Origin of the sequence: Nocardia sp. NPDC056100, assembly GCF_042266325.1 — a bacterium.
Lineage (GTDB): Bacteria > Actinomycetota > Actinomycetes > Mycobacteriales > Mycobacteriaceae > Nocardia.
The window spans coordinates 1,253,120-1,310,790 of sequence record NZ_JBHJVY010000004.1; the positions used below are offsets into that span (position 1 = coordinate 1,253,120).

General features: G+C 65.9%; 52 protein-coding genes, 1 tRNA gene, 1 other RNA gene and 2 pseudogenes (2 of these 56 running past the window's edge). 34 read left to right on the forward strand and 22 right to left on the reverse strand.

Annotated features, from left to right (window positions below; all coding sequences use genetic code 11):
* From ACFC0O_RS36105 to ACFC0O_RS36115, 3 genes are all read left to right on the forward strand, one after another.
* Positions 1-369: the final stretch of an SGNH/GDSL hydrolase family protein gene (locus ACFC0O_RS36105; RefSeq protein ID WP_375966112.1), read on the forward strand. Its footprint begins 519 nt before the window's first position; the window shows 369 of its 888 coding nt (coding positions 520-888); the start codon falls outside the window, past its left edge; it ends in the stop codon at positions 367-369.
* A 164-nt stretch (positions 370-533) separates the two neighbouring features.
* Entirely contained in the window at positions 534-941 is a 408-nt protein-coding gene (locus tag ACFC0O_RS36110) for a hypothetical protein (protein WP_364639271.1), read from the forward strand.
* 241 nt (positions 942-1,182) lie between these two features.
* Entirely contained in the window at positions 1,183-1,941 is a 759-nt protein-coding gene (locus tag ACFC0O_RS36115; protein ID WP_375966115.1) for a DUF6319 family protein, read from the forward strand.
* Here ACFC0O_RS36115 and ACFC0O_RS36120 read toward each other — a convergent pair.
* The gene (locus ACFC0O_RS36120; protein ID WP_375966118.1) at positions 1,938-2,336 is read right to left on the reverse strand and encodes a hypothetical protein; all 399 of its coding nucleotides are present in this window, start codon (positions 2,334-2,336) and stop codon (positions 1,938-1,940) included. The two genes, ACFC0O_RS36115 and ACFC0O_RS36120, sit on opposite strands and share 4 nt — an antisense overlap.
* A 41-nt stretch (positions 2,337-2,377) precedes the next feature.
* Complete coding sequence (locus tag ACFC0O_RS36125) at positions 2,378-3,814, reverse strand: diguanylate cyclase domain-containing protein (protein WP_375966120.1); 1,437 nt, start codon at positions 3,812-3,814, stop codon at positions 2,378-2,380.
* Positions 3,815-4,181: 367 nt separating this feature from the next.
* Here ACFC0O_RS36125 and galK point away from each other — a divergent pair, with 367 nt between their 5' ends.
* The 4 genes from galK to ACFC0O_RS36145 all read left to right on the forward strand — a co-directional run bounded on the left by galK (position 4,182) and on the right by ACFC0O_RS36145 (position 7,963).
* Positions 4,182-5,306 carry a galactokinase gene (gene galK, locus ACFC0O_RS36130; protein ID WP_375966123.1) on the forward strand — a complete coding sequence of 375 codons (1,125 nt, stop codon included), beginning with the start codon at positions 4,182-4,184 and terminating at the stop codon, positions 5,304-5,306.
* Between the two features lie 127 nt (positions 5,307-5,433).
* Positions 5,434-5,865, forward strand: coding sequence for a group II truncated hemoglobin (locus ACFC0O_RS36135; protein ID WP_375966126.1), 432 nt, complete (start codon positions 5,434-5,436; stop codon positions 5,863-5,865).
* 165 nt (positions 5,866-6,030) lie between these two features.
* A complete protein-coding gene (locus ACFC0O_RS36140; protein WP_375966493.1) occupies positions 6,031-7,719 on the forward strand; it encodes a sodium:solute symporter family protein in 1,689 nt (562 codons plus the stop codon).
* A gap of 13 nt (positions 7,720-7,732) precedes the next feature.
* The gene (locus tag ACFC0O_RS36145; protein ID WP_364639250.1) at positions 7,733-7,963 is read left to right on the forward strand and encodes a hypothetical protein; all 231 of its coding nucleotides are present in this window, start codon (positions 7,733-7,735) and stop codon (positions 7,961-7,963) included.
* 19 nt (positions 7,964-7,982) lie between these two features.
* Here the strand turns inward: ACFC0O_RS36145 and ACFC0O_RS36150 are convergent, their stop codons facing one another.
* Complete coding sequence (locus ACFC0O_RS36150; protein ID WP_375966130.1) at positions 7,983-9,035, reverse strand: LLM class flavin-dependent oxidoreductase; 1,053 nt, start codon at positions 9,033-9,035, stop codon at positions 7,983-7,985.
* A 53-nt stretch (positions 9,036-9,088) separates the two neighbouring features.
* Here ACFC0O_RS36150 and ACFC0O_RS36155 point away from each other — a divergent pair, with 53 nt between their 5' ends.
* Together ACFC0O_RS36155 and ACFC0O_RS36160 are read left to right on the forward strand one after the other, a co-directional pair.
* On the forward strand, positions 9,089-9,592 hold the full coding sequence (locus ACFC0O_RS36155; protein WP_375966132.1) for an SRPBCC family protein: 504 nt from the start codon (positions 9,089-9,091) through the stop codon (positions 9,590-9,592).
* A gap of 4 nt (positions 9,593-9,596) precedes the next feature.
* Entirely contained in the window at positions 9,597-10,175 is a 579-nt protein-coding gene (locus ACFC0O_RS36160) for a TetR/AcrR family transcriptional regulator (protein WP_375966135.1), read from the forward strand.
* Positions 10,176-10,226: 51 nt separating this feature from the next.
* Here the strand turns inward: ACFC0O_RS36160 and ACFC0O_RS36165 are convergent, their stop codons facing one another.
* From ACFC0O_RS36165 to ACFC0O_RS36190, 6 genes are all read right to left on the reverse strand, one after another.
* Positions 10,227-10,922 (reverse strand): hypothetical protein, encoded by a 696-nt coding sequence (locus ACFC0O_RS36165; RefSeq protein ID WP_375966138.1) that lies wholly within the window; start codon positions 10,920-10,922, stop codon positions 10,227-10,229.
* A 135-nt stretch (positions 10,923-11,057) separates the two neighbouring features.
* Positions 11,058-12,422 (reverse strand): PepSY-associated TM helix domain-containing protein, encoded by a 1,365-nt coding sequence (locus ACFC0O_RS36170; RefSeq protein ID WP_375966140.1) that lies wholly within the window; start codon positions 12,420-12,422, stop codon positions 11,058-11,060.
* Between the two features lie 201 nt (positions 12,423-12,623).
* Complete coding sequence (locus tag ACFC0O_RS36175; RefSeq protein ID WP_375966142.1) at positions 12,624-13,199, reverse strand: hypothetical protein; 576 nt, start codon at positions 13,197-13,199, stop codon at positions 12,624-12,626.
* A 65-nt stretch (positions 13,200-13,264) separates the two neighbouring features.
* A complete protein-coding gene (locus ACFC0O_RS36180) occupies positions 13,265-14,926 on the reverse strand; it encodes an acyl-CoA synthetase (RefSeq protein ID WP_375966145.1) in 1,662 nt (553 codons plus the stop codon).
* A gap of 187 nt (positions 14,927-15,113) precedes the next feature.
* A complete protein-coding gene (locus ACFC0O_RS36185) occupies positions 15,114-16,775 on the reverse strand; it encodes an acyl-CoA synthetase (RefSeq protein WP_375966147.1) in 1,662 nt (553 codons plus the stop codon).
* Between the two features lie 287 nt (positions 16,776-17,062).
* Complete coding sequence (locus tag ACFC0O_RS36190; RefSeq protein WP_375966149.1) at positions 17,063-17,899, reverse strand: SDR family NAD(P)-dependent oxidoreductase; 837 nt, start codon at positions 17,897-17,899, stop codon at positions 17,063-17,065.
* 61 nt (positions 17,900-17,960) lie between these two features.
* Here ACFC0O_RS36190 and ACFC0O_RS36195 point away from each other — a divergent pair, with 61 nt between their 5' ends.
* Both ACFC0O_RS36195 and ACFC0O_RS36200 read left to right on the forward strand, forming a co-directional pair.
* Positions 17,961-18,746, forward strand: a complete 786-nt coding sequence (locus tag ACFC0O_RS36195; RefSeq protein ID WP_375966151.1) for a LuxR C-terminal-related transcriptional regulator — start codon at positions 17,961-17,963, stop codon at positions 18,744-18,746.
* Positions 18,747-18,762: 16 nt separating this feature from the next.
* Entirely contained in the window at positions 18,763-19,218 is a 456-nt protein-coding gene (locus tag ACFC0O_RS36200) for a T6SS immunity protein Tdi1 domain-containing protein (protein WP_375966153.1), read from the forward strand.
* Here the strand turns inward: ACFC0O_RS36200 and ACFC0O_RS36205 are convergent.
* The 6 genes from ACFC0O_RS36205 to ACFC0O_RS36230 all read right to left on the reverse strand — a co-directional run bounded on the left by ACFC0O_RS36205 (position 19,215) and on the right by ACFC0O_RS36230 (position 26,957).
* Positions 19,215-21,188, reverse strand: a complete 1,974-nt coding sequence (locus ACFC0O_RS36205) for a molybdopterin-dependent oxidoreductase (RefSeq protein WP_375966156.1) — start codon at positions 21,186-21,188, stop codon at positions 19,215-19,217. The two genes, ACFC0O_RS36200 and ACFC0O_RS36205, sit on opposite strands and share 4 nt — an antisense overlap.
* Positions 21,189-21,220: 32 nt before the next feature.
* On the reverse strand, positions 21,221-22,651 hold the full coding sequence (locus ACFC0O_RS36210; protein WP_375966158.1) for an AIM24 family protein: 1,431 nt from the start codon (positions 22,649-22,651) through the stop codon (positions 21,221-21,223).
* A gap of 66 nt (positions 22,652-22,717) precedes the next feature.
* Positions 22,718-24,313: a regulator gene (locus ACFC0O_RS36215; protein ID WP_375966160.1), complete on the reverse strand. Its 1,596-nt coding sequence runs from the start codon at positions 24,311-24,313 to the stop codon at positions 22,718-22,720.
* Between the two features lie 12 nt (positions 24,314-24,325).
* Positions 24,326-25,030, reverse strand: a complete 705-nt coding sequence (locus ACFC0O_RS36220; protein WP_375966161.1) for a cysteine hydrolase family protein — start codon at positions 25,028-25,030, stop codon at positions 24,326-24,328.
* Positions 25,027-26,415, reverse strand: coding sequence for an allophanate hydrolase (locus ACFC0O_RS36225; RefSeq protein ID WP_375966163.1), 1,389 nt, complete (start codon positions 26,413-26,415; stop codon positions 25,027-25,029). The genes ACFC0O_RS36220 and ACFC0O_RS36225 overlap by 4 nt, the downstream gene beginning before the upstream one ends.
* A 65-nt stretch (positions 26,416-26,480) precedes the next feature.
* Entirely contained in the window at positions 26,481-26,957 is a 477-nt protein-coding gene (locus ACFC0O_RS36230) for a MarR family winged helix-turn-helix transcriptional regulator (RefSeq protein WP_375966166.1), read from the reverse strand.
* 82 nt (positions 26,958-27,039) lie between these two features.
* On the opposite strand from ACFC0O_RS36230, the gene ACFC0O_RS36235 reads away from it, so the two are divergent.
* Together ACFC0O_RS36235 and ACFC0O_RS36240 are read left to right on the forward strand one after the other, a co-directional pair.
* Entirely contained in the window at positions 27,040-28,266 is a 1,227-nt protein-coding gene (locus ACFC0O_RS36235; protein WP_375966168.1) for an FAD-dependent oxidoreductase, read from the forward strand.
* An 86-nt stretch (positions 28,267-28,352) separates the two neighbouring features.
* Positions 28,353-29,360: a hypothetical protein gene (locus ACFC0O_RS36240; RefSeq protein WP_375966171.1), complete on the forward strand. Its 1,008-nt coding sequence runs from the start codon at positions 28,353-28,355 to the stop codon at positions 29,358-29,360.
* On the opposite strand, the gene ACFC0O_RS36245 is transcribed toward ACFC0O_RS36240, so the two are convergent.
* Positions 29,301-29,906, reverse strand: coding sequence for a DNA-binding response regulator (locus tag ACFC0O_RS36245; protein WP_375966174.1), 606 nt, complete (start codon positions 29,904-29,906; stop codon positions 29,301-29,303). The two genes, ACFC0O_RS36240 and ACFC0O_RS36245, sit on opposite strands and share 60 nt — an antisense overlap.
* A 77-nt stretch (positions 29,907-29,983) precedes the next feature.
* On the opposite strand from ACFC0O_RS36245, the gene ACFC0O_RS36250 reads away from it, so the two are divergent.
* From ACFC0O_RS36250 to ACFC0O_RS36265, 4 genes are read left to right on the forward strand one after another with little or no spacing between them, the layout of a single operon-like run.
* The gene (locus ACFC0O_RS36250; RefSeq protein WP_375966176.1) at positions 29,984-31,846 is read left to right on the forward strand and encodes a sensor histidine kinase; all 1,863 of its coding nucleotides are present in this window, start codon (positions 29,984-29,986) and stop codon (positions 31,844-31,846) included.
* Positions 31,847-31,862: 16 nt separating this feature from the next.
* A complete protein-coding gene (locus ACFC0O_RS36255) occupies positions 31,863-32,153 on the forward strand; it encodes a hypothetical protein (RefSeq protein ID WP_375966179.1) in 291 nt (96 codons plus the stop codon).
* Positions 32,150-32,689 (forward strand): DoxX family protein, encoded by a 540-nt coding sequence (locus ACFC0O_RS36260; RefSeq protein WP_375966181.1) that lies wholly within the window; start codon positions 32,150-32,152, stop codon positions 32,687-32,689. The genes ACFC0O_RS36255 and ACFC0O_RS36260 overlap by 4 nt, the downstream gene beginning before the upstream one ends.
* 39 nt (positions 32,690-32,728) lie before the next feature.
* Entirely contained in the window at positions 32,729-33,967 is a 1,239-nt protein-coding gene (locus ACFC0O_RS36265) for a TMEM143 family protein (protein WP_375966183.1), read from the forward strand.
* Positions 33,968-33,981: 14 nt separating this feature from the next.
* On the opposite strand, the gene ACFC0O_RS36270 is transcribed toward ACFC0O_RS36265, so the two are convergent.
* Complete coding sequence (locus ACFC0O_RS36270) at positions 33,982-34,299, reverse strand: hypothetical protein (protein WP_375966186.1); 318 nt, start codon at positions 34,297-34,299, stop codon at positions 33,982-33,984.
* A 121-nt stretch (positions 34,300-34,420) separates the two neighbouring features.
* Here ACFC0O_RS36270 and ACFC0O_RS36275 point away from each other — a divergent pair, with 121 nt between their 5' ends.
* Complete coding sequence (locus ACFC0O_RS36275) at positions 34,421-36,205, forward strand: AIPR family protein (protein ID WP_375966188.1); 1,785 nt, start codon at positions 34,421-34,423, stop codon at positions 36,203-36,205.
* A gap of 169 nt (positions 36,206-36,374) precedes the next feature.
* On the opposite strand, the gene ACFC0O_RS36280 is transcribed toward ACFC0O_RS36275, so the two are convergent.
* Together ACFC0O_RS36280 and ACFC0O_RS36285 are read right to left on the reverse strand one after the other, a co-directional pair.
* Positions 36,375-37,616, reverse strand: a complete 1,242-nt coding sequence (locus tag ACFC0O_RS36280; protein WP_375966191.1) for an acyl-CoA dehydrogenase family protein — start codon at positions 37,614-37,616, stop codon at positions 36,375-36,377.
* Positions 37,617-37,643: 27 nt separating this feature from the next.
* Positions 37,644-39,038, reverse strand: a complete 1,395-nt coding sequence (locus ACFC0O_RS36285) for an acyl-CoA dehydrogenase family protein (protein ID WP_375966194.1) — start codon at positions 39,036-39,038, stop codon at positions 37,644-37,646.
* Between the two features lie 233 nt (positions 39,039-39,271).
* Here ACFC0O_RS36285 and ACFC0O_RS36290 point away from each other — a divergent pair, with 233 nt between their 5' ends.
* The 3 genes from ACFC0O_RS36290 to ACFC0O_RS36300 all read left to right on the forward strand — a co-directional run bounded on the left by ACFC0O_RS36290 (position 39,272) and on the right by ACFC0O_RS36300 (position 41,445).
* Positions 39,272-39,562: a hypothetical protein gene (locus tag ACFC0O_RS36290; protein ID WP_375966196.1), complete on the forward strand. Its 291-nt coding sequence runs from the start codon at positions 39,272-39,274 to the stop codon at positions 39,560-39,562.
* A 106-nt stretch (positions 39,563-39,668) separates the two neighbouring features.
* Positions 39,669-41,099, forward strand: a complete 1,431-nt coding sequence (locus ACFC0O_RS36295; RefSeq protein WP_375966199.1) for a glycosyltransferase family 39 protein — start codon at positions 39,669-39,671, stop codon at positions 41,097-41,099.
* Between the two features lie 97 nt (positions 41,100-41,196).
* Positions 41,197-41,445 (forward strand): hypothetical protein, encoded by a 249-nt coding sequence (locus tag ACFC0O_RS36300; RefSeq protein ID WP_375966201.1) that lies wholly within the window; start codon positions 41,197-41,199, stop codon positions 41,443-41,445.
* Between the two features lie 413 nt (positions 41,446-41,858).
* On the opposite strand, the gene hisN is transcribed toward ACFC0O_RS36300, so the two are convergent.
* Both hisN and ACFC0O_RS36310 read right to left on the reverse strand, forming a co-directional pair.
* Positions 41,859-42,644 (reverse strand): histidinol-phosphatase, encoded by a 786-nt coding sequence (gene hisN, locus ACFC0O_RS36305; protein ID WP_375966204.1) that lies wholly within the window; start codon positions 42,642-42,644, stop codon positions 41,859-41,861.
* 113 nt (positions 42,645-42,757) lie between these two features.
* A complete protein-coding gene (locus ACFC0O_RS36310) occupies positions 42,758-43,354 on the reverse strand; it encodes an NADPH-dependent FMN reductase (protein WP_375966206.1) in 597 nt (198 codons plus the stop codon).
* Positions 43,355-43,498: 144 nt separating this feature from the next.
* On the opposite strand from ACFC0O_RS36310, the gene ACFC0O_RS36315 reads away from it, so the two are divergent.
* From ACFC0O_RS36315 to ACFC0O_RS36365, 11 genes and pseudogenes are all read left to right on the forward strand, one after another.
* On the forward strand, positions 43,499-44,356 hold the full coding sequence (locus ACFC0O_RS36315; RefSeq protein WP_375966208.1) for a helix-turn-helix transcriptional regulator: 858 nt from the start codon (positions 43,499-43,501) through the stop codon (positions 44,354-44,356).
* Positions 44,357-44,556: 200 nt separating this feature from the next.
* Positions 44,557-45,681 (forward strand): peptide chain release factor 2, encoded by a 1,125-nt coding sequence (gene prfB / locus ACFC0O_RS36320; protein ID WP_375966496.1) that lies wholly within the window; start codon positions 44,557-44,559, stop codon positions 45,679-45,681.
* 5 nt (positions 45,682-45,686) lie between these two features.
* The gene (locus ACFC0O_RS36325) at positions 45,687-46,544 is read left to right on the forward strand and encodes a mechanosensitive ion channel family protein (RefSeq protein ID WP_375966210.1); all 858 of its coding nucleotides are present in this window, start codon (positions 45,687-45,689) and stop codon (positions 46,542-46,544) included.
* A gap of 211 nt (positions 46,545-46,755) precedes the next feature.
* Positions 46,756-47,445: a cell division ATP-binding protein FtsE gene (ftsE, locus tag ACFC0O_RS36330; RefSeq protein ID WP_364639110.1), complete on the forward strand. Its 690-nt coding sequence runs from the start codon at positions 46,756-46,758 to the stop codon at positions 47,443-47,445.
* Positions 47,445-48,350 carry a permease-like cell division protein FtsX gene (gene ftsX, locus ACFC0O_RS36335; protein WP_375966212.1) on the forward strand — a complete coding sequence of 302 codons (906 nt, stop codon included), beginning with the start codon at positions 47,445-47,447 and terminating at the stop codon, positions 48,348-48,350. Before ftsE ends, ftsX begins: the two co-directional genes overlap by 1 nt.
* A gap of 165 nt (positions 48,351-48,515) precedes the next feature.
* Positions 48,516-50,336, forward strand: a pseudogene (recQ, locus tag ACFC0O_RS36340) (DNA helicase RecQ); the annotation flags it as partial.
* A gap of 476 nt (positions 50,337-50,812) precedes the next feature.
* Positions 50,813-50,885 (forward strand) — tRNA-Glu (locus tag ACFC0O_RS36345).
* Positions 50,886-51,234: 349 nt separating this feature from the next.
* Positions 51,235-51,924, forward strand: coding sequence for a slipin family protein (locus ACFC0O_RS36350; RefSeq protein ID WP_375966215.1), 690 nt, complete (start codon positions 51,235-51,237; stop codon positions 51,922-51,924).
* 183 nt (positions 51,925-52,107) lie between these two features.
* Positions 52,108-52,581: an SsrA-binding protein SmpB gene (smpB, locus tag ACFC0O_RS36355; RefSeq protein ID WP_364639102.1), complete on the forward strand. Its 474-nt coding sequence runs from the start codon at positions 52,108-52,110 to the stop codon at positions 52,579-52,581.
* Positions 52,582-52,709: 128 nt separating this feature from the next.
* Positions 52,710-53,081, forward strand: a transfer-messenger RNA (tmRNA) gene (gene ssrA, locus ACFC0O_RS36360).
* 556 nt (positions 53,082-53,637) lie between these two features.
* Positions 53,638-55,152, forward strand: a complete 1,515-nt coding sequence (locus tag ACFC0O_RS36365) for an ArnT family glycosyltransferase (RefSeq protein WP_375966218.1) — start codon at positions 53,638-53,640, stop codon at positions 55,150-55,152.
* A 58-nt stretch (positions 55,153-55,210) separates the two neighbouring features.
* Here ACFC0O_RS36365 and ACFC0O_RS36370 read toward each other — a convergent pair whose 3' ends face one another.
* Positions 55,211-56,146, reverse strand: coding sequence for an undecaprenyl-diphosphate phosphatase (locus ACFC0O_RS36370; protein WP_364640410.1), 936 nt, complete (start codon positions 56,144-56,146; stop codon positions 55,211-55,213).
* Between the two features lie 405 nt (positions 56,147-56,551).
* Between ACFC0O_RS36370 and ACFC0O_RS36375 the strand changes: the two are divergent.
* Together ACFC0O_RS36375 and ACFC0O_RS36380 are read left to right on the forward strand one after the other, a co-directional pair.
* Positions 56,552-57,156, forward strand: a pseudogene (locus ACFC0O_RS36375) (alpha/beta fold hydrolase); the annotation flags it as partial.
* An 18-nt stretch (positions 57,157-57,174) separates the two neighbouring features.
* Positions 57,175-57,671: the 5' portion of an NAD(P)-dependent oxidoreductase gene (locus ACFC0O_RS36380; RefSeq protein WP_375966499.1), read on the forward strand. 196 nt of this gene lie beyond the right edge of the window; 497 of the gene's 693 nt are visible here — the first part of the coding sequence; it begins with the start codon at positions 57,175-57,177; its stop codon lies off the right edge, out of view.

Below are 57,671 nucleotides of genomic sequence, written 5' to 3' on the forward strand. Positions count from 1 at the left end.
GCGGGGATCCGCGAGCGTGCCCCGCACGCGCGCATTCTGCTGCTGGACTACTTCGAGGGCATCGGCGTCACCGGCGGCTGTTTCCCGATGATCCCGATTTCCGATCCGGACGCGATCTGGCTGGGCGGCAAGCTCATCGAACTGCACGACATGCTCGCCCGGGTGGCCGCGACCAGCGGTGTCGAGTTCGTGGACACCTACACCGGCAGTTCCGGTCACGATGCCTGCGAGCCGGTCGGCACCCGGTGGGTGGAAGGTCTGATCCCGTTCTCCGGCACGCCGGTCGGCCTGGCCGTACCCTTCCATCCGAACCAGTTGGGGGCGGACTACCAGGCCCGTCGCGTGCTGGAGGTATTGGGTGCGAACTGAACTTCCGCCCCCGGTGCGACACGCCTGCCGCGTCATGTGACGACACGCGCGTCAACTGGGGTAATCTCTGCGCGCGGCTAATTAGCGGCAACAGTGTTACGGGGGCGCTGGTTTACCGCACGGCTGATTTGTTGCACAGAAGTGCGCGGTGGAAAGGGAGATTCATGATCGCCCCCTACCTGAGGCTCGTCGGTGTTCTAGGTGGATGCGCGGCTGTGCTGGCGGGGTGTGCGCGAGCGGGTACGCCGACGCCGGGAGTCGAGGGCGCCGATAAGGCCGAAGCGCAACACAGCACCGCGGAAATGCAGCGCAGCGCGTTCGTCACCGGCTGCGGCGGCACCTCGGCGGGCTGGGAGGCCACCGCGGTGGTGAGCAACCGGGATCAGGTGGAGCACCGGTACCTCGTGGTGATCAGTTTCCTGACCGCGGAATCCACAGTGCTGGAACGCACCAGCACCGAGGTGACCGTGGCGGCCGGGGCCACCCAGGACTTCACCACCGAGACCAAACTCGATCCGGTCACCCGCCCGCAGAGCGTGCGCTGTGTGCTGCGCGGGGTGGAACAGCTCTGAATTCGAGGGGCCGACAGCTCCGAGTTCGAGGGGCCGACAGCTCGGAAACTTGCGCGCACGGGGTGCTCTGCGCCTACGATCGGACCGCCGGCCATGCTCGGTGGGCCGCACGAGTCGGATTAGCTAAACGTTCACTGACCAGTGCGTCGGTGGCGGTGCGAATTCTCCGGATGTGGATTTGTCGGTGCCATGGGGCATGCTCTGTGCACGCTGATGTCCAACCGTCCGCCCGGAGAGTCCCATGTCGTCCCGTAGCACCAAGCCACAGCCCTTGTCGGAGATAGAGATTCGGCAGATCGCCGAGCAGATCGATGCAGGCCGTCCGCCGATGGTGTGGTTCACGGCGGCAGCGGTCGGAGTACCGGAAGGCCGTTCCGGCAAGGTGATCTCACTCGGTGATCCGTCCGAGGGTGATTTTCTGCAGGTGAAGCCGACCGGTTCCAAAGATGTGCTTTCGTTCGGCCCCACCGAGGTGACCCTGACCAAACCGGCCCGGCAGCAGCCCGCCGCCGGTGCGAAACAGAAAACGGCAACCAGGAAGGACCCCACCGTGACGATGCCGTCGCCCGCAGCACCCACCGCGACCATTGCCGCTACTCCGCCGAGCGCGCCCGCCGCGCCCAAGCCCGAGACAGCTGTTCCCGCAACCGAAACCAGCACCGAGGCGGCCAAGCCCAAACCGGCCGCCGCCGCATCGCGCCCCGCGCGCAACGCGGCCGCAGCGAAGAAGCCCAAGGAACCCGAAGTCGTGGTGACGCTCAGCGGCACCGCCGACGGCGAGTGGACCTTGGACGTGGTCAATGGCAAGAAGCGCACCATCAAGGGCCTGTCCGTACCGGGTTCGGCGGTCTCGCAGGCCGCCAAGCTATTGCACCCGGAGGTCGCCGAGGTGGTCGACGGCGTGCTCGAGGCGGTACGACTGACACAGCGTGCCAAGGTCGAGCAGCTGCAGGCCGAATTGGAGAACGCCCGGCGGCTGCTCGACGAGCTCGCCGGCTAGCCTTCCGCCGCAGGAGGTTCCGCGTCCGGAGCAGCGGGAACGTTGCCCGGCCGGAACCCCAGCCCGCGCAGGAAGTTATCGATACCGGCGGCGATATTCGGTCCCATTCGACCGATCCTGTCGCCCCAGCCGGAGGATCCGGTGCCCTTGCCCGAGCCGGTGTACGGCGCGTAAGGGTTACTGGAACCACCTGTGGCCGAACCACTTCCGATCGATCCGGTATTGAGCGATCCGGTGCCGATGGCGATTTCTGTGCCCACTGGCGCGGACACCGCGGGCGTGTTCTCCAGCTCCAGCGGAGCCGCGTTGGCGGCTCCCGCCGCGCCGAGCGCGAGTGCGACCGAGGCGGCCCCGGTCGCGGTGAGTAGTCGATAGCGACTGGTCGTAATCTTCATTGAAGTACCCGAATATCCGTGCGTTGACAACAATTACGATGTCAGACCGCGGACTCCCGGTGCCACGTACGCGGTCCGGACTCCGGGTGACCATGCCTGAGATCAGCATGGAAAACGTACCCCAGCGAATATTCCTTCGCATGGTACATAGCCGAATCCGCCTCGCGGAGAAGCTCATACACCGTGGTATCGGCCCCGCGCGGGCCGCTGCAGGCAATTCCGATACTGGCCGCGATGCGCACCTCGGCGGCACTGAGTTCGAACGGTTCACCGAGTGTGGCCAATAGCCGCTCGGCCAGCAATAGCGCCTGCTGACGACCCAGCGGGGCCAGCACCACGAATTCGTCACCGCCATAACGCGCGGCGGCGTCATCGCGCCGGATGATGCGGCGAATACGGGCCGCCGCATTGGCGATCAACTCATCGCCGACCGCATGCCCCCAATTGTCATTGACCCGTTTGAACCCGTCCAGATCGATGAACAGCAGCGCGAGCGGCTGATCACCCCAGCGGTCCCGATTACGATGCAGCGCCCGCAGCAGAGCGGCGCGGTTCAGGAGGCCGGTGAGCATATCGTGGTCCGCCTGGTACTGCGCGCGCCGTTCGCTGCGGGCGCTGCGTTCGATGGCGCGTTCGCTGCGTAGCAGCACGCCGGCGAGTAGTAGGGCGAATAGTGAGGAGACCACGACGCGGTCCAGCAGATTCAGGCTGGAGCCCACCACCGGTACCAGCGAGGCCACGATCATCACGATGGCGATGATGCTGGCGCGCTGGCGGGAGCGATGGGAATGGATATCGCGCGGCCCGCCCAGCATGACCATGGTCGGATGCAGCGCCGCCGCGCCGATCAGCGTGTACGCCAGTTGCAATGGCAGCAGCAGGATCTGGCGGCCCAGTTCGGCCGAACCGGCCGTCTCCAGGTTGTAGCCGAGATCGCCCGCCAGAATCACCAGCATGGCCAGATACACCAGGCGCAGTGAGGTTTCCGAGCGCGCGGAGGTCACCACCGAATGCGCCACCACGGTGAGCAGGAAGGCGTCGACCACCGGATAGGTGATCGCGGTGGCGGTGGTGAAATTGAAGCCGTGTGCGCGATGCAGAATCGGCGAGATGAGAAAGGTCCAGGACAGCAGTGCCGCACCGAGTCCGATCAGGCCGGAATCCAGCAGCAGATCGTGATCGGTACTGTTCTGTCGCGGCCGCAGCCATAGCACGGCGGCCGCGCCGATACAGCAGTAGCCGCTGAGGGTGAACAGATCGTCGAATGGATGGCGGTGCCAGTCGGTGACTTCGCGCAGGGTGGTGCCTATGGTGAATTGCACGGCCGAGGCCGACAGCAGATACCAGGGCAGCGGGAATCGCGGCCGATAGCGGTGCACACCGGCGCCGATCATGACCAGTGCGATGGTGACCGAGGCGAACAGCGTGCACAGGGCGAGGAGGCGATTGTTCACCACCAGGGGCAGTGCCAGAATCAATACCCCACAACCGAACAGCAGTGAACGCCAACAGACTCGTAACCGTCGACCGGAACCGGCCGGTTGTTCGTCTGCTTGCACCAGCCCCCCTTTTTGTCCGCTCCGTCCCCAGTTGTAATCGGCTGTGCCACCACGAATCACGAACCGAGCATTGCCGTACGAGCATAGGTGCCGAGCGACGGCCGCAGTATCCACGGGGGAAGAGGCGCTGCCATCGAAATTTGGGCAACCGAGTCGATCATGGCACGAAATGTCGCTCCGCGTAGTGGAGTCCGCCGAACCCGCAGCATCGCGATCCGCGTGACTCGCTATGCTCGCTGCGCAATGGAACCCGACGGCCTGCGTGACTCTGGGAACAGGAGCTGAGGTGGCTGCATCGTCCGCGACATCGACGGCGGGGCGCTGGCTCGCCCCCGGCCGGGTCAACCTCATCGGTGAGCACACCGATTACAACGAGGGATACGTATTGCCGCTGGCCCTGCCGATGGGCATGACCTGCACCGCCGCGATCCGGACGGACCGGCTGGTGCGGCTGCGGTCGGCACAGGCGCCCTGCGACGAGGTCGAGATCGCCATGGGCGCGCTCGCCGCCGCGGGCTGGTCCGAACTGCCGAACTGGTCGCACTATCCGCTCGGGGTGATCCGCGAATTCGAGCGGCGCGGGCACGAGGTGCGCGGGGTCGATCTCGAATTGGACGGCGATGTGCCCATCGGCGCGGGCCTGTCCTCCTCGGCGGCGCTGTCCTGCGCGGTGGCCATCGCACTGCGAGATCTGTTCGCGCCCAGCATCTCCACCGCCGAGATCATCGATATCGCGCGCACCGCCGAGAACGTCTACGTGGGGGTGCCCACCGGCATCCTGGATCAGTCGGCGTCCATGCTGTGCACCGCGGGGCATGTGCTGTTCCTGGATGTGCGCACGCGCGAGTACGAGCAGATCCCCTTCGATCTGCGCCGCTTCGGCCTGAGCCTGCTGGTGTTCGACACCGGCAGTCCGCACCATCTGGTGGACGGCGAGTACGCGCAGCGGCGCGCCGAATGTGCCACCGCCGCCGTGGAACTCGGCGTGCCGTACCTGCGTGACGCGACCCTGGCCGAGGCGAATCGGCTCACCGATCCGGTGCTGCGCGGGCGCGCCCGGCATGTGGTGTCCGAGAACGCCCGGGTGCGCCAGGTTGCCGACAAATTGCGTGGTGGCGCCGATCCGCGCGCGATCGGACCGATCCTGACCGCCGGGCACGCCTCGCTCCGGGACGATTTCGAGGTCTCCGCCCCGCAATTGGACACCGCCGTCGCCGCCGCGCTGGTGGCGGGCGCGTACGGCGCGCGGATGGTCGGCGGCGGATTCGGCGGCAGCGTCATCGCGCTGGCGGACGCCGGGCGGGCCGCCGGAATCGTCACCACGGTGCGGGATGCCTTCGCGCGCAGGGGTTTCGACGCCCCGCGCGATTTCGAGGTGACCCCGGCCGCGGGCGCGCGCCGACTGTCCTAGCGCCGTCCCCGAAGCCGGACGGGGTTGTTCGATTGCACCGCGCGATCGCTATATCGCACGTTTTCGGCTGTCCGGGATTAGCCTGAATACCGGAACGATCAACTCGCACACCAGGAACGAGCGAGCCATGGAGAGCCTGTACGAGTTCGCCGGCGGCGAAGAGGCCCTGCACCGCCTGGAAGAGATCTTCTACGATCGCGCACTGGCGGATCCCGTGCTGCGCGAGGTGTTTCCGGTGCGCCAGCCGGATCACGTCGACCATCTGACCTGGTTCACCGCCGAATCCTTCGGTGGCCCAGGCCGTTTCACCCGGGAACTGGGCTTCGCGTACATCATCGACGCGCACCGCGGCCTGAAGATCTCCGATGCGCAGCGGCAGCGCTTCGTCGAGGTGTATCTGGAATCCCTCGACGCGGCGGGTATGCCCGCCGATGAGAAATTCCGTGAGGCGGTGCGCCAGCATGTGGAGTTCGGCGCCCAGGTCGCACAGCAGAACTCGCTCGCGGAAACCGACGAGCAACTTCATCCATTGCGCGAAGTACCGCACTGGACCTGGTGATCGGTCAATACTCCTAGACGCCAGGCCGCGCCTCCCATAGGCCAGCGAACACCCCGCTAGTATTTCGCGCTACAGTCGTGCCCGCGCCATCTGTTTCGACAGGAGAGCCGTATGCCGTTCGACGCCAGCCTGCCCGCGGTGGCATTCGGGCAGCCCGCTGCGGTAATGGCCTCGAGCCAACTCAGACTCGATGCCGACCCCATCGACTATGCCCTGGTCGCACTGTATTTCGTCTTCGTACTCGGGATCGGCTGGCTGGCCCGCCAGCGGGTCTCGTCGAGTATCGACTTCTTCCTGTCCGGCCGTTCGCTACCGGCCTGGGTGACCGGCCTGGCCTTCATCTCCGCCAATCTGGGCGCGGTCGAGATCATGGGCATGTCGGCGAATGGCGCCGAATACGGCATGCCGACCATGCACTACTTCTGGATCGGCGCGGTCCCGGCCATGCTGTTCCTGGGCATCGTGATGATGCCGTTCTACTACGGCTCCAAGGTGCGCAGCGTGCCCGAGTTCATGCTGCGCCGCTTCGGTCCCGGCGCGCACCTGGTGAACGCGCTGAGTTTCGCGGTGGCACAGGTGCTCATCGCGGGCGTGAACCTGTATCTGCTCGGCAGCATCGTCAATGTGCTGCTCGGGTGGCCGCTGTGGGTGTCGGTGCTGGCGGCGGCGGCCATCGTGCTCTCGTACATCACCCTGGGCGGACTGTCGGCGGCCATCTACAACGAGGTGCTGCAGTTCTTCATCATCGTGGCGGCGCTGCTGCCGCTCACCATTGTCGGCCTGCACAAGGTCGGCGGCTGGGACGGCCTGCGCGAGAAGGTGATCGAGGGTCCGGGCGGGGCGGAACAGCTGGACTCCTGGCCGGGCAATGAGCTCACCGGCTTCACCAGCAATATCGCCTCGGTGATCGGCATCGTGTTCGGCCTCGGCTTCGTGCTGTCCTTCGGCTACTGGACCACCAACTTCGTCGAGGTGCAGCGCGCCCTGGCCACGCATTCCATCTCGGCGGCGCAGCGCACCCCGATCATCGGCGCGTACCCGAAGATGTTCATCCCCTTCATCGTGGTCATCCCCGGCATGATCAGCGCGGTGCTGGTGCCCCAGATCGCCGATTTCAAAACACAATTGGCGGCGAATCCGGACTACAAGGGCGATGTCACCTACAACCAGGCGCTGCTCTATCTCATGAAGGATGTGCTGCCCAACGGACTGCTCGGCGTCGGCCTGGCCGGACTGCTGGCGGCGTTCATGGCGGGTATGGCGGCCAATGTGTCGGCGTTCAACACCGTCTTCAGCTACGACCTGTGGCAGCGGTACATCAAGCGCGACCGCTCGGATGAGTACTACCTGAAGGTCGGTCGCCTCGCCACGGTCGGGGCGACGCTCGGCGCGGTCGGCACCGCCTTCATCGCGGGCAATTTCTCCAACATGATGGATTACCTGCAGACCCTGTTCAGCTTCTTCAACGCCCCGCTGTTCGCGACCTTCATCCTGGGCATGTTCTGGAAGCGTATGACCCCCGCCGCGGGTTGGATCGGACTGGTCTGCGGTACCGGCGCGGCCATCATCGTCTTCGTGATGAGCAAGGCGCACGTCTTCGAATTGTCGGGTCAGGGCACGAGTTTCGTGGCCGCGGGCATTGCCTTCGTGGTCGACATCGTGGTCAGCGTGCTGGTCACCCAGGTGTCGCGGCCCAAACCGGTCGCCGAACTCGCTGGCCTGGTCTACTCCGAAACCCCCAAGGCCATGCGCACCGATGCGGACGCGGCCACCCTGCCCTGGTATCAGCGCCCCGGCCTGCTGGCCGGGATAGCGCTGGTCATCGTGATTCTGCTCAATGTGTTCGTCGGATAAGGAAAGGCGTCAAATGCTGTTCGATATCCGCACCATCGTCGGCGGGTTACTCGCCTGCTACGGAGTGATCCTGATCGTCGTCGCGCTGGCGTACAACACCGATTTCCAGCGCGCCAAGACCGGTGGCATCGACATCAACCTATGGGCCGGAATAGGTATGACGGTCGTCGGCCTGATCTTCTTCGCCTGGGTCCGGCTACGCCCGGTGCCGCAGCTGACGAGCGCGGACGACGACGCCGAATAGGTCTCGCCGCCCCGCCCGTTCAGGCGCGCACCAGCTCCAGCAGTCGGCGCAGGGTGACCAGCTGTTCCTCGAACGGCGTCTCCATCTTGGCGAGCAGTATCGAAATGCCCGCTGCCCGATAGCGTTTCACGCGCTCGGCGATATCGTCGGCGGTGCCGACCAGATTGGTGTGGCTGCCCAGTTCGAGCGGGACCGTGCGGCGCGCCGCATCGCGATCGCCGGACTGCCACAGCTGGGCCACCCGCTCGACGGCCGGACCGAATCCGAGCCTGGTGAACGCCTCGTTGTAGAAGTTGCGCCCGTTCGCACCCATCGCGCCGATGGTGAAGGCGTAACCCTCGGCGTGCTTCCGAATACGCTGTGCCGCATCGGTTTCGTCATCGGCGAACTCGACGGCCACCGGTGCCACCAGATCCAGATCGCCGAGTGTGCGGCCCGCTGATTCCGCGCCCTCCCGCAGCGGATCGAAGAACACCTCGGCCGCTTCGGGAATGAACGCGTTGCCGAGCCACCCGTCCGCCGCCGCACCGGTGAGCCGGAGATTCGCCGGACCCATGGACGCGATGTACACCGGTACCTCGCGCGGCGCGACCAGCGGCCGCAGCGCCCGACCGGCGCTGTCCGGCAGCGGCAGCGTGTACACCTCGCCGTCGTAGCTCAAAGATTCACCGCGACTGATGATTCGCAGGATCTCGATGGTTTCGCGAGTGGTGGCAACGGGTTTGCGGAATCGCACGCCATGCCACCCCTCCATCACCCGCGGCCCGGATACCCCGATGCCCAGGTTGAAGCGCCCGCCCGAGAGCTCCTGCAGACTCAGCGCCGAGGTGGCCAGCAGCGCCGGTGAGCGCGAGCCGAGCTGAACCACGAAGGTGCCCAATCGGATCGTCGAGGTCTTGGCGGCGAGGTATGCCAGCCCGGTCAGCGCGTCGTACCCCCACACCTCCGGCACCCATAGCGAGGCGACGCCGAGCCGCTCCGCCTCCACCGCGAACTCCGCCGCCCCCGGCAGGCGCGGTTCGATCACGACTCCGACCTCGAGCGGTTTCCCCTTGGGCTCCATCGACATCATGTTCTATGTTATAGACCATAGAAACTCTGGCCGGAACCCCGAAGGGCTGCACAGTGCGCTACCGCGATCAACCAACCGTCGAAGTTTCCCAGCGGGTGTCCTGTACCCCGGAGCAGGCGTGGGCCGTGGTCACCGATATCGGGCTGCCCGCGCTCGCCTCCGATGAACTGGACTCGGTCGAATGGCTGGACGGCGCGGACCACGTCGAGCTCGGCGCGCGATTCCGGGGCACGAATCAGCACAGCGCCATGGGTGCGTGGAGCACCGAATGCGAGGTGATCGAGGTGGAGCCCGAACGCCGCTGGGTATGGCAGGTGCGCGGGCCGCTCGGCGTCAGCGCCACCTGGGGTTTCGAGATCGATCCGGCGAGCTCCGGGGTGATCGTGCGGCAGTGGGGCCGGATGGGGCCGGATCCGTCCGGGTTGAACGCGGCCATCACCGCCATGCCGGAGAAGGAAGGCCGGATCATCGCCAATCGCCTGGTCGAATGGGAGCGCAATATGCGCGCGAACCTGTCCGCCGTGCAGGCGAAATTCGAAGCACCGCACGAGGATTAGCGTCATGGCAGCACGTGGTTCAACCAGGCGCAAGATGTTGATCGGCGGGGTGGAGCTGTTGCGTGAACGCGGCTCCGCGGGTGTCACCATCGATGCCGTGCTCGCCCGCACCGGCACGCCGCGCGGCTCGGTCTACCACCATTTCCCGGGTGGCCGCCGCCAATTACTCGGTGAGAGTTTGGGTCTGGCGTCCGATGCCATCGCCGCCATCATCGAGGAGACCTCGACCGTCGGCCCGGTGGAAGCGCTGCACCGTCTCGTCGACTTCTGGCGGCGGATCCTGTTGAACACCGAGGACTTCCAAGCCGTCTGCCCCGCCGTCGCGGTCGCGGTCAGTGGCACCGACGACGATCGCGCCCTGCATCCGGAGGTATCGGCCACCTTCACTCGGTGGCGCACCGCGCTCGTCGCATCCCTTATCGCCGCGGGCATCCCCGCACCCCGCGCGGGAAGCCTTGCCACACTGACGCTTTCGTCCGTCGAGGGCGCGATAATCCTCTGCCGGGTGCACCGCAGTCTCGAACCCCTCGAGGAAGTCGCCGCCGAGCTGGAGTCGCTACTCACCGGGAAGCTCGGGGGATAGCGTGCGGTATCGCCCGGTTACCCGGGGGATACCGCAGCGCGAATTCCGGGCCTACTTGGCCGGTGCCGTGAAGGGCTGGTTGATCGTCGTGAAGTACTGCGCCGCAGCGAGAATCGCCACCGGAGCCGTCACGAGGATCTGGCCCGCGACGGTTCCGAGGAAACCGATCACGCTCATGCCGACGATGCACCCGAGCACCGCACCGCCCAGCGCGCCGAACATGGCGGTCAGCGCACCGGTGACGGTGGCGAGGGTGGCGCCGCCGATGAGGCAGCCGACCGCCGCGCCGCCGAGGCCGCCGACCAGGGTGCCGATCGTCGCGCCCATGCCGATGGTGCTGGTCATGCGGCTCCAGGCGGCCTGTTCGCGGTCGTATTCGGTCTTCCAGGGCGCCCCGTTCTCGAACGGGAGGGCCACGGGCCGGTATGCGGCGTGGGCCAGGTCGAACTGCGGGGTGAGGGTGGCCACCCGGTCGTGGATCTCGGTGGCGATGGGGAAGACGAAATCGTCTACGCGGAAGGTCAATTCGGTTCCGGCGATGGTCTTGCCGTCGGCCGCCTTGATCTTGAAGACGCCGTCCTCGACCGCCATGGAACCGGCATCGGTGCGGATGACCGTATTGGTCTCGCTGTTCGTGGCGGTGTAGTTGATCGCCGAATCGGCCGTCGTATCGGCGTGCGCGGTGCCGGCGCAGACGGCGAGCGCGCTCGACATGACGATGGACGCGGCGAAGGTGTTGAGCTTCATCAGGTGAAAATCCTTGTGTCAGTGCAGGTCAGGTACTGCACGGGCAGAGTCGATCCCGACCGCCGGGATCGGCGTGAAGGTATGGTTTACCGGCGGCACGGCCCAATCGCCGTGCCGCTCAGCGGGATTCGGTTGTCAGGCGGTGGCGCGACGGCGGGATGCCAAGCCCACCAGGACGTCCACCAGCAGGAAACCGAGGAGTGGAATGCCGATCATCGGCGCGAACCAGGCCGCCACCGCGGCGACCGCGAGGAACGGCACCAGGACGGTGATCGGCGTCTGCCGCAGCGCACCGCGCCGCGGGGCCCTGCCCAGCGCGACCTTGGCTTCGGACTTGGTCGGCCGGCGTCGCCACCACATCAGGTATCCGCGCACCACCACGGTGAGCAGCCCGATCATGACCGCGAGCAACAGCAGCTGATTGAGCAGCCCGAACATCAGCCCCATATGGAACTGGATGCCCCAGTTGGTCAATTTCGCGGCCAACGGCCAATCCGAGTACTTCAGCGAATCGGTGACGACGCCGGTGCTGCCGTTCACGGCGATGGCGTCGACGGTCAGCACGCCGGGACGGCGCAGCTCCTTGGCCACGAACGCGGTGCCGTCCTTGGCCGGAATGCTGATCTCGATGGGACCGTCCACACCGTTGGCGCGAGCCACCGCGTACACGGTGTCCACCAGCGCCGCCTTGTTCGGATTCGGTGCGGCGGCGGGCGTCGCGCCCCCGCCGTGACCGGCGTGGTCACCACCCGCGGGCATGGCCGGACCCTCGGTGCCGGGCAGCTTGGTGGTCACCGACGGCGTGGTCCAGCTCATTTCCTGGCGCAGTTTGGTGACGTTCTCACCGGCGTACTTGGACCAGGTCATACCGGTCGCCGACAGCAACAGCAGCACCGGCAGAATCCAGATGCCCACGGCCGCATGCCAATTCAGCGTGCGGGCGCGCGGCCGGGACCGATCCGGGCGGAACAGCCAACCGGCCGAGCGCTTTTCGCGCCGCGCCCGCACCCGGCGGAACCACAGCACCAGTCCGGCCAGTGCGATGACCCACAGCCAGGACGCCGCGATCTCGCTGTAGTAGCGGCCGAAGTCGCCCAGGTGCAGATCCCGGTGCAGTTGATCGATCCAGGTGCGCGTGGGCAGCGCCCCGGAACTGCCGTAGACGACGCTGTCGCCGACGGACGTCGCGGTCACCGGATCGATGAACACCGCGCGCCGCTCGGATTCGCCGAGGCTCGGATCGCTGAAGATGACCCGGGTGGTGTCACCGCTGTTCTGCGCCGGTGCGACCGCCACCAGCGCCAGCTTCGGCTCCACCGCGGTGGCCGCGGCGATCTGCGCGGACAGCGGTTTGGCCGGACCGGTCGAATCGGTGTGCAGCAGACCGCGATCGACGAAGGTCTCCAGCGTGGGCGCCACCGCGTACAGCGCACCGGTCACGGCGGCAATGAGAATGAACGGTGCGACGAATACACCGGCATAGAAATGCAGTCGCAGCATCAACGCCTGAAAGGCATTGCCCGCACTGCGTTTAGGTGGGGATTCCGAATTCTGGGCAGGTTGAATAGGCGGTGCCGTCTCTACGGCACCGCTCTCGGTAATAGTCACCGGCGGTCTTTCTGATGTTCGAGGAGAACCCGGGTACGCCGAATACGGCGAAGACACACGAACACTCAGGTCCGTGCCGGGTGAGAGGAGAAATCAGACTCGACCGAGAATGGGCGGACCGCGGGTCCGGAAGGCGTCGGCCGCGAGCACGCGCAGCACGACTCGATCGCGATGCGCGATCGGAAGTTGAGGTGGTCCGGTCAGTACCGGCAGCGAAACGGCAACGGGCAGCGCCCAAGCCAGCACCGTGCTGGCTACGCGATACGCGCCCTCCGCGCCCAGGATCACCACGGCGGCCACGCAGGCCGCCACGATATGTGCGGCCAGCATGGCCGGACTCCACATCGACGCGTGATGATGGTGGTGCGCGCTGCTGCCCGGCGAACCCCACATCATGCTGAAGTGCCCGAGCAGCTGCCCGCCGATGAGCGCGATCACGAGCCCGAGCCAGGTGGTGCGCAGCGCGCCGATTCCGGCCACCAGCGCCCCGACCGCCGCCGAGGCGGCCACCAGCAGCGTCAGCGCCCCGGACTCCAGCGGTGCGGCCCCGGATATCCAGCCGTGCGCGGCGACCGCGAACGCTCCGGAGAGCAGTCCGGCCGATCCACCGCGCAATACAGCGGCATCACCGCTGTTATGCGCCGTCGACCGGCCGGACTCGAAACTCACGCGCTGATAATAGCTGAGAATTCCGGACCCTTTTCGCGGCCCGGGATTCTCGCTTCCATCCGGAATTACTCGGCGGGAACTGCCATTTCGATCAGCGGCTTGCGCAGCAGCTTGCCGGTGGCATTGCGCGGCAGCTCATCGAGGAAGATGACCTCGCGTGGCACCTTGTAGCGCGCCAGATTCTCCTTGACGTAGTCCTTGATCTCCTGGACATCGCGCTTGGAGTCCGGACCCGGCACCACGATGGCGCGCAGCCGCTTACCGAAGTCGCGGTCCTCGACGCCGACCACGGCCGCCTCGAGCACATCGGGACGGTTGGAGAGCAGGTTCTCCACCTCCTGCGGGAAGACGTTCTCGCCACCGGAGACGATCATGTCGTCATCGCGCCCGTCGATGAAAAGCAGTCCGTCGGTATCGAAGTGGCCGACATCGCCGCTGGACATGAGCCCGTCGACGTACTCCTTGGTGCGCCCGTCGGTGTACTGCTTGAACGAGTGCCCGTTCTCGATGAAGATCGTGCCGGTCACGTTCGGCGCGGTGATGCGCTTGCGGTTCTCGTCGTACAGCGCGATGCGAATGCCCACCGGCGCCTTGCCCGCGGTGGTCGGCGCCTTGCGCAGTTCCGCCGGATTGGCCACGGTCATGACGGCGCATTCGGTGGAGCCGTACACGTTGTAGAGCGAATCGCCGAAGTAGTCCAGGGTGCGGGTGACCACGTCCGGCGGGATGGCCGAACCGGCGGCGAACAGCACGCGCAGGGTCTCGCTCGGCTGGTACTTGGCCAGGGTCTCCGCGGGCAGATCGAGGATGCGCTGCAGCATGGTCGGCACCACGGTCAGGCCCTGTGCCCGGTACTTCTGGATATTGGCCAGGGTGGTCTCGGGGTCGAAGCGCCGCTGCTGGAATACGACTCGATTGCCCAGTGCGATGGAGATGGTGAACTGGGACAGTCCGGTGGCGTGGAAGATCGGCGCGGCCATCACCACGGTGCTGTTGCGCGGCAACGGAATTCGATCCAGGAACTGCGCGGTGATGAAGGGGCTGACCTTATCGCGGGGCGCGCCCTTCGGGGTGCCGGTGGTGCCGCTGGTCAGAATGACCATGCCGCCCGGCTTATCCGGCGGGGACAGCGGTGCGGTGGACTGCCCGGCCGCCACCGATTCGATGGTCGGAATCGACGGATCGGCATTGTCCTTCTCGTCGACCCAGGTCAGGATGCGCGGGATCTCGGCCGGAATCGCGCCCATCAGATCGAAGAACTCGCTGTCGTGCAGCACCGCCTTGACCTTCTCGCGCGTCGCCACATCCGCGAACTGCGGTTTGGCGAAACCGGTGTTCATCAGCACCGCGCGCACGCCGAGCTTGCCCGCGGCGACCAAGGCGAGCACCATGCCGCGATGATCGCGCGCCAGCACGCCGATCACATCGCCCGGGCCCAGACCCTGGGCGGCGAGGCCGCGCGCGAACGCCGAGGACTGCTTGTCCAGCTGCTCGAAGGTCATCTCGCCGCGCTCGTCGACAATGGCCGCCGACTTCGGATTGGTGTTGGCGGCGTGTACGACCGCGCCCGCGAACGGCCCGAACTTGAGCACATTGAGCGCCGATCGCACCGCCTGATCCGGGCGCAGCGGATTGAACAGACCCCCGCGCACCATGGCGTTGACACTCAGCGCCGTATCACCGGCCTTGCGAAAAACCGTGCCTGCCGACGGAAGGGCAAGAGACATAGGTACAACCTTCCGCGATCCCCCGCCGGACGAGTCGGCGCTCGGACCGCAACCTCGAGATCCAGTGCACCGCTAACCCTAGCAAGCGCTGGTGGGAAGGGTGTGGCCGAGGTCTCTGGTACCCGAAGTAGCGTATAAACCGCCCTGGTGGTGGCGGGGACGACACCCGCGCGGATCCGAAAGCGGGTCAGGATTTCGCGGGCTCCTCGTACTCCACGAGCACCCGGCGCAGCAGTTTGCCGGTGGCATTGCGCGGCAGATCATCCAGGAAGAACACGTCCCGGGGTACCTTGTAGCGCGCCAGATTGTTCTTGATGTACGCCTTGATCTCCGCCGGATCGGGTGCGGCCGCACCGGGTTCGAGCACGATGAAGGCGCGCAGGCGTTTGCCGAATTCCACATCGTCCACGCCGACCACCGCCGCGTCGAAGACATCGGGGCGTTCCAGCAGCAGATTCTCCACCTCCTGCGGGAAGACGTTCTCACCGCCGGAGACGATCATGTCGTCATCGCGGCCGTCCACGAAAAGCAGTCCGCGATCATCGAAATGGCCGACATCGCCGCTGGACATATAGCCGTCGATGATCTGCTTGTGCCGTCCGTCGGTGTAGCCCTTGAACGGCGCGCCCGAGCGAATGAAGATGCGGCCGGTGACGTTCTTGGCGCGAATGCGCTTCCCGTCCGCATCGAACAGCACCACCTCGCAGGTGGTGGGGGAGCGGCCCGCGGTGCCCGGCGCGATGGCCAGATCCTCCGGTCGCGCCACCGTCGCCACCGCGCATTCGGTGGAGCCGTACAGGTTGTAGAGCACCGGGCCGAACACCTCGGCGGTGCGCACCGAGAGTTCCGGGGACAGCGCCGAACCCGCGATCACGATCGCCTTCAGCGACGAGGTGTCGTACCGATCGCGAATATCCTTGTCCAGCTCCACCATTCGATGCAGCATGGTCGGCACCGCCACCAGCATCTCCGCCTTGTGCTCGGCGATCAGGCGCAAGGTGCGCTCGGCGTCGAAGCGCCGCGCCACCACCACCTTGTTGCCCAATCCGGTGCCGACCAGCCAGGTGGCCAGTCCGGTGCTGTGGAAGATCGGCGAGACGATGACCATGGTGCCCTGGGACGGGAAGTCGATGCGATCGATCACCTGCACGGTGGCCAGCGGCGATGTCTTGTCCCGGGGCGCGCCCTTGGGCAGTCCGGTGGTGCCGCTGGTGAGGATGACGACCCCGCCCGGCTTCTTCGGATTCGGCAGCGGGGCTTTGGCATTGGCGTCGATCAGGGTGTCGAGGGTGATCGCGCCCGCGGGCAGTTCGACGCCCTCGTCGACCCAGCTGAATACCCGCGGCAGGTCGGCGGGCAAGGCGTCGAGCAGTCCCAGGAATTCGCTGTCGTGAATGACGACCTTGACGTTCTCCCGCTCGCAGACCTGTGCGAACTGCGGTTTGGCGAATCCGGTGTTCATCAGCGCGACCCGTGCGCCGAGCTTGCCCGCCGCGACCATGGCCAACAGCAGGCCGCGGTGATCACGGGCGAGCAGGCCGATCACGGTGCCCGGGGTGACGCCGAGGCGTTGCAGGCCGCGCGCCACCGCGTTCGAGCGCTCATCCATCTCGCGGTAGGTGAGTTCACCGCGTTCGTCGGCGAGCCCGATGAGCTCGGGCCAGACCCGCGCGGCATGGCGGACGGCGGTGGCGGGCGGGCCGAACACCTGTGATTCCCGGGCGGTGCGCAGCGTCTCCACCGGATTGCGCGGATCGGTAATGCCCTTGTCCCGCAGCGTTTTCAGGCCCTTTATGATCTCGGCGGTATGTGCCAGTCGCTGTTGCGCCGAATACAGAACCGAGGTCATGTCGACCCACCTCCGAAAGAATGTGCGGCCCACCGCCTCGCATGCGACGGGTTCCGCCACGGTAACAGCGAGCTGTGATGAGCGTTACACAAATTCGGTCACAACGGACATTTGCCGCAGGTGTGCAGAATGACCACGGGTATTCATGCCCCCGACACCCGGCGTACATCGGGGTCGATGAGGCTGCGGTGTCCCACTTTCCAGTTGATGAGGTACCCGATGGAACTGCTCGAAGTCATCGCCAACATTTTCACCACGATCATGTCGCAGGCGAGCGGTAGCGCGGCCTAGTTCGCGAGACCGGTGGTCAGGCCGAGGTGGGCGGTCGCATCCAGGTCCGCGGCGACAGCCGCGAGTTTGCCACGAATCGCGCCCACCGCGTCCGGCCCCAGTGCCAGGCGCAGCGGCGGATTCGGCTGACCGACAACGGCTATCACCGCGGCCGCCGCCTTGGCCGGATCACCCTCCTGCTGCTGATCCGAGGACGGCAGTCCATCCCGGGCCACCCCGGCCGTTTCCGCGTAGTCCGCGATCGCACCGGTGACGCGCAGGGCGTCCGGTTTGGCGAAACCGGTCCGGAACGCACCGGGCTCCACGATCAGCACCTGGATGCCGAGCGGTGCCACCTCGGCCGCCAGCGCCTCGCTGGCCAATTCCAGCGCACCCTTGGCCGCGCTGTAGCCGCCGACACCGGCGAATGACATGAAACCGCCCATGCTGCTCACCTGCACGATCGCGCCGCCGCGACGTTCGCGCAGCTGCGGAAGCACCAACCGGGTCAGGCGCAGCGGACCGTGGAACATCACCTCCATGGCATCGCGCAATTCGTCCTCGGTGGTCTCCTCGATGGCCCCGACAATCCCGTAACCGGCATTGTTCACCAGCACATCGATACGCCCGGCTTGCTCGATCGCTCGTTCGGCGGCGGCCGGGTCGCGCACGTCCAGCGCCACCACCTGCACCCGATCCGGGTGCGCGGCAGCGACTTCCGCCATCGATTCGGGCCGCCGCACGGCGGCGATCACCTCATCGCCCGCGGCCAGTACGGCCGCGGTGAACGCCGCGCCGAAACCGCTGTTGGCTCCGGTGATCAGCCAGCGGCGGGTGTTGTTCTCTGTACTCATGGCGATAACAATGCCGGGCTCTCGCATGGCCCGGTATGGCCCGAAGGTGGAATATGGATGCGTGACAGGCGCACTCCGTAATTCCAGCCGCACGCCCCGGCCGCTACCGCAGGGCGAATCCCTCTCGGCGGAGGATCACCGGCGGCTCATCGGCGTGCTGGAATCCGTCGATCGTGCCGTCGACCTGCCCGAATTCCGGGAACGACTGGTGCTCGCGCTACAGAGCTGGTTCGGTTTCACCGGAGTGGCCGTGCTGCACGGGGATACCCTCGCGGACGCCGTCGAGGAGGGCTGCGGGGTGCAGGGCGGGTACACCCCGGAATTCCTGGCCGAATACGCCGAGCGCTGGTCCGGCAGGGATCCGCTGCGCGATGCGCGGGTGGCCGAGGCGATCGGTGCGCGCGGGGTGTCCGGGCTGGCCGAGATCGTGCCGGACGCGCCGTTCCTGCTCGAGTTCCTGCGGCCCAACGGCATCAATGACAAGGCCGCCATGGTGGTCGACGGCGGTCCGGCCGGGGTGCTGTACATCGGTATGGCCGTGGTGGACGCGCCCCGGGTGCCCGATCGCGATCTGGCGGTGCTGCACGCGCTGCGCAGACATCTCGCGCCGTTGGTGGTGGAACAGTTGAACCGGGACCGGGATCGCCGTGCGGCCCTGTCGAATTGGCAGCTGACGCCGCGCGAATGGGAGGTCGCGGACCTCGCCGCGCACGGGCTGACCAATCGGCAGATCGCCGAACGACTCTTCATCGGCGTCGACACCGTGAAGAAACATCTCACCCGGGTGCTGGCCGCCACCTCCTGCGCCTCGCGCACACAGCTCGCCGTCCGCTTCGCCGCCGCCTGAGATGTAGTGTGCCGGTGTGGAACTGATCAAATGGTTCACGCCCGAACAATTCGGCGATGCGCTGAGCTCATGGGCGTGGATCGGCCTCGACGGCAAGACGCCCCTGTTCACCTCGATCTTCGGTGACGTGTTCTTCGGCGCGGACGACGGCGTGTGGTGGCTGGACACCGTCGAGGGTGAGCTCACCCGCGAATGGGACAGCCTGGACGAACTCGAGGCGGAGCTGAATACCGGTGCGGGACAGGAGAAATACCTGATCGCCGAGCTGGCCCTGGAACTCGAGGGCCGCGGGCTGGTGCCGGGGGAGCACGAGGTCTACGACTTCTCGCACCCGCTGGTGCTGGGCGGTGAGCTGGAGGCCGAGAACGTCGATGTCACCGATATGGTGGTGAGCCTGCACATCCTCGGGCAGATCCACGATCAGGTGCGCAGGATTCCGCCCGGGGCCTCGGTCAATATCCAGTTCTCCTAGGCGATTCCGGCCGCGACCGTGATCCGCACCCGGTTGTCGTGGAAGACCGCGCCGCCGCCGAAATCCGAATCACGTTCGGCGACGGTGGCATTCACGGTCGAACCGCCGGAATGCTTGGCCCAGCGGCCCTTCGGGGTGGCGGCCACACCGGGGCGCACGCGATCGGAGACCTCGGCGATCGCCTCGAACGAACCGCGATCATTGGACACGGTGATGCGATCGCCGTCCGCGATACCGCGGGCGGCGGCATCGTCCGGATGCAGGGTCACCGTCGGATCGCCAGCGCGGCGGCGTAATTCGGGATTGTTCCCGAAGGTGGTGTTCAGGAAGTAGTGCGAGGCCGCCGAGATCAGCACCAGTCCGTCGCCGGGATCGGCGGGCGGGATGTACGCCGGGAGCGGGTCGTGGCCCGCCAGCGCGGCGCGGTCCGAGACGAACCGCACCTTGTCGACGGGGACCGGGCGCGGTGACACCTTCAGGAAGCCTTCCCGGCGCAGGCGGTCCAGGTCATGGCCCTTCAGCAGTTGCGCGGCCAGCTCCTCGTCCGAGTCGTACAGCGCGGGCTCGGTGAGACCCATGCGCTGCGCCAACTGCCGGAAAGTCTCGGTGGTGGAGCGGCATTCACCGGGCGGCGGCACCGCCGGTTCATTCCACACCAGATACAGATTGCCGTACGCGGCCAGCACATCGAGATGTTCGGGCTGCATGGTGGCGGGCAGCACGATATCGGCGTAGTCCACGGTATCGGTCGGAAAGTGTTCCAGCACAACGGTGAACAGATCCTCGCGGGCCAGTCCCCGTCGCACGCCCCGCTGATCGGGATTGGACCCGACCGGGTTCGCGGCGATCACAAAGAGCGCCTTGACCGGCGGCCCCTCGGGTTCCAGCAGTCCTTCGCCGAGCCGGGTCATGGACAGCGTGCGTACCGGATGCGGCAGCAGATCGAAGCGCACCAGACCGGCGGTGTTCAGATCGAAGTGCCCGCTCGTCGAATAGTGCAGTCCGCCACCGGGAATCGCCCAGTCGCCGGTGACGCCAGGCAGGCAGGCCAGCGCCCGCAGCGCCATACCGCCGCCCGCGTGCCGCTGCATGCCCTGTGAGGCGCGAATGGCGGTGGGGCGGGTGCGGGCGATGCGCTCACCCAGCGCCACGATCCGCTCGACCGGCAGGCCGGTGATCTCCGCGACTCGCTCCGGCGTGAATTCGGCTATGCGCGTGCGGAATTCATCCCAGCCCACGGTGTGCTCGGCGATGAACGCGTCATCCTGTGCGCCCATCGACACGATCACGTGCATGAGTCCCAGCGCCAGCGCCGCATCGGTGCCGGGCAGCGGTGCGAGATGCTCATCGCAGCGTTCGGCCGTGCGCGAGCGCACCGGATCGATGGCGACGGTGTACGCCCCGCTGTCCTGGATGAACTTCCACCCGTGATGCCCCGAGCTCAGCGGATTGGTGCCCCACAGCAGAATCAACTTCGAATGGACGAAATCCTCCGGATCCATTCCGCCCGAAATTCCCAGCGTGTACTTCACCCCCAGCGTCCCCGCCACCGAGCAGATCGTCGGATCATGCAGCGACGCACCCAGCACATTGAAGAACCGCCGCCCCGAAAACCCTTCCAGCCCTTGGATATACCCGAGGCTCCCGGTCCCGTGGAACGGCCAGATCGCCTCCCCGCCGTGCTCGGCGACAACGCCCTGCAGCCGCGTGGCGATCTCATCGAGCGCCTCGTCCCAGGTGATCCGCTCGAACCGCCCCTCACCCTTGCGCCCGATCCGCCGCATGGGAAAGGTGATCCGCTCATCGGACTTCAACTGCTCCAGATACCGGTTCACCTTCACACACAGCGCACCCCTGGTGACCGGATGCGCCTTGTTCCCCCGCAACCCGACCGCGACGCCATCCTCGACATCCACCACCCAGGAGCAGCCGTCCGGGCAATCCAGCGGGCAAGCACCGAGCACCTTCATCCCATGATTCTAGGCGGGATGCTCCCGGGTGATCAGCCGAGGATGCCGCCCAGCAGGCCGCCGCTCTGGCCGGCCTCCTGGCCGCCGCCGGTACCGCCGATGAGGCCGCCCGGGGGGAGTTCGGAGGGTTGCACGATGACGAAGCCGCGGCCGGAGAAGGACAGGGTCATGCCCTCGCCGGTGCTGCGGCCGATGAGGCGGCTGAAGCCCATGGAGTCATTGCGTTTGATGCCGGTTTGCAGGCTGGAGGACCAGGCTACGGCGGCTTGGGGGTCGGCGTAGGTGGGCTGGTCGACATTGAGGACCACGGGGGAGCCGTGCGTGGTGATGGCGATGCGGCCGCGGCCGGTGAAGACGCAGTTGAACAGACCCGCGTTGCTGGCGAAACCCGCTGCGCCCTGGACCATTTTGATGTTGTAGGTCAGCGTCGGATCGAAGGCGAGCACATTCGCGCCATTGATGGTGAGGCCGTCGGTGCCGTCCAGATCGACGGTGTGCACATCGGCCGCGCCATTGGCCAGGAACAGATCACCGCGACCGGTGACCTTCATGAGCGGGACGCCCTCACCGGTCAGCCGCTGCTGGATCGCGCGGCCGATACCGCCGGAGCCGAGCGCCTTGAATTGCAGATCGCCCTGGTAGGCCACCATCGAACCGGCCCGCGCCATCACCTCCCCATTGACGGCGACCTTGATCATCTTCCCGCCCTGCTTCTGAATGCCGATGCCATTGACCTCGGCATGACGGGGATCGAACAGTTCGCTCTGCATGGGCTGGGCTCCTTGCGAAAAGGCGGGTGCGGCCGGCGCGGAGTAAGCCGGCGACGGTGAATGAGGTTGCGGGGCAGCGGGTGCGGGCGGCGGATACGAGCCCGGCGGGGGAGGGGGCGCGCTCGGGGCAGGCGCGCTGGGGTATTGGCCGGGCGGGGTGGCGACAGCCTGTGCGCTCGGTGCCGCGGGCGCGGGCTCATCGTCGATATTCACGCCGAACGCTTCGGCTATACCGGCCAACCCGTTGTCGTAGCCCTGTCCGACGGCGCGCACCTTCCATGCCCCGCCGCGCCGGTAGATCTCCACGCACACCACGGCGGTCTCGGTGCTGAGTCCGGACATGGGGAAGGTCAAGGACCCTGAATCGGAGCCGATGGTCGCGGTGAGGGTGCCCACCCCGGCGAAGGTGGCGGGCCCGCTGCCGTCCAGGCTGGCGGTGACCACCACCTTGTCCACATTCGCGGGCACCGCGCCGGTCTGCACATCGACCATGTCACCGCGCCCGGCCCCGTGCCGATAGGTGACCCCGGGGCCCGCGGGCTGGTTGAAGAAGACGAAATCGGCGTCGGACCGCACTTTTCCGTCCGTGCCCAGCAGCAGCGCCGAGACATCGAGTGCGGCCGAACCGGCGACGGTGACCGTCAATCGTTCTCCGGGTGCGGGGCGGTTCTCTCCTCGGGCAAGCGTGCTCACGACAGCCCACCCCCAACTGGCATCAGCTTCACAGCACCGAGTGTGCCCCGCACCCGCCCCTTCGCGCTACGTGGATTCCGCCTCGGCCGTGTCGAGCGTGTCGGGTGCGGGCTCCGGGCTCGGCTTGGGCAGGAACGCGCAGGCCAGGCAGACCACCCCGAAGAACAGGTATCCCAATGCCACCTTCGGCGCGGCCGCCCAGCCGACCTCACTGGCGTGGATGAGCCCGATGAAGGCCAGCCCCGCGCCCACCACCGACGCGACAGCCGCTGCGCGGAAACGCTTTTCGAGGATGAACGTCACCATGGTGCCGAGCACCAGACCGGCGAGCACCGCACCGGAGCCGAGCGTCTTCAATCCGTCGTAGACCACGCCCGCCTGTCCCAGCGCGGACGCGCCGACCTTGTCCGCGGTGGTTCCGGCCGCGCTGAGCGCATTGTCGATCTGCCCCACACCCCATTCCGCGAGATTGGGCAGCAGCGCCGCGACCACGGCCACCGCGTGCAGGCGCGGCACCGCCTGGAAGGCCTGCGCACCGATCAGTAGGCCGATGTACAGCAGGATCGGCACGATCGCGGGAATCGGCAGAATCGTGGCCAGCACCCCGAAAAGGCCGAGGAAGCACATCAATCCGATGATCGCACCGCTGGCGAGCGAGTATCCGGTGCGGCCGCCCGCGTCCTTCCAGCCGGGATGCCCGATGTACACGGCGGGCGGGAACGGCGATCCGAACCCGGAGCCGATGATCGCGCCGAAACCGTCGGCCAGCAGCACACTGCGCAGGTTGTAGTTGTCGCCCGCCGCCGCGGCGCTCTCCACATTGCTCATGGCTTCGGTGAAGTTGTAGACGCCCAACGGAATTGCCGTCGCGAGCAGCGGTGCGAGATTGCCCAGTCCGTCGAAGAGCAGATGCAATCGCAGATCCGGCAGTCCCAGCGCGATATCGTGCGCGGCGGCCGACACATCGGGCACCGACATATAGCCGCCGATCCAGCCGATGGCCGTGCCGACGAGCAGCGCCACCAGGCCGATCGGCACATTGCCCGGCAGCTTCACATCGGTGAAGAAGCCGATCAGGATGATCGCCAGCACCGGCAGTCCGATCCAGGCCGCCTCCCACATCTGCGCGGCGGGCCGCATGGCGATGAAGGTGATCGAAATGCCCGCGAGGGTGCCCAGCATGGCCGCGCGCGGGGTGATCTTGCGAATGAACGGTCCGACGAACGCCCCGATCATGACGATGACGCCGATCATGAACGCCCAGGCCAGACCGGCCGACCAGGCTTTCATCGGGTCATTGGTCTTCAGATAGATGGGCAGCATGACCACGAAGACCACGATGAACATATGCGGCACGCTCGGCCCGTACGGCAGCGCCGTCACGGTATCGCGGTCCTCGCGGCGGGCGAGCCTTCGCGCCAGCAGCATGTAGTACAGATTGCCCAGTACCAGCGCCACACCCAGCGCGGGCAGCACCGTGCCGAGCACATCGCCGCTCGGAATCTTCACCACCGCAATGGAAAGCGTGGTCAGGGTCAGGACGTTGACGAGAATATTGAAGGACAACCCGAAGAAGGCATTGGTATCGCCGCGCGTCCACCAGGGCAGTGAAAGTGGTGCGGCGGAACCGGTTTCGTCAGGAAGCTTGGTATCGACGGACATGGTGGTTCCTGTTCACTGAGCTGTGGCGTGCGATGAAGCGGTGGTGGCGTCGAGAGCGCCGATGACGGCGGCCGAATCGGCCACCCAGCCGAAGATGCCGCCCTGCGCGGCGATCATCTCCAGCCCGACTCGCTGGAATTCCGGGAAATACGAACCGACGCAATCGGATACGACGAGGCATTCGAAACCGCGATCATTGGCCTCGCGCACGGTGGTGTGCACGCACACCTCGGTGGTGACGCCGGTGACCAGCAACGAGGTGATGCCCTTGGCCGCCAATACATCCGAGAGTTCGGTGGCGTAGAACGCGCCCTTACCGGGCTTGTCGATCACCACCTCGCCCGCGAGCGGTGCGAGTTCGTCGACGATGTCGTGGCCGTATTCGCCGCGCACCAGAATGCGGCCGAACGCGCCCGGATCACCGATGCGCTGCGAGGGATTGCCCCGCGACAACTTCGCGGGCGGACAGTCGGACAGGTCGGGAAGATGTCCCTCCCGGGTGTGGATAACGGGGATTCCGGCCGCACGCGCGGCGGCGATCAACGCGGCGAGCGGTTCGATGACGGTGCGCAGCAGGGCCACGTCATTGCCCAGGCTCTCACCGAACCCGCCGGGTAGCAGGAAGTCGCGCTGCATATCGATGACGAGCAGCGCCACCGCGCTCGGCTCGAAGGAGTATTCGGTCGGCTGCGCCGAAATGTGTTGAACTGCCGTCATCTTCGTTCTCTCTCTGCGAGCCGGACTTCCGAATGCGCCACCAGCGGGCGCGGCTCGTCGAGGATGCGGGCGGCCGCCGCGAGCACCGTGTCATCGGCCAGCGCCGGTCCGAAGACCATGGCCGAGAGCGGGCGGCCGTCCGCGGTCATGCCCACGGGCACGGCGATCGCGGTGAGGTCCAGCAGGTTTCCGAAATGGGTGTAGTGACCCAGGACGGTATTGGTGGCGATCGGATCGGCCAGTACCTGCGGCACCGTGAAAGTGGTGCCGATGGTGGGCACCACCATGACATCGAAATCGGCCCACATGCGGGACACCGCGGCTTTGAGTTCCTGCAGGCGCTGCTGGGCGCGGAAGACGTCCACGGCATTGAATCGGAAACCGCCGGTGAGGATTTCGCGGATCACCGGCAGGATGGAATCGGGGTGTTCGGCGAGGAAGGTCTCGAATTCCACCAGCCGTTCGGCCACCCATGGCCCCTGGTACAGCAGTTCGCCCGCGTCCAGGAACGGACGCAGTGTGGTTGCCGTGCAATCGAATCCGAGGCGGGCGAGGCGATCACGCATCCCCAGATGCGCATGCCGGAACACCTCGTCGCCGAAGAATTCGAGTTCGTCCTCGGCGGGCAGTCCGACCCGAATTCGCCTGCCGTCGAAGCGTTCCCCGCGCTCGCGGCTCCACGGATCGGCCGGATCGACACCCGCGATCACTTCGAAGACGCGGTCCAGATCCTCGATCTGGGTGGCCATCAGGGTCAGACAGTCCAGCGATTTGCAGGCCGGAACCAGGCCGACCGTGCTGATCAGCCCGCGTGAGGGCTTCCAACCCACAATGCCGTTGAGCGCGGCCGGAACTCGGCCCGATCCGGCGGTATCGGTGGCGACGCAGAACGGCACCTCGCCCAGCGCCACCGCCCGCGCCGAACCCGAGCTGGAGCCGCCCGAGATGAGATCCCCGCCGAAGACGCTGCGGGGAATCGGATACGGCGTCCGGGTGCCGTTCAGGCCGGTCGCGAACTGATCCAGATTCGTCTTGCCGACGAAGAGGGCCCCGGCGTCCAGTAGCCGTTGCACGGCGGGCGCGGTTTCCGTTGCGGTGTAGGCGAAATCGGGGCAGGCGAGTGTGGTGGGCCAGCCCGCCACATCGATACTGTCCTTGACCCCGAACGGCACCCCGTACAGCGGCAGCGTCCGCGCGCCCGGCCGCTGTTCGATCTCCGCGGCGGCGGCGAGCAGCTGTTCCCGCGGTACCGGGGTGATCCAGGTGCCGTCATCCCCGCGCGCTGCGATGGCGTCGGCCACCCGCGCGGCGGTGTGTATCGGTGACCCGCTACCACTTTCGTGCGATGCCAGAATCTCCGCGACGGTGGGTCCAGGGTGCGACATGCGTCGATTGTCGGCACCGTGTGTGAAGCGGAGGGCCTCGCAATGTATCGGCTGTGTTAGCGCCCTCAGCGAATGGTTCTGGGCAGCTCCGCGATTCGGGTGCGATGGCGAATTTGCAGGTCCCGGCTGCGCCGCAGGAATTCCAGCACGGTGGTGAGCTGTTCGGCCGAGTACTCGGACAGCTCGGCCGCGCCCTCGGTGGCGATGGGGCCGTAGATCTCCCACGCCTTCGCCTGGGCCGCCGGGGTGCTGCGAATGAGCACCTTGCGGCGGTCGCCGTCCTCGCGGTGGCGTTCCACGTATCCGGCCTTGGTGAGCCGGTCGACCACGGTGGTGACGCTGCCGCTGGTGAGCCCGAGTTCGGTGGCGAGCTGTCCGGGCGTGGCCTCGCCGCGCATGAGGACTTCGAGGCAGCGCAGATCGGTTCGATTGACGCCGAGGACGGCCGCGGCGGCCTCATCGACGCCGTCGACCGCGGCCTGTAGCGCCTGAGACTCCTGTCCGACCTGCTCACGCAGGGTTTCCATATTTTCTCTTGACATTCAAGAACCTCGATCGTCAAACTAATGATGTCTTGATTATCAAGATACAGCACAGTCAAGAAAGCTTATGAGGAGACATACCGTGAAGAAAGCACTGATCATCGGAGGTGGTATCGCGGGACCGGTCACGGCCATGGCATTGCAGCGGGCCGGAATCGAAGCCGTCGTCTGCGAGGCCTACGAGGACGCGGCGGCTGAACAGCTGGGGGCGTACCTGACGGTCGCGGTGAACGGGCTGGCGGCGCTGTCCCTGATCGACGCGCACGAGGTGGTGAAGGCGACCGGACATCCCACCGGGACACTGTCGTTCTCCACCGCGCGCGGTAAGCACATCGCCGATATGCCGATCGGGGGCACGCTGCCCGACGGCACCGTCACGCACAGCGTGAAGCGGCGTGATCTGTACCGGGCGCTCAATGCCGAGGCCGAGCGGCGGGGGATTCGCTACGAGTTCGGCAGGCGCCTGGTCGATGCCGTCGAAATCCCCGGGGGCGGGGTGCGTGCGGCCTTCGCCGACGGCAGCACACTGGACGCCGATCTGCTCATCGGGGCGGACGGAATCCGTTCCCGCACTCGGGAAATCATCGATCCGACCGCGCCGCAGGCCAACTATCTCGGCATCTACGGACTCGGCGGCTTCGTGAACGATCCGGAGTTGCACGCCGAACTTGCGCTGGAGCCGGGCATCTACAACATGATCTTCGGTAAAGAGGTCTTCTTCGGCTATCTGGTCGCGCCCACCGGGGAGATCTGGTGGTTCGCCAATGTGCCGCGCACACGGGAGCTTTCGAAATCCGAGCTGTCCGGAGCCGATATCGCGCACTGGCGTGACGAGCTGACGCGGCTGCTCGTCGCGGACCGCACCCCCGCCGCCCGCATCGTCGCCGCCACCCCGGACGAGACCTTCGTCCCCGCCTTCAACCAGTACGACATGCCCTCGGTAGCCAAGTGGCACAACGATTCCATGGTCATCATCGGCGACGCCGCGCACGCCGTCGCCTCCTCCTCCGGCCAGGGCGTCTCCATGGCCGTCGAAGACGCCATCGTCCTGGCCACCTGCCTGCGCGATATCCCCGAAACCGCCGCCGCCCTCACCGAATTCGAGCACCGCCGTCGCGAACGCGTCGAACGCGTCGTCGCGCACGGCGCGGAAACCAGCGGCGACAAGGCCACCAACGGCATCTCCCGCCTGCTCGTCCGCATGCTCACCCCGTTCTTCCTGCGCCGCGCCGCCAAGGGCGGAATCGGCCACCTGAATTGGATGTTCGACTACCGCGTCGACTGGGCTGCTCCGGCCCACTCGAAGTAGGGGCTACGCGAACGTGTGGGAGGTTCGTATGGTGAAGCGATCGCGCACGAACGCGACGCCTCCACCACACGGAGAGTCGATCGATCATGTCTCTCGAATCCTCTTCGGCCGCAGCCCGATACCGGTTTCACGGCCGCACCGCAATCGGAGTCCGGTTGCTGCCGATCATCCGACTGCTCATCACCGCGCCCTGGGGGGTGGCGACCGTGGCGATGCTCTGGGGTCTGGCGGAATGGGCCGGGCTCTGGGTCGTGATCGCCGTCGTGGTGATTCGATTCCTCGCATGGTTCTATGTGCTGCTCAATATCTGGGCCGTGCCGGATGAACTGACACAGCGCCGGCGCGCCTATGAATTTCCCACCATCAGCTCGTATGACGAGGCGCGCCTCATGCCCTTGGCGATGCTGGGCGTAGCCGCCGAAGATGTGATGCGGGCCGCCGGGTACCCCAAATCCTGGCTGCGTCTCGCGTTGCGCACGCGCAGCGGCGATCCGGCGGGACGGGCGTATCCTCGTCGACTTGTCTCGGTGACGATTTCAGCTGTCGACGAGTTGCCGCCACAGGGACTGCGGGCGGTGGTCGCCCACGAATTCGGTCATCAACTGATCGGCGGCTGGGTCACGAGGTGTCTCGAAAACCTCTGTGCCACACCGCTATCCACGGTATTCGGTTCCCCGACCAGGCTATTCATCGACGTACTGCCGGACCGGAGAGAGCGGATCAGTCGCTGGGAGCTCTGCGCTGTGAGTCTGGCCGCGATGTCGTTCGTAGTCGTCACCGCCGCGCTGTACCCGGTTCTCGGTCCGCATTTCGCTCCGGTGCTGGCCGCGATCTGCCTACTCCAGCCCTTCGCGAAAACATGGCTCGGTTGGCGCGAGGAATACCTGGCTGACCGGGTGTGCACCGATCTCGGATTCGGTGCGGGTTTTTGCGATCATCTGGAATCCCTCGAACGCGCGGCGCGCGGCGCATTCAGCACCACCCACCCCGCCTCCTTCAATCGCCAACTTCGGATCTGCATCCGCATGAACGAGTTACAGCCAGCCCGACGCGGTGGCGATGCGGACGGCGTCGACTTTGTTGCGGGCCTGTAGTTTCGTGACCGCGGAGGCCAGGTAGTTGCGGACGGTGCCGTAGGTGAGGTTGAGGTGGGCGGCTATTTCGCGGGGGTCCGCGCCTGCGGAAAAGCTGCGCAGGACATCGGTTTCGCGGTCGGTGAGGGGGGAGTCGGGGGTGCGCAGGGCGGTGAAGGCGAGGTCGGGGTCGAGGGTGTGGCCGCCCGCCGCTACCGTGCGGACCGCCGCGAGCAGTTCTCGACGGGGAGTGTCCTTGAGGACGAAGCCGCGTACGCCGATTTCCATGGCGCGCTTGAGGTGTCGCGGGTTGGACAGGGCGGTGAGGATCAGGACCGGGCAGGCGGGGTAGCGGATGGCGAGATCGGCGGCGGCGGTGAGGCCGTCGACGCCGGGGAGGTCGATATCGACGATGCAGAGGTCGGCCTGTTCGGCTATCGCGGTGTCCACGATCGCCTCACCGCGATCGAGGGCGGCGACGACGCGGATATCGTCTTCCAATTCCAGTGCGGCGACCAGGGTGTCGCGCAATAGCCGCATATCCTCGGCAACCAGCACTCTCAGCACGAAAACCCGCTCCTAACCGCAGGTTCGGGGCGGTATCGCGGTTGCCCGAACGGCTGCTCTGATATGCAATCATCGGCGTGGCGCTACTACCGCGATCGACCGGGTACCTGTTTCTGGCCGTCTTCACCCTGTCCGTGCTCGTCGGTGGCGCGGACCTCGCGATGGTGCTCTGCTGCGCGGTGCAGGCCGGACTGCTGGTGCTCGCGCAGCGCCGCCCGGGCAGTCGCGCGTGGGTGCTGCCGATTCAACTCGCGCTGACCTGCCTGCCGCTGTTCGTGACCGGAAGCATCGGGGTGAACCAGGGGTTCCTGCTCACCGCCACCGTGCTGTGGTGCCTGCCGAAGCGGTTGCGCTGGCGGGCGTTCGGGCTGGTCGCGGTGAGTGCCGGTATCGCGCACCAGGATTGGCGGGAAAGCTGGACCACATATCTGTACGGCGTGCTCACCACCGCCGCCGTAGGCATTGTCCTGTACAGCCTGCTGCGGCTGCCGGAACTGGTCGATCGGCTCGCCACCACGCGCGGTGAACTGGAGCGAATCACGCTCGCGCGCGAGCGATTACAGGTCGCGCGCCGATTGCGGGCCGCGCTCGGCGATCAGCTCGATATCGTCATCGACTGGCTGGGCGAGGCGCGGCGCGATCTGGACGCCGATCCGGCGGCGGCGCGGCAGGCCGCCACCCGGGTCGCCCGGGTGACCCGCGGTATGACCCAGACCGTGCGGGACACCGCCGAGGAGCACCATCGCTTCTACACCCCGCCGCTGGATATCGATCCGGCCGCCAGGTTCGTGCCCCGGCTGACCCTGGCCGCGCTGGTGCTGAGTCTGACCGCCTGGACCGTCGATCAGACCCTGGAGGCCACGCACTACCGCCTCGCCATCGCGGTGGGCGGTGCGGCCATGTCGAGTCTGCTACTGGCGCAACTGCGCTGGCCCCGGCACGCCATCGCGCTGCTGTGCCTGCACGCCGCCATCACCCTGCTGCCGCTGCCCTGGCTGGGCGCGTCCTGGTGCGTATGGCTGATTCTGCTCGCGACCGCGGTGCTGCTCAGCGTGCCCGGGATACGGGCGCTGGTCATCGCCGCCGGGCTCATCGCGCTGCGGGCCGCCTACACCGAACCGGCCGCCGAGTTCACCAGCCGGGTGGGCTGGGTGTTCCTCGCCATGGAGGCGACGCTGGTGCTGTTCGGGCTGTCCCGATTCCTGCAACTGTCCGATCAGTTGAATCGGTCGCGGGCCGAGCTCATGCGAATCACAGTGCACGTGGAGCGATTACGGGTCGCGCGCGATATGCATGATCTGCTCGGGCTCACGCTGTCGGTGCTCGCGCTCAAGAGCGATCTCATCACCGAGCTGGTCACCCGGAACCCCGCGCGCGCCGCGATCGAGATCGAGGAGTCGCTGCGCATCGCGGCCGATGCGCGTACCGAGGCGCGGGCCATGGTGGAGGATCTGCCCGAGATGTCACTGGCTCGTGAACTGCGTTCCGCCAGAAGGGCACTCGCAGACAATGATGTGACGGTGCATATCGACTCCGATGCCGGGCTGCCGGAGCGGACGGGTGCGTTGCTGGTGCCGGTGGTGCGCGAAGCGGTCACCAATATTCTCCGGCACAGTGCGGCGACGCGCGCCGAGATCGCCTGCCATCGGCGAGATGAGCTGCTGCACTTGTGCATTCGCAATGACGGTGTCGCCGCCGAGGTATCCGCCGATGGACAGGGTCTGCGGAATATGCGCGCTCGCGTCGTGGATGCGGGCGGTTGTTTCACCAGTTGTGTGCGGGACGGAGAATTCGTGCTCACCGCCGAGGTCCCCATCAGCGAATATGCAGATTGCATAGCCGAGAAGCCCGCGGTTGCACCCGTAACCGGTGCGGCGCCGCACTACTCGCCGGACCCGGCCGATGTGACGCTTTCGGTGTCGGAAAGACCACCCGAATAGAGCAAGGAGCGACATCATGCCGGTCGTCAGGATTCACCACTACCGCGTCGAGGCCGCCGACTTCGACGCCATGCTGGCCCAGCGCAGCATCCTCATCGACGGTATTCGCCGGAATAACCCGGGGCTCACCGAAACCCGCCTCACCCGCCTCGAGGACGGCAGTTACGCCGATACCTGGCGCTGGGACTCCGCCGAGCAGATGCTGACGGCGATCGGTGCGTCCCAAGGGTTCCCGCTGGTCGGGGCGACCATGGCGCTGACCGTCGATGCCACCGTCGAGACCGGCGAAATCGTGGACGAGCGATGAGCACGCACACGCATTCGAGCGCACCGGTCGAGAACGCCGTACCCCCGGTCTACGGCACTCCCGCGAGTCGCGTTGGCGCGCTGATCAATACGTATGCGGGGACGACGCCGGTCGAGCGCGCCAAGTTCGCCGCGTTCGTCGTCACCAGCGGTATCGTTCTCACCGAATCGGTCGTCGGCTCCTACTGGGATCTGGCCCGAATCCCCTATGTGCGGGACACTTTCGACGATCTGCACTATCCGATGTACTTCGCGACGATCCTGGGCACCGCCAAACTGCTCGCGGTGGGTGCGGTGGTGGCCCCCGGTCTCCCGCGCCTGAAGGAATGGGCCTACGCCGGACTGGTTTTCGTGTACGCCGGTGCGGCCGCCTCCCATCTGGCCGTCGGTGATCCGGCTCCGCGCTGGATCAGCCCGCTGGTTTTCACCGCCTTCACGCTGACCTCGTGGGCGCTGCGCGCTCCCGCCCAGCGCGACCCCAAGCCGCTGCCGGGTGCCCTGCGCACCCTGCTTCGGCGACCCGTATCCGCCACCTAAGGTGAACTCCGACGGGCCCGCCCGTCGGAAGGAGCATCGATGGAGGCCGAACATTTCCTGCCGTTCCGCAAGAGCGCGGTGATCGCGCTCTGCGCGGAGGAGGTACCCGCTAAGGAACGGGAATCCTTCCTGGAGTTCGCCCGCCTACTCGCCGCGCTGGTGCACCACCGCTATCACCTGCGCGGCGATGCGCTCCTTGATGCGTATCAGGTGCTGGATCCGGCGGCGGACGAGCGCGCGGTGCATCCCGCGACCACCGCGGATTACATTGTGGCCCAGCAGATCCTGGAGCGTGAACTGGTCGAACTCGCCGAGGCGGCCGACTTCACCCGTATCGACACCGCGGAGATCCGCCGGGCCTTCGCCGAGCATTCCCTGGTGAAGGTGCGGCTGGCGGTCGACGATCAGGATCTCGACGCCGCGCTGTTCTTCCGTCGCGGTGTCGCCGAGCGCACCGAACAGGTGAAGTGGCTGTTCGGATTACGCCGTCGCGCCATCGAATTCACGTGCTATTCCAAGGTTCTCGTCTACATACCGCGCCTGGGTGGCGAGGTGGTGCTGAAACTGTTCCGCGATGTCCCGCGCAACGATCTCGAAATGCTCTACCCCGATGTCCGGGTCGGCATGCGCCCCCTGGACAAACTCCTGATCGGCGTCCCCGCGATGATCTCCGGAATCATCGTCATAGCAACCAAACTGATCGCCGCCCTCGCCCCTGTCCTACTGCTGCTTGCCTTTTGGGCCGGTCTGCGCCAGGAGTCCGTGCGCCTCGATCAAACCGCCCTCATCAGCCTGGCCGCCGGTACGGGCGCTTTCGGCGGCTACCTCTTTCGCCAATTCTCCAAGTTCAAGAACCGCAAGATCAAACTCCTCAAAACCCTCTCCGAACACCTCTACTTCCGCAACCTCGACAACGGCGCGGGCGTCTTCCACCACCTCCTGGACGCCGCCGAAGACGCCGACCTCAAACAAATCCTCCTCACCTACCACTTCCTCAACACCACCCCCCACCCCCTGACCCCCGCCGACCTCGACACCCAAATCGAATCCTGGTTCCACTCCCGCTGGAACACCACCTTCGACTTCGAAGCCCAAGCAGGCATCCAAGCCCTCCAATCCCTGAACCTCCTCACCGAACCCCACCCCGGCACCTACACCGCCCTCCCCCTCCCCACAGCCATCACCCACCTGGACACCCACTGGGACAACATCTTCCGCCCACCCCCCACTGGAAAACGAAAAACCGGTGCGGCCCCAAACCAGGACCACACCGGCTAACGCAGCGCCAGAACCTACTTCAACTTGTCGCTACCCAGGTTCAAGATGCGGCGAGCCAGTATCAAATACTGGATCTGCCGGATCTGCTGGGTGCCTGCCGTGGGCCTGGTGCGCCACCGGTCCTGAAGGATTGGATTCGACTGGACGTCGCGCAGAAGGCGTTGAGGTCCTATGGAATCGAGGGAGTGAAGGTCATGGCCGAGTTCATGCGTGCCCTTCGCTGATTGTCCAGCGCCCGCCGGTTCCTCTTCTTCCGCTTCCGCATACATGCGATCCTGTGTGGAGTTGACAAGGTTGGCCGCACAGCCAATTCCCTTCTGCGCGTTGGTCACCCTGACACATCCCCGCGAGCAGATCGGCCGGGGCCGGTAGAGTCCAGCCAGGGGGCGTCCATGCTTCCCCGTATAGCTCGTGAGACTCGGCATCGCCCTTAGCTGCCAACTAGGAGGATGGGTGCACACCCTAACCAGCAAGCGCGTCACAAAGTTTGCTCGCGATTTCGGTTTCGAGGGCACCGAAGCGGATTTGTTCGAGCGCTATGCCGCTGCGAGCTATCTCTTCCAGTACCTCCGCGACGACGTGGATGCGATCGAGCGGTCCATCATCGGCGGCGGCAGCGATGAGGGCATCGACGTCGGTGCGGTGATCGTGAACGGACGGGTCGTATTCGAACCTGCGGAAATCGATGAAGCGATATCCGAGCAAACCACGAACTCCGCCAAAGTTATTTTTATTCAGACCAAGACGAGCGAATCGTACGACTCTAAGCTGATCGCGAAATTTCTCCACGGAGTCGAGTCCGTCACCAAGTATGCTATGAAGCCGGGAAGTATTTCGTTGCCTCCGCGGCTGGTCGATCTGGCCAGCCTGATCGACAGGATCGCGGAGAGCGGAGATAAGTTCCAAGACAGCCGGATTCCCTGCGAAATTTACTACGTCACTACCAGCTCCCATCCGGGAACGAGTGCGCAATCAGAGCTGCAGATAACCGAAGCTCTCGACCGGATTCGCAATATCGGCGCCTACTCGGAAGGTCTGAAGCTTCGAACGCACGGGCACGAGGAACTGGCCACCAAGCAGAAGGAACGATTCGGGCCTCAAAACATTCAGTTCAATTTCGAGAAGCGCCAGACAATCCCTGCCACCGAGAGGGTGAGCGAGGCTTACATTGGGCTGATCTCGGCAAACGAATTGATGAAACTTCTCAAAGATGAGTCAGGCGAAATCCGGCCCGGAATTTTCGACGACAATGTGCGACTGGATCTCGGCGCGCATAACCCAGTCAATAGCAGGATAATGGGCACGCTTCAATCTGCGGACCGTGAGCACTTCCCATTCTTGAACAACGGGCTGACACTTATTGCAACTGAGTTGCGCGGCCTCGGAGATCGTTTCTTCATCTCCGGTTACCAGATCGTCAACGGCGGTCAGACAAGCCATCAGTTGATCCGATGGTCTGAGTCTGATCGTGTCAAGAATGAGCCCTCGCTACTGGCCGAGCTTTGGGTTCCGGTAAAGATCGTCAGCTCCAATGACTCCGGAGTTCGAACCAGCGTCGCTATCGCAACAAACCTTCAAACAGCAATTGGGCTGACGGACATCCAGGCGAGCTCGCAAATCGCGAAAGATGTCGAGGAGTACTTCACGCAATCGGGGTTGGATGGACTCCGGTATGAAAGGCAGAACCGTGGCACGGCACTTGAATTCCCTCGCACGCGTGTCGTCACAACCCCCGAGCTAAACCGGGCTGTTGCTGCGACACTATTCGGCGAATCGTCCCGCGCGATCGGGTCCCCGAAGGATCTTGAAGCCGAAGATTCACTTGTGTGGGGAGCGTACCCGGTCGAGATGTATTATTACGCGGCGTGGATTATCTATCGAATCGACAGATACTTCGCGCGGACACCCGAATCCGCCACTTTGAAGGCTGCGAAATATCACATCTCCATGGCGGTCTCAGCCCTGGTGAACCCCGGCTTTGTCAAGATTTTCGAGAATGGCGGCGCCGAGGGGACAGGCAAATTGCTCCAGAAAACCAAGAATCTCAAACTTCGCGTTTCGGACAAGGCGATGTCTGAGCAAATCGAAGAGGCGATCGTCACTGCTGTGGAACTGGCCTGCCGTGCGTTCGCGACTCCCTTGTCCGAGGGGCGAAGTCTACGTAAGGACGATGTACGCAGCAGGCGCAGCCAGGAGGCGATGCTGGACATGGCCAAGAACTGCACCACGAAGATCTAGAAGCGACTGTTGAAGCTCCCGATTTCGGGGCGCGTCTGACGGTCGTCCCTGAGGACGCGCATCCATCTGCTCGGCGACGGTCGGGAAACGATCAGATGCGGGACATGGAGACGAAAAACCGGCGGGGTCCGATGAGCGGACCGACGCCGGTTTTCCGTTGTGCCAGAACTTACTTCAGCTTGTCGCTGCCCAGGTTCAGGATGCGGCGGGCGACGATGAGCTGCTGGATTTGCTGGGTGCCTTCGAAGATGTCGAGGATCTTCGAGTCGCGGCCCCACTTTTCCAGGAGGGTGCGCTGGGAGTAGCCCGTTGCGCCCGCGAGTTCGACGGCCTTGAGGGTTACGTCGGTGCCCATGCGGCCGGCCTTGGCCTTGGACATGGAGGCTTCCAAGGAGTTCGGCTTCTTGTTGTCGGCCATCCATGCCGCGCGGAGGGACAGGAGGTAGGCGGACTCCCAGTCGGCTTCCATGCGGAGGAATTCGGCGGCGGCGGCGTGCTGGTTGTTGGCGGGCTTGTCGTAGTCGATCTCGATGCCGGCGTCGGAGAGGACCTTGCGGAGCTCTTCGAGGGCGGCGCGGCCTACGCCTACGGCCATGGCGGCCACGAGGGGGCGGGTGTTGTCGAACGTCTGCATGACGCCCGCGAAACCCTTCTCCACGTTGACTTCCGGGCTGCCGAGGATGTTGTCCTTCGGGATGCGGCAATCCTCGAAACGGATCTCCGCGGTGTCGGACGCCTTGATGCCGAGCTTGTGCTCGAGGCGGGACACGGTGAGGCCCTTGGCATCACGCGGAACCACGAAGGACTTGATGGCGGCGCGGCCCAGCGACTTGTCGACCGAGGCCCACACCACGATGTGGGTGGCGCGCGAACCGGCGGTGACGAAGATCTTGGTGCCGTTCAGGACCCACTCGTCACCATCGAGGGTGGCGGTGGTCGAGACCGCGGCCGAGTCCGAGCCGAAGGACGGTTCGGTGATGGCCATGGCGGCCCACACCTTGCCGAAACGCTGCAGCTGCTCATCGGTGGCGACCGCGGCGATCGCGGCATTGCCCAGACCCTGGTAGGGGATGGACAGCATCAGGCCCGCATCGCCCCAGCAGGTCTCCAGCGCGTTCAACAGCGCGGACATATTGCCGCCGTTGGTGTTTCCGAGCAGCTCGGTGGCGTGCACATCCGGCTCGGGCGCACCCTCACCCTTGGCCTTACGGCCGCCGGTGGCACCGGAGATGTCCTGGGTGCCCGAATCGGACAGGCCCTCGATCATGGCGGCCATGGTGTCGAGCTCGGTCGGGTAATCGTGCTCGGCCAGGTCGTACTTGCGCGAAGCCGGGCGGAAGATCTCGGCGGCAACCTGGTGGGCCTGGTTGGCGCTGGCCCGCAGCTTCTTGGGGAGTTCGAGATTGATCATGAGTTGTCTCTCCGTTGAGAAGTCGGGTCAGAGAAGGACGACGCCCTCGGCAACGCCGATGGCACGAAGATCGCGGTACCAGCGCTCCACCGGGTGCTCCTTGGTGAAACCGTGACCGCCGAGCAGCTGCACGCCGTCCAGGCCGATCTGCATGCCCTTCTCGGTCGCCAGCTTCTTGGCCAGCGCGGCCTCGCGAGCGAACGACAGGCCCTGCTCCGCGCGTGACGCACCCCGCAGCGTCACGAGGCGCAGGCCGTCGAGCTCGATGGCCATATTGGCGACCATGAAGGCCACCGCCTGGCGATGCGCGATCGGCTCACCGAACGCCTCGCGCTCCTTCACGTACGGAATCACGTAGTCCAGCACGGCCTGACCGGTACCGACCGCCAGCGACGCCCAGCCCAGGCGGGACAGGCGCACGGCATCCGCGTAATCCTCGGAGCGCTGGGCGGTTTCGGCATCACCCAGCAGCGCGCTGGTGGACACGGCGACATTGTCGAGAATCAGGCGACCCAGACCGGCGGCGCGCAGACCCATCGAAGGATCGGCCTCCACGACCACACCCTGCGTGTCCGACTCCACGATGAAGAAAGCCGGACGACCGTCGAGTTCGGCTGCCACGATGAACAATTCGGCATCACCCGCGGCCGGAACCAGGCTCTTCACACCGTTCAGACGGTAACCGCTGGGCGAGCGGGTGGCCTTGGTCTTGAGCGCGAACGGATCGAACAGCGCCTGCGGCTCGGAGATGACGACCGACGCCTGCGGCACATTCTCACCGGCGAACGAACCCAGGTAGGTCTTCTGCTGCGCGTCGGTGCCCCACTGGGACAGCGCGACGGCCACACCGCTCGGCGCGAGCAGCGGCAGCGCCAGACCCATGTCACCGTGCGCGAGCGCCTCGGCGACCAGGGCATTGGTGACCGCGCCACGCTCGGCGGCAGCGCCCTCGAACTCCTCGGGCACATTGATCAGCGTGATGCCCAGCTCGGACGCGCGCTCGAGCAGATCGCGCGGGGCCTTGGCGGCATTGTCGGCGTCATAGGCGGCCGGGCGCAGGATCTCGGCGGCGAACTCACGGACCGTCTCGACGATCATCTGCTGATCGTCGGTCGGGGTCAGGTCGAAGTAGTCCTTCTTCTTGGACTCGTTGGCGGGCAAGCGCTTCGGAGCGCCACCACCGGAAACCTTCTCGAAGACGCGGGTCGCGGCACCGAGGCTGCGGAAACCGGTCTTGGTGCCCTCGTACGTCAGCCGTTCGATGGGCTTGCGCAGGTTGTACTTCTCCGCGAGTTCGGACCCCGTGATGGTCGTCATGACCCGCATCGCAGCGCCCATCCAGTCGCGCTTGACCGGGTTGAGGCCTACGGCGGAAGTATCCGGACGTCGCGTCTTTGCGGTGTCTCGAGTGCTCATAATCACCAGTTTTCTTGAGTGTGGAGGGTGATCCTGCCCAGCAATCTTACTCCAGAGTAAGACTATCTTACTTCAGAGTAAGAACTGACGTCGAGGGTTGTCGAATCGGCTGGTCAGCGCGGTGGTTTCGCAAGTCTCCAATGCGCCATGGCCAATAGTGAAACAAACGTCATTCAAAAGGTCTACGAGTGGGCTACGGTGTCGGCGCACCCTTGCACCCCATATGGAGGTCTCCCTAAATGAAAACGCTGGTAGGTACCACCGGCGCGATAGCCATCGCACTGTTCATCGCCGCCGCCCCGAACGCGTCCGCCGAAGGCATTCCGCTGCAGGACATCGGCACCGTCACCGAAGGCGGCATCGATACCGGCTCCGGTAACGGCAATGGCGGGAACGGCGGCAGTGGCTCCGCCGCCGGATTCGGTTCGGTCCAGATCGGAAACGGCGGCTCCAGCGCCGCGGGCACCGGCTCCGGCCAGATCAACACCGGGTCGGGCAACTCCGGCTCCGGCTTCAGCCCGTTCGGCTGACCGCATCACCTCCCGGCGTCGGGACCGCAGCCCCGCGTCGGGTTCGCATGGGAAACGGGTGCGCGAAATCCATCCGGAGTTCATCGCCGTTTGACACGCTGGCCGAATGTACTGGGTGGCGGGCATTTTCGCGGCGGTTCTGCTCGGCTTCGCGGATCGGTACGGATATCACCGCGACGAGATGTACTTCCTGGCCGCGGGACGGCGGCTGGACTGGGGATACGCCGATCAACCACCGCTGGTGCCGCTGATCGCGCGGGGGATATCCTCGATCGACGCCAATTCACTGATACTGCTGCGCATTCCGGCGATACTCGCCGCGGTGGCCGTGGTGCTCTGCGCGGGCTGGATGGCCCGCGAACTCGGCGGGGGACGGGTGGTGCAGGCACTGTCGGCAGCGGCGGTCGCCGCTTCGGCGCTGGTCATGGCGGCCGGGCATCAGCTCGGCACAACGGTTTTCGATCTGGTCATCTGGTGCGGGATCACGCTGCTCGCAATGCGGTTGCTCCGCACTGACTTCCAGCCACACCGCTGGCTGCCGATCGGTGTGCTGGCGGGAATCGGCCTGCAGAACAAGGCGCTGATGGCGATTCCGCTGGTGGTGCTGGCCCTGTCGCTCGCCCTGGTCGGACCTCGAAAGATCTTCGCCACCTGGTATTTTCCGCTCGCCATCGGCATTGCCGGAGTGCTGGTGCTGCCCTACCTGTGGTGGCAGGGGAGTAATGGCTGGCCGCAATGGGAGCTGAGCCGTTCCATCGCGGGCGGATCCTCCGGCACCTCGAACTCGCCGCTCGCCTTCGTGCTGCTGCAATTCGGGCTGATGGGCCCATTGCTGGTGCCGCTGTGGATATTCGGCCTCTATCGGCTGAGCCGGGATATCCGGTATCGCGCGTTCGCGCTCACCTACGCGCTGCTCTTCCTGATCTTCACGCTCACCGGCGGTAAGGCGTACTACCTGGGTGGCATGTACCCGCTGCTGCTCGCGGCCGGAGCCGTGGGTCTGGCCCCGAAGCTCGCGGATCGTCGAATACGCGGCGGCGCGGTCGCTTTCGCGGTGGCCGTGAACGCCGCCGTCTCGGCCGTGCTGTTCCTGCCGATCCTCCCGGTCTCGGCGCTGCCCGATTCTCCGGTGGTCGCGATCAACTACGACGCGGGCGAGACCATCGGCTGGCCCGGCTTCGTGCGCCAGATCGCCGATGCCCGTTCCCGTTTCGCCCCGGACGCGGAGATCCTCACCGCCAACTACGGTGAGGCGGCCGCCATCGAGCGCTTCGGCCCCGCGTACGGCCTGCCCGTGCCGCACAGTGCGCACAATGCGTACTGGTGGTGGGGTCCGCCCGCCGAAGGCCGTTCGGTGCTCACCGTCGGCCTGAATCCGGGCCGCCTCGCCCGCCTGTGCGCCAACCCCGAGCCGGTTGGCCGGATCGATAACGGCCTCGGCATCGACAATGACGAGCAGGGTCGCACCCTGTATGTATGTCGCGCAACGCTATTGCCCTGGAGTCGGACCTGGCCCACCCTGCGCGTGCTCGGATAGTCCGGAGTTACCAGAGAATTCGGGGCTTTGCGAAAACTTTACGTTTCACTACCGTCCGAGTCGGCAGCGAGTAAGACTCACCAGACAAGGACTCGAAATGAAGCGTTCAATCGCCGGTATCGCCGTGGCGGGCGCCCTGTTCATGCCCATTCAGGCCGGGGTGGCCGCGGCGCAATCGCCGGTCGCCGCCGCGCCGGTCGCGACCTCCGGATCCTCCGGTTCCTCGGAGATCGGCTGCACCTCCAACACCGATCCGACCTGCTCGCCCATCGTCAAGGCGCTGGTCGGCTTGCTGTCGGGGTCGTCCACCGGTTCCAGTAAGGGCGTCGGCACGCCCAACGCCTGAGGTCGGGACCTATCCGCGTGGCCTGCGGCTCCGAATTTGTTGATACGACACGTGATCCGCATCAATAAGCGTGGATAATAGGTTTACCCAAGGTATTTCGCGATAAACCCGTCAAAACTGCTTGCGTGCACCATGATTCGCTGCGTGGCGAGTCTTGCATAAGCGGGAACTCGATGCGGTTATTTCGTTTCCATCACGCCAACTGTCAAGCCTCACTACGTTTTTCGACGAGACGAAAGGAGGATTGGTTATGTTGTCAGGACTCGTCTCTGTGGTTACCAGTCTGCTCAGCGGCCTCGTAGGGGTGCTCATCGGCACACCCGGCGGTGGCGGCGGCGGTTCCGCCTAGATCTCGACCGAACGAACGTGAACGCCCCCGCACTGCAGGCGGGGGCGTTCGTGTGTTCGGGGTATCAGGCGGCGAGCGCGGCCAGAACCTGGTCCTGCAGATGGGAATTCGTCGCCACGGCACTGCCGCCGTGCGGTCCGGGATTGCCGTCGAGCGAGGTGAACGTGCCACCCGCCTCACGAATCAGAATGTCGAGAGCCGCCATATCCCACAGCGACAGTTCGGGTTCGGTGACGATATCCACCGCACCCTCCGCCAGCAGCGTGTACCCGTAGAAATCGCCGTAGCCGCGGGTCCGCCACACCTCATCGGTGAGCGCGATCAACTTGGCCCGCCGCCCGATCGCCCGCCAGCCCGACAGCGAGGAGATCGCCAGGCTCGCCGCGCCCAGTTCGGCCACCGCCGATACCGAGATTGCCTTGGGCTCGGACTTCTCGAAACTCGTCCACGCGCCCGCGCCCGCCGCCGCCCACCAGCGCCGCGACAGCGCCGGAGCGCTCACCACGCCCACCACCGGCACGCCATCCTCGAGCAGTGAGATGAGCGAGGCCCACACCGGCACGCCGCGCACGAAATTCTTGGTGCCGTCGATCGGATCGATCACCCACTGGCGACCGGAGAACTCGGCATCCCCGCCGAATTCCTCGCCGAGCACCAGGTCGGCGGGCCGCTCGGACCCCAGCGCCTCGCGCACCATGCGCTCCACGGCCAGGTCCGCATCCGATACCGGGGTCAGATCCGGCTTGGAATCGATCTTCAGATCGAGGGCGCCGAACCGGTCACGGGTAATGGCGTCGGCCGCGTCGGCCAGCCGCAGGGCGAGTTCGAGATCACTGGAGTAGGTGGTCACTCACAACACGCTAGCGCCCCCGGGTTACCGTCGCGCGTCGGCCGCAAACTTCTCGCATTCACCGCGCTGCGGTAGAGCGGCCGCCACCCGCGAGACCCCGTGATTCCCTTGGCTCAGACCGAAGCGCTGAGTTCGCGGGCATTGGCCAAAGCGCTTGACCACCAGTGCAATTGGTCGAGCATGGCCGCCGCTGCCGCCTCCGGGGCCGCCGGATCGAGTAGCTCCCCGTCCGGGCCGAAGAGCAGGAAGAACTTCGGGAAGATCAGGTACTCCCGCACGGTGTGCGCGTTGAGCTCGGTGAACACATGCCGCAGATGGTTGATCGCCATCAACCCGCCGCTGCTGCCGCCGTAGCCGACGAATCCGATCGCCTTGCGCTGCCACTGCGTGAAATGCCAGTCGATGGCCGTCTTCAGCGAGGCCGGATAGCTGGCGTTGATATCGGGGGTCACGATCACCACCGCATCGGCGGCATCGAGGCGCTCGGTCAACTCCGCGGTGCCCGCCGGACGCGGCGGATTCGGCTCGATCATCGGCGACACCGCCGGAAGCTCCTGCGGCAGTGGGTAATCCGCCAGATCAATGACATCCACCTCGAAAACCCCGTGCCGCCGAGCCTGTTTCGCGAACCAGGCCGCCGGCACCGGACCGAACCGCCCCTCGCGGGTGCTGCCGATGATCACCGCGAGGCGGGGAGCTGTGCTGCTCATGACGGACTCCTTCGATATGTCCCGGGCGGCCCGATCGGCCGCTGCGGACAACTCTCCGATTCGGGCGGCCGAACAGGGAGACCGTGCCGAGAGTGGTAGTGCCGGGGCTACTCTCGGCACCGCCGGAGTTGGTACGTTCGAAGAGTGAGTGACAACGAGCTCGGGCTGTTCCTGCGCACGCGCAGGGAGGCGGTCACGCCCACCGACGTGGGCCTGCCCGCCGGGCCGCGCCGCCGCACGCCCGGGCTGCGCCGCTCCGAACTCGCCACGCTCGCCGGGGTCAGCGTCGAATATCTGACCAGACTGGAACAGGGCCGCGATCGGCATCCGTCCGCGGCGGTGCTCTCCGCCTTCGCCGACGCACTGCGCATGACCCGGACCCAGCGCGTGCACCTGCATCAACTGGGCAAAGGAGCCGATCCCGGCTTCAGCTGCAGCGGCGGCGTCGGACCCAATCGGCAGGTGCGCCCGGCCATTCGGGCCATCCTCGATCAACTCGAGCCCGCGCCCGCCGTCGTGATGAACCGCCTCAGCGAGATACTCGCCTACACCGAGGGCTATCGCAGCCTGATGGCCCCGCTCGGCCTGCTGGACGGCGGCGACCTCGACAGCTACGCCCGCTTCGTCCTGACCGATCCGCGTGCCCGCACCGCCTACCCGGATTGGGAACACAAGGCCGACAAATGCGTCGCCTCCCTCAAACAGGGTCCGGGTCGCGCCGATCCGCAATTGGCCGTCCTCATGGACGAACTCACCATTACCGCCGGTGAGGATTTCACCCGGCGCATGGACACCATCCCCGGCCTGCCCGACCACAACGGCGTCGGCCGCCTGCTGCACCCCGAAGCCGGAATGCTCCGCCTGGCCTACGAAACCCTGCATCTGTCGGCCGATGACGATCAGTACGTCATGATCTACCTCCCCGCCGACGAACCCACCGCCACCGCGCTGGACACCCTCATCGGCCGCAAGCCCGGCAGCCTGCGCGCCGTCGCCGGTTGAAGAGCCGCACCCGGAACGCCTTCGCGGATCGCTGAATCCGCCGCACCCACTTGACCGTGGCGCGGCGGGCGCGCGCGTGTCCGCGCACCGCCGCGCGCCCGAACTTCTCCGGCGGTATCGACCGCCCCACCCGGCCGCGCCGCACGCGGCGGGTCTCCCTTTGTTTATCGACCTTGAAAGGGGCGGTAGCCTTGAACACCGTGCATCCTGACGTCTCCGCTGACCTGGCCGAACTCGACTCGACTCTGAAGACCATCGAGTCGGTGCTCGACATCGAAGAACTGGTCCGGCGGATCGACGAACTGGAACAGCAGGCCGCGGATCCCGAACTCTGGAACGACCAGGACCACGCGCAGGCCGTGACCAGCGAACTCTCCCACGCCCAGAGCGAACTGCGCCGCGTCCAGGAGCTGCGCCAGCGGCTCGAGGACCTGCCGGTGCTGTACGAACTCGCCGAGGACGAGGAGGGCGACGCGCGCGCCTCCGCCCTCGCCGACGCCGACGCCGAGCGGGCCACCCTGCACGGCGATGTGGAGGCCCTCGAGGTCCGCACCCTGCTGTCCGGCCAGTACGACAAGCGTGAGGCGCTGGTCAATATCCGTTCCGGCGCGGGTGGCGTGGACGCTGCCGACTGGGCGCAGATGCTGATGCGCATGTACGTGCGCTGGGCCGAACGGCACAAGTACAGCGTCGAGATCTACGACACCTCCTATGCCGAAGAGGCTGGCATCAAGTCGGCGACCTTCGCCGTGAAATCGCCCTACGCCTACGGCACACTTTCGGTGGAAATGGGTACGCACCGTCTTGTGCGTATCAGTCCGTTCGACAACCAGGGCCGTCGCCAGACCTCGTTCGCCGAGGTCGAGGTGCTGCCCGTGGTGGAGACCACCGACCACATCGAGATCCCGGACGGCGAGGTGCGCGTCGATGTGTACCGGTCCTCCGGACCCGGCGGTCAGTCGGTCAACACCACCGACTCGGCGGTGCGCCTGACGCACATTCCGACCGGCATCGTCGTCACCTGCCAGAACGAGAAATCCCAACTCCAGAACAAGATTTCGGCCATGCGCGTGCTGCAGGCCAAACTGCTGGAGCGCAAGCGGCAGGAGGAGCGCGCCCAGATGGACGCGCTCAAGACCAATGAGGGCGCGTCCTGGGGCAACCAGATGCGCTCCTACGTTCTGCACCCGTATCAGATGGTCAAGGATCTCCGGACCAGCTACGAGGTCAACAATCCCTCGGCCGTACTCGACGGTGACATCGACGGTTTCATCGAGTCCGGAATCCGCTGGCGGATGCGGGAGCAGTCGACCACCCAGGGGTAATTCATATGAGTTCGATACTCGCCGCGAATACCGGTGCCGACCTAGGTAATTGGCTCCGGTCCAGCGGTCTCGAGATCGTGCTGCTCATCGTCGGTGCGATGTTGTTCTCGCGCGCGGCGACCTATGTGCGCGACCGGATCACCCGCAAGATCGACACCTCCTTCCGCAGCAGCGATTCGCTGGTGCGGTCGGAGGCGGCCAAGCACCGGCATGCGCTGGCACAGGTCATCACCTGGGTCGTACTGTCCATCGTGTACTTCCTGGTGGCGCTGGAAGTCTTGCGCCGCATGGGATTCCAGCTCGGCGGTCTGGTGGCCCCGGCCGCGGTGCTCGGCGCCGCACTGGGTTTCGGCGCACAGCGCGTGGTGCAGGATCTGCTCGCCGGATTCTTCCTGATCACCGAAAGGCAGTACGGCTTCGGCGATGTCGTGCGCATCGCCGTCACTGGCTCCGCGGTGGAGGCCGAGGGTACGGTCGAGGACGTCACGTTGCGCGTCACCACCTTGCGCAGCGTCGACGGTGAAGTGATCATCGTGCCGAACGGCCAGATCGTGAAAGTGACCAATCTGTCGAAGGATTGGGCGCGTGCCGCCATCGACGTGCCCGTACCCGCTACCTCCGATATCAACAAGGTCAATGAAATCCTGCGGGAGGTGGGTGCGAAAGCGTTCGCCGATCGCAAATTGAAGACCCTGCTGCTGGACGAGCCCAGCGTCATGGGTGTCGAAGATCTCACGGTCAATCAGGTCAATATCAAGATGGTGGCCCGGACACTGCCGGGCAAACAGTTCGAAGTCGGTCGTGAGCTGCGGGTGCGGGTGGCCGCGGCGCTCCGCCGGGAGGGTTTGAGTGAAAACACGTAAGTCCACGGCGATCCTCATCACGGTCTGGGTCGCCACGTTCGTTCTCTACCTGTTCGTGAAACCCGAAACCACCACGGGGCCGGACTATCCGGCCTTCGTGAACTCGGTACTCAGCAACCCGATGTCTGGCCCAACTGAGCCATCCGCCCGCTAACGGCGTGTCTGCGCGGCGTGGCCGGGTAACGGTCACGTCTCGCTAGACTGGGCTCCCGTGATAACCCTGGCGAACGTCACCAAGTCCTATAAGACCTCGACGCGGCCCGCCCTGGACAACGTCTCGGTCGACATCGGAAAAGGTGAGTTCGTCTTCGTGATCGGACCATCGGGATCCGGTAAGTCGACCTTCATGCGATTGCTGCTCAAAGATGAGAAGCCGACCGCCGGAGAAGTCTGGGTCGCCGATTTCCGGGTCGATAAGCTACCGGCCCGCAAAGTGCCCAAACTGCGACAGCGCATCGGCTGTGTCTTCCAGGATTTCCGGCTGCTGCAACAGAAGTCCGTCGAGCAGAATGTCGCCTTCGCGCTGGAGGTGATAGGCAAATCGCGCACCTTCATCCACCGTGCGGTCCCCGAAGCGCTCGATATGGTCGGACTTTCCGGCAAGGCCGATCGACTGCCCAGTGAGCTGTCCGGCGGTGAACAGCAGCGCGTGGCCCTGGCCCGCGCCTTCGTGAACCGGCCCCTGGTACTGCTCGCCGACGAACCCACCGGCAACCTCGATCCCGAAACCAGCGCCGACATCATGACTTTGCTCGAGCGCATCAATCGCACCGGCACCACGGTGGTGATGGCAACCCACGACAACACCATCGTCGACGCCATGCGACGGCGGGTGGTCGAGTTGGATCGCGGCCGACTGGTCCGCGATGAGGAGATGGGCGTCTACGGGGTGGGCCGGTAATGCGCCTCGGATTCCTTTTCGGTGAGGTTTTCACCGGCCTGCGCCGCAATATCACCATGACCATCGCCATGATCCTGACCACGGCGGTCTCGCTCACCATGCTGGGCGGCGGCCTGCTCGCGGTGCGCATGGCGGACAAGATCCAGGACTACTACGTCCAAAGGGTCGAGATCCGGCTGTATCTGGACGATGACGTCTCGCGCACGGATCTGGACTGCACGCAGGAACCGTGCAAAACGCTGATGTCCGATCTGAAGAAGCATTCGGATGTGGCGAGCGTGCAGTTCGTCAACAGCGCCGACGCGGTGAAGGAGGTCAAGGAGACCACCTTCAAGGATCAGCCCGGACTCGCCGATGAGGTGAGCAAGGACGGACTGCCCGCATCATTCCGGGTGAAGCTCAACGATGTGACCAAATACCGGTCCATCTATGACGATTTCGCCAAACGGCCCGGCGTCATGACGGTGCTCAACGATATGGACATCGTCGACCGGCTGGTGAGTTTCTTTGTCGGACTTCGCAATGCGGCCTTCGGGCTCGCGGCGTTGCAGGCGCTGGCGGCGCTGCTGCTGATCGCCAATATGGTGCAGGTCGCGGCGCTGGCCCGCAAGACCGAGGTCGGCATCATGCGATTGGTCGGCGCGACGCGCTGGTACACGCAGCTGCCATTCCTGCTGGAAGCGGTGTTCGCGGCGGCCATCGGTTCGGCGCTGGCCATCGGCGGCTTGTTCATCGCGCAACCGCTGGTGATCAACCGGGCGCTCGGCAGTCTGTTCAATGATCAAGTGCTGCCGCGCATCACCGGTGACGACATCGCGACCGTCGCGCTGATCGTCACGCCGATCGGCATCGGATTCGCGGCGCTCGCGGCCTACGCGGCACTGCGGTACTACGTCCGGGAGTGAGATCGCTCACGCCCGCCCGGTATTCGCATACCTCGTGAACCGGGCGGGTGGGGGTGCGAAGTTGCGCATCGTGTGCGGAAGGCGAAACGGGTGTCGGGCCGGATCCGTAGGATTGCGCGGGTGAGTGCACCGGAGGTCGAGACCGTCGCAACCAACGCAGCCCCCATGGACGCGGGAAGCGCTGCGGCGCACCAGGTTCTGCAGAAGACGTTCGGCTACGACAGTTTCCGCGGGCCGCAGCGCGCGATCGTCGAGCAGGTCATCTCCGGCGGGGATGCGCTGGTGCTCATGCCCACCGGCGGCGGTAAATCGCTGTGCTATCAGATTCCCGCGCTGGTGCGGCCGGGCGTCGGCGTGGTGGTGTCACCGCTCATCGCGCTCATGCAGGATCAGGTCGACGCGCTGAACGCCGTCGGCGTGCGCGCGGGCTTCCTCAATTCCACCCAGTTCCCGGATGAGCGGCGCGCGGTCGAGGCGGCCTTCGTGGCGGGGGAGCTGGATCTGCTCTACCTCGCGCCCGAGCGATTGCGGCTCGAATCCACCGCGCAACTGCTCGATCGCGGCAAGATCGCGCTGTTCGCCATCGACGAGGCGCACTGTGTCTCGCAGTGGGGCCACGATTTCCGGCCCGACTATCTGGCGCTGTCCATGCTGCATCAGCGCTGGCCGGATGTGCCGCGCATCGCGCTGACCGCCACGGCGACGGCCGCCACGCGCAAGGAGATCGCCGAACGGCTCGATCTCACCGAGGCCAAGCATTTCGTGGCCAGCTTCGACCGGCCCAATATCCAGTACCGGATCGAAGGTAAGAACCGGCCGGAACAGCAGCTGCTGGCGTTCATTCAGGGCGAGCACGCCGGTGATGCCGGGATCGTCTACTGCCTCTCCCGCAATTCGGTGGAGAAGACGGCCGCGTTCCTGTCCGCCAATGGTGTCACGGCGGTGCCGTACCACGCCGGACTCGACAACCGCACGCGTGCGACCAACCAGGCGCGGTTCCTGCGCGAGGATGGGCTGGTCGTGGTCGCCACCATCGCCTTCGGCATGGGCATCGACAAACCCGATGTGCGATTCGTCGCGCACCTGGATCTGCCGAAATCGGTAGAGGGCTACTACCAGGAGACCGGGCGCGCCGGGCGCGACGGGCAAGCCTCCACCGCGTGGATGGTCTACGGCCTCAGTGACGTTGTGCAGCAGCGCAAGATGATCGACTCCTCCGAGGGCGACGCCATGCATCGCCGGCAGCTGCAACTGCATCTGGACGCCATGCTGGCGCTCTGCGAGACCGTCGAATGCCGCCGCACCCAGCTGCTCGCCTACTTCGGTCAGCCGGGGGAGCCGTGCGGCAATTGCGATACCTGCCTCAATGCCCCCGAATCGTGGGATGGCACCGTGCCCGCGCAGAAGGTGCTCTCCACCATCCTGCGGCTCAAACGCGAACGCGGGCAGAGCTTCGGCGCGGGCCATATCGTCGACATCCTGATCGGCAAGCGAAACCCCAAGGTGGAGCAGCACGCCCATCATGAGCTCAAGGTGTTCGGCATCGGCGCGGATCTGCGCGATATCGAATGGCGCGGCGTGGTCCGCCAGCTGCTGGCCCAGGGCCTGCTCGCGGTGCACGGCGACTACGGCGTGCTGACCCTCACCGAATCCTCCAACGAGGTGCTCTTCGAGGGCCGCCAGGTCAAACTCCGCCGCGAACCAGAACGCACCAAATCGACGCGAACCGCCAAGTCCGCCAAGGCTTCCCGCGCCACCGCCGACCTCGCCCCCGGCGATGCCGACCTCTTCGAACGCCTCCGCGCCTGGCGCGGCGCGACCGCCAAGGAACAGGGCGTGCCCGCCTACGTCGTCTTCCACGACGCCACCCTGCGCGAAATCGCCGCCCGCAAGCCGGCCAGCCTCGCCGACCTCGGCACCATCTCCGGCATCGGTGAGAACAAGCGCGCGAAGTACGGCGAAGGCGTGCTGGAAGTGGTGGCGGGCAGCGCCTCCGCCACCCCGGCCTCCGCCCCGGCAGCCCCCGCGCCCGCGAACCCGGCCCGCCCCGCGAGCCGCTTCCCCGCGCCGGCTACCACCCCGGCCCGCGAATCCGCCACTCCCGCAACCCGATCCACCACCCGCCCTGCGGCATCGTCGGACGCACCGCGCGACCCCGCTCCCGGATCGAAACCGCAGCGGAGCGCCCCCCGGTCCAGCCCGCCGCCCTCGTCCCGCCCCGGCGCAGCCACTGCGGCAAGCCCCGCCTCGCCCTACGACGACGTCCCCTGGCCCGACGATATGCCCCCCGACTTCGACGAACTCCCGCCCGACTTCGGCTAGCTCGATCATTCCGCCGACGGCCAAGGACCCGTGTCCGAGGCCGCTGGCAGCGGATTTGGTTGCTGGGCGGGAGCACGATAAGCTTTCGGAGCTGCCACGGTGGGCGTCGGATTCTTCCGGTGTTGATCGTGAGCGACCTTGGTCCCGTCGTCTAGCGGCCTAGGACGCCGCCCTCTCAAGGCGGTAGCGCGGGTTCAAATCCCGTCGGGACTACAACGAAACCCCAGCCATCGGCTGGGGTTTTCGCATTTCCTGGAGCCCGCGATAAATCGGTCGCGCGAAACGGGCTGTTCTGGCTACCTTGGAATCCGGCCGCGAGTCAGGGGCGCACCGGAATCTCCGGAGCGCGTTCCCCATATCGGTTGCGGTCAACTTTCTGGTGACACAGGTCTTCGACCTGTCGAGGTTCAACTCCTTAGTGTGATGCGCCCTGCCCGGATTCCGCGGTCACGCGGCTTTGCGAGCTCTCCGTCTTCGGACGGGGGAGGCTCCCGCCGCCTGCCGTGCCGGGCAGGGCGTATCCGGTCGTCACCGAATCATCAGGCGCGGCAGGGAGATTGATATGACGAAGCTGAAGCTGTTCACGAAAAACTATGCGACCGTGATGGATTGGCAGCGCACGCTGCTGTACCGGGACGGCATGCTGGAGCGCGTACTGGAGCCGGGACGGCACCGGTACGACGCCGAACGCTGCTCACTGGTCAGCGTCGATATGCGCCCGCGCCTACTTCAGGTGGGCGGGCAGGAACTGCTCACCCGCGATGGCCTCTCGGTGCGGGTGAGCTACGCCGCCGACTGGGTGGTCACCGATCCGGTGGCCTTCACCACCGGCGCGCAGTACGCCGAACCCGTGCTCTACGGCGCGATCCAGGAAGCCGTTCGCGATCTGATCGCCGCGCACACGCTCGATGAGCTGGTCGCCGATCGCGCGCTCCTCAACGGTGACGTACGGCGCGTGGCCACAGCGGTCGAGCACCTCGGAATCACGGTGTCCGGACTCCGGGCCAAGGATCTGATGCTGCCGGGCGAACTGCGCAAGGCCGCACTGGAGACGGTACTGGCCCGTGAACGCGGTCGTGCCGAGTTGGAGCGGGCCCGTGCCGAGGCGGCCGCGCTGCGTTCGCTGGCCAATACCGCCAAGTTGCTCGACGAGCACCCGGCGCTGCTGCGCCTGCGCACCCTGCAGGTCGCCACCGCACCGGGCGCGAAGATCGTGCTCGACGCGGGCATCGGGTCGCGGCTCCCGGAGTAGGGGTCGCGGGTCGCGGTCCCGGCACGGAGTGGGGGACGCGCTCCGGAATAATCGGTCGGCCGCGGCCATTACTCTGGGTCGCGATATAGACGACAGCGGTTCGACCGGGGCCGGGATCGGCGCCCGGGACACAGCTCGGTGCGGAAGGTGTTCCGTGCCGGGCGACGCGACGATAGAGGGAGCATGAAGGAGAAGGGGCGCAAGGTAATCGCCAGCAACCGCAAGGCGCGGCACAACTACGCGATCATCGACACCTATGAGGCCGGGATCGCGCTGGTGGGTACCGAGGTGAAGAGCCTGCGCGAGGGGAAGGCGTCTCTGGTGGACGCCTACGCGACGATCGATGACGGTGAGGTCTGGCTGCGCGGTCTGCACGTACCGGAGTTCTCGCACGGCAGCTGGACCAATCACGCGCCGCGGCGCACGCGCAAGCTGCTGCTGCACCGCCGCGAGATCGACAAGCTGGTCGGCAAGACCAAGGAGTCCAGTCTCACGCTGGTGCCGCTGTCCATGTACTTCTCGGACGGCAAGGTGAAGGTCGAGCTGGCCCTGGCTCGCGGTAAGCAGGACTACGACAAGCGGCAGGACCTGGCCAAGCGCGATGCCGAGCGCGAGGTCACCCGTGAGATCGGCCGCCGGATCAAGGGCATGCGCTGAGCCCGGGTTCGCCATCGGCGAACACCCCGCGTGACGCGCGGATAATGGGATGATCCGCTGTTTGGGTGGTGTTAATATGAATCGCCCGGTGCGAGTCGGGCAGTTCACTCGAATCGGTGAACACAGACGGGGCTGAACGGTTTCGACTGCGTACGTTGATTCAGGGGAAGCGTGTCAGTGCAGGCAGGAGACCACTGTATAAGCGTCGCTGCAACCCTATAAGCGCCGATTCCAATCAGCGCGACTACGCTCTCGCTGCCTAAGCAGTAGAGCGTGTCTGTCAGCCCGGGTTCGCCCTCGACCCGGTCCCTGGCATCAGCTAGAGGGCTTACCGTTCGGCGCGGTCGCGGAGTCGAACGGAACATCCAACAGCGACTGGGATCGTCATCTCGGCTTGTTCGCATGACTGAGAGATCCGAGTAGAGACGTTGCGAACTGCACACGGAGAAGCCCTGAAAATGCGGCGGAGGACCCGGGTTCGATTCCCGGCAGCTCCACTGACACGAAGGCCCGGTCCACACGGACCGGGCCTTCGTCGTTGAATCGACTTGGCGCCCACTTAGTGAAATAACATATTTTTAGAATAAAGACATGCCAATAGTTTCGGGGGCACCTGGCACGTATTGTCACTGCCGGGGAACTGCGCGTGAATAGAAACCGGCGAGTAACAGGTATTTCCGTTTCTCCGGATCGAATCCCCGGCCGTCGGCGGGCAATGTCGGAATTCGTAACCTGGGTCACATTCATTCAAAGCAAACGGCTATCACGAGCCCCCGTGGTCCATTTGCGGGTTCCAGTGATACAAACTAATATTTCACAAAATTGCACAATCCGAGCAGGTCCGAGCGTGCGCGCTCATCAAGTTCGCTGCCGGGGAGGAATCGGTTCACCAGCGAACAGATCGCGCGCGACACCACCGTGTAGCGGCGTCGAACGCGTCTGTCGGAAAGCTCTTGGGGGCAGTTCATGGCATCGGTCTTTGCGCTTCGCGCCGAGCCACAGGTTATTTCGGATAGGCATACTCATCCACCTCATCCACAGTTCGCTTTCCGCGGTGTGGCCCTGATCGCATTGATCTCCGGGATAGCGCTGACCGTGACGGCCGGCCGCTATGACTTCTTCGGCGACGAACTCTATTTCCTTTCCTCCGGCCGGCGACTCGACTACACCTACGCCGATCAGGGCGTGGTGGTGCCGCTCTTCGCCCGGATAGCGGATGTGCTGGCACCCGGTTCGCTGATCGCCTTGCGATTCCCGGCCGTGCTGATGTGCGTCGGCGCGATCGTGGTGGCGGCATTGATCGCCTACGAACTCCGCGGCAATCGCCGCGTCCAGATGCTCGCCGCGGGCACCTATGCGACGTCCTACCTGGTGGTGACCCAGGTCGCCCTGAGCACCTTCTCCTTCGACGCCACCCTCACCGCCGTGATCACCTGGCTGCTCATCCGCTGGGTTCGCACCAGGCAGGACCGGCTGATCATCGTGGCGGGACTCGTGGCCGCGGTGGATATGCAGGTGAAGTGGATGATCCCGATCGTCTGGGCCTGCCTGGGCCTGGCGGTCATCGCCTGCGGTCCGCGGGAGGTGTTGCGCCGCCCGGCGCTGTGGATGGCGAGTGCGATCCTGGCCCTGTCCCTGGTGCCGATTCTGATCTGGCAGTCCCGGCACAACTGGCCGCAGCTGGCCATGGGCAAGATCATCGGCGCCGAACAGGACGCCACCGGCTACGGTCCGATCGGATTCCTGCCGCAGTGGCTCGGCCTGGCCGGATTCCTGGGCACCCTGATGATCGCCGCCGGATTCTGGGGCGTGTGGAAGATGGAATCGCTGCGGCCGTACCGCTTCATCGCGGCCGCGCTCGTCATCATGACCGTATTCGTCATCATCACGCACGGCCGGCCCTACTATCCGACCGGCTTCTTCCCCGCCATGTTCGCCCTCGGTGCGGTCACCTTCTGGCAATTCGACCGCAAGCGCTGGATGAACCTCGCGATGATTCCGCTCATCGCGGTCACCGTGGTGACCTACATCGGCACGCTGACCTTGATGCCGCTGCCGTCCAGCTGGCGCACCCAGACCTACGACGCCATCGACCTGGGCTTCCGCTCGGGCCTGTGGGGTACCACCAATTGGGACAAGCTCGTTGCGGCCGTCGACACCGGGTACGGCACCCTGACGCCGGAACAGAAATCGAACTCCGCCATTGTCGCCCAAGGCTATTGGCAGGCGGGCGCCATCGAGGAGCTGGGCGGCCGGTACGACCTGCCCGCCACCTACAGCCCCAGCCGCGGCTTCGGCTTCTTCGGCCCGCCCCCGGACAGTGCCACCACGGTGGTCTTTGTCGGCCTGGACACCGCCGAGCCCGATCTGCGTTCCCGCTTCGGCAAGGTCGAACGCGTGGCCCGGCTCGACGACCCGATGGGCATCCCCGGCATCGATCGCATGGTCTCGGTGTGGAAATGCCAGGACCCCAAGCAGTCCTGGTCGACCATGTGGGACTCCATGACCACCCTCTACTTCGATCTCGGCCAGTGGCGAGATCCGAGATGGACCACGCGCCCCACGCACTGACGACTCCCATCGAGGCCCGGTTCATCAGGACCGGGCCTTCGTCGTCCGACCGTCGGCGTCAGCCGAAGTGCAGGAGCGAGACGGTGCCCGCGATCAGGCAGTAGAGGGCGAAGACGAGCAGGGTCCGGGTACGGAAGTGGTGCTCCAGGTAGCGCACCGCGAGCCAGGAGGAGATGCCGGAGGCCAAGGCGCCCAGCAGGATCGGGCCGATATCGGAGCTGGAGGCGCCCGACAGGTCGTGCAGGTCGTACAGGCCCGCGCCCAGGATGGCGGGGGTGGCGAGCATGAAGGCGAATTTGGCGGCGTGTTCATGCTCCAGGCCGCGCCACAGGCCACCGACCATGGCCAGCCCGGCGCGGCTGAAACCGGTGAGCAGGGCCCCGGCCTGCACCATGCCGATGCCGAGGGCGTCGACGGTGGTGAGGGCGGCCAGCGGCCGATCCGCTTGCAGGCGTGGCAGTTCGGCGGTGGTGAACATCGAGCGGCGGGTTTCCCGGCGGGCGAAGCGCCGCCCGTACTCCGCGAGCGTGGGTTCATTGCGCCTGCGCAGTGCCTCGCCGACGATCAGCGCCACGCCGTTGAGCGTGAGGAAGAGCGCGGCCGCGAAGGGGCTGGAGAACAGCTCATGCAGCGGGTGCTGTAGCAACGGGCCGAGTACGGCCACCGGCACGCTGCCGACGACGATCAGCCAGGCCAGCCGCTGTGGCACGGTATCGATTCGCCCGGTGCGCAGCGATACGGCGAAACCCGTTGTGATGGAGCGCCAGTCGCGCCGGTAGTGCCACAGCAGCACCACCGCCGTCGCCACGTGCAATGCCACCACGAACGCCAGATACGGTGTGTCCGAGGGGCTTTCGTCGTCCTGCGGTAGTTCGCGCCAGGCGCCCCCGAGCCAGTCCGCCAACAGGACCGAATGCCCCAGGCTGGAGATCGGGAAGAGTTCGGTGACTCCCTGCACCGCGCCGATGACAACCGCTTCGAAGTAGGTGAGCATCGCGAACGAGTTTCGCACGGGCCGCTCGAAATCCCGCAGTCGGTTCGCCCCGTCGAAGCTCCGAATATGCTGTGAATCAACAGCTTTCGCCCGATTGGTACGAGATGTCCGATCTTGATCCGCTCGGCGCGGGCGATTACGCGACCAAGACCCTCGTCATCATCAACCACCGGTTAACGACCATTGGGTGATTCGTTCTTGATCATGTCCGGCGGACGGTTGATCGTGGACCGGATAGGTGAAGGTGTTTCAGAGAGGTCGGCAGTGAATATTCCGCACATCAGGCACAGGTTCGTCGAGGTCGACGGGGTGCGGGTCTTCTATCGGGACGCGGGTCCGGCGGATGCGCCGGTGTTGCTGCTGCTGCACGGGTTTCCGTCGGCGTCGCATCAGTTCCGGCGGTTGATGGACGCGCTCGGCGGGCGGTACCGGTTGGTCGCGCCGGACTATCCGGGGTTCGGGCATACCGAGGTTCCGGCGGGTTTCGGCTACTCCTTCGATCGGCTGGCCGATATCGTCGAGGGCTTCGTGGATGCGCTCGAGCTGAATCGATTCGTGCTGTACGCCTTCGATTTCGGCGGTCCGGTGGGTTCCGGCTGGCCACCCGGCATCCGGAATGGATTGCGGGACTGATCATTCAGAACGCGAACGCCTATGACGACGGCCTGTCCGATATGGCCAGGGGCATGAGCGCCAATATGCCCGGCGTCGCGGGCGCGGAGGACAATGTCCGGCAGATTCTGGAATTGCCGGTCACGCGGAGTCAGTACGAGGGCGGCACCACCGATACCGAACTCATCGCACCGGACGGCTGGACCCTGGATCAGCACTTCCTGGATCTCCCGGGCCGCAAGGACGCGCAGATCGAGCTCGCACTGAACTATCACAGCAATCTCGAGCTCTATCCGGTCTGGCAGCGGTGGCTGCGGGAGCATCGCCCGCCCGCGCTCATCCTCTGGGGTCGCAACGACGCCTTCTTCCCGGAGCCGGGCGCGCACGCGTACCTGCGCGATCTTCCCGAGGCCGCGGTGCATCTGTTCGACACCGGGCATTTCGCGCTCGAGGAGAAGCTGCCCGAGATCGCGCCGCTCATCGCGGACTTCGTCGACGGTCTGCGCGGGGAGCCCTTGAAGATCGCCGTCATCGGCGCGCGCGGCAATCTGGGCAGTGCGGTCGTCCGGGCGGCCACCGCCCGCGGCATCGCGGTCACCGCGTTGGATCGGGGCGCGGTGGAGGTGACCGATGCGGCCTCGATCAAGGAGGCCGTCGCCGGTCACGATGCCGTGGTGGTCGCCATCAAGGGTGATGATCATCTGGTGCCGCGCGGAGCGGCGGCGCTGCTGGAGGCGCTGCCGCTCGCCGGGGTGGATCGCCTGGTGTTCCTGGGTGGCGGCGGCAGCCTGGAGTACGCGCCGGGGCAGCGGTTCGTGGACTCCCCGGATTTCCCGGCCCAGTATCTGGAGACGGCGCGGGATCAGTCCGCGGCGCTGGAGATCTTCCGGAGTTCCGAGACCGGGGTGCGCTG

Bases quoted from the DNA above. Each gene is read 5' to 3' on its own strand.
- ACFC0O_RS36160 (WP_375966135.1), top strand. From the start codon at position 9,597: ATGGCAGCACGTGGTTCAACCAGGCGCAAGATGTTGATCGGCGGGGTG.
- ACFC0O_RS36140 (WP_375966493.1), top strand. From the start codon at position 6,031: ATGGCCTCGAGCCAACTCAGACTCGATGCCGACCCCATCGACTATGCC.
- ACFC0O_RS36165 (WP_375966138.1), bottom strand. From the start codon at position 10,922: ATGAAGCTCAACACCTTCGCCGCGTCCATCGTCATGTCGAGCGCGCTC.
- ACFC0O_RS36370 (WP_364640410.1), bottom strand. From the start codon at position 56,146: ATGCTCACCTACTTCGAAGCGGTTGTCATCGGCGCGGTGCAGGGAGTC.
- ACFC0O_RS36190 (WP_375966149.1), bottom strand. From the start codon at position 17,899: ATGAGTACAGAGAACAACACCCGCCGCTGGCTGATCACCGGAGCCAAC.
- ACFC0O_RS36180 (WP_375966145.1), bottom strand. From the start codon at position 14,926: ATGTCTCTTGCCCTTCCGTCGGCAGGCACGGTTTTTCGCAAGGCCGGT.
- ACFC0O_RS36295 (WP_375966199.1), top strand. From the start codon at position 39,669: ATGTACTGGGTGGCGGGCATTTTCGCGGCGGTTCTGCTCGGCTTCGCG.
- ACFC0O_RS36115 (WP_375966115.1), top strand. From the start codon at position 1,183: ATGTCGTCCCGTAGCACCAAGCCACAGCCCTTGTCGGAGATAGAGATT.
- ACFC0O_RS36220 (WP_375966161.1), bottom strand. From the start codon at position 25,030: ATGACGGCAGTTCAACACATTTCGGCGCAGCCGACCGAATACTCCTTC.
- ACFC0O_RS36260 (WP_375966181.1), top strand. From the start codon at position 32,150: ATGAGCACGCACACGCATTCGAGCGCACCGGTCGAGAACGCCGTACCC.
- ACFC0O_RS36225 (WP_375966163.1), bottom strand. From the start codon at position 26,415: ATGTCGCACCCTGGACCCACCGTCGCGGAGATTCTGGCATCGCACGAA.
- ACFC0O_RS36150 (WP_375966130.1), bottom strand. From the start codon at position 9,035: ATGATGTCGATGGAGCCCAAGGGGAAACCGCTCGAGGTCGGAGTCGTG.
- ftsX (WP_375966212.1), top strand. From the start codon at position 47,445: ATGCGCCTCGGATTCCTTTTCGGTGAGGTTTTCACCGGCCTGCGCCGC.
- ACFC0O_RS36350 (WP_375966215.1), top strand. From the start codon at position 51,235: ATGACGAAGCTGAAGCTGTTCACGAAAAACTATGCGACCGTGATGGAT.
- ACFC0O_RS36290 (WP_375966196.1), top strand. From the start codon at position 39,272: ATGAAAACGCTGGTAGGTACCACCGGCGCGATAGCCATCGCACTGTTC.
- smpB (WP_364639102.1), top strand. From the start codon at position 52,108: ATGAAGGAGAAGGGGCGCAAGGTAATCGCCAGCAACCGCAAGGCGCGG.
- ACFC0O_RS36240 (WP_375966171.1), top strand. From the start codon at position 28,353: ATGTCTCTCGAATCCTCTTCGGCCGCAGCCCGATACCGGTTTCACGGC.
- ACFC0O_RS36135 (WP_375966126.1), top strand. From the start codon at position 5,434: ATGGAGAGCCTGTACGAGTTCGCCGGCGGCGAAGAGGCCCTGCACCGC.
- ACFC0O_RS36280 (WP_375966191.1), bottom strand. From the start codon at position 37,616: ATGATCAATCTCGAACTCCCCAAGAAGCTGCGGGCCAGCGCCAACCAG.
- ACFC0O_RS36170 (WP_375966140.1), bottom strand. From the start codon at position 12,422: ATGCTGCGACTGCATTTCTATGCCGGTGTATTCGTCGCACCGTTCATT.
- ACFC0O_RS36110 (WP_364639271.1), top strand. From the start codon at position 534: ATGATCGCCCCCTACCTGAGGCTCGTCGGTGTTCTAGGTGGATGCGCG.
- ACFC0O_RS36265 (WP_375966183.1), top strand. From the start codon at position 32,729: ATGGAGGCCGAACATTTCCTGCCGTTCCGCAAGAGCGCGGTGATCGCG.
- ACFC0O_RS36145 (WP_364639250.1), top strand. From the start codon at position 7,733: ATGCTGTTCGATATCCGCACCATCGTCGGCGGGTTACTCGCCTGCTAC.
- ACFC0O_RS36255 (WP_375966179.1), top strand. From the start codon at position 31,863: ATGCCGGTCGTCAGGATTCACCACTACCGCGTCGAGGCCGCCGACTTC.
- ACFC0O_RS36230 (WP_375966166.1), bottom strand. From the start codon at position 26,957: ATGTCAAGAGAAAATATGGAAACCCTGCGTGAGCAGGTCGGACAGGAG.
- ACFC0O_RS36185 (WP_375966147.1), bottom strand. From the start codon at position 16,775: ATGACCTCGGTTCTGTATTCGGCGCAACAGCGACTGGCACATACCGCC.
- ACFC0O_RS36310 (WP_375966206.1), bottom strand. From the start codon at position 43,354: ATGAGCAGCACAGCTCCCCGCCTCGCGGTGATCATCGGCAGCACCCGC.
- ACFC0O_RS36120 (WP_375966118.1), bottom strand. From the start codon at position 2,336: ATGAAGATTACGACCAGTCGCTATCGACTACTCACCGCGACCGGGGCC.
- ACFC0O_RS36325 (WP_375966210.1), top strand. From the start codon at position 45,687: ATGAGTTCGATACTCGCCGCGAATACCGGTGCCGACCTAGGTAATTGG.
- ACFC0O_RS36300 (WP_375966201.1), top strand. From the start codon at position 41,197: ATGAAGCGTTCAATCGCCGGTATCGCCGTGGCGGGCGCCCTGTTCATG.
- ACFC0O_RS36205 (WP_375966156.1), bottom strand. From the start codon at position 21,188: ATGAAGGTGCTCGGTGCTTGCCCGCTGGATTGCCCGGACGGCTGCTCC.
- ACFC0O_RS36215 (WP_375966160.1), bottom strand. From the start codon at position 24,313: ATGTCCGTCGATACCAAGCTTCCTGACGAAACCGGTTCCGCCGCACCA.